This window comes from Streptomyces sp. NPDC005898 (assembly GCF_040629635.1).
GTDB lineage: Bacteria > Actinomycetota > Actinomycetes > Streptomycetales > Streptomycetaceae > Streptomyces.
Genome location: NZ_JBEXWC010000006.1, coordinates 285763 through 334103, shown reverse-complemented (window position 1 = coordinate 334103; position 48341 = coordinate 285763). Strand labels below are relative to the sequence as shown.

The window sequence follows — 48341 nt, the reverse complement described above, 5'->3', positions numbered from 1 at the left end:
CGGGGCGGCGGCCCGCCGCGCGCCCCGGGCCGCCCCCGCGGCCGCGCCCGGCCCGGGGGCCGGCCCGGGAGCCGGCCGCGCACCGCCGTGTCCTCGTGTCCTCACCGGGTAACGGTGTGCCGTTCGTTCGGGACGCAGTGCGTCATGGTCAGCCCGCTCACGTCACGCGGCGGATTCTCCCCGAGGTTGGCGAGCCGCTTGCGGTCTTCCTCGGTCAGCTCCTGGCCCGCCAGCGGCTCCAGGCCCGCCACGTCCTTGGGGCCGACGCCGATGCCCTCGCCGACCTTCAGGCCCAGCTCGTTCTCCACGAGCAGGAAGTGCCACACCATCCGCTCCTGGATCTCGCGGGGGCACTGGGAGAGCAGGTCGACGAAGTTCCGCACGAGGTCGTCGCGCTCCCACTGCTCCATCAGGCAGTAGCGCTGGCCCGCCTGGAGGTAGTCGTTGGTGCGCGGGATGCGCTTGCGGGTGAGCCGGCCGCGGATCTCCGGCCCCTGCTCGTCCTCCGTCGCGTACGGCGCCTCGCGCAGGCCGCCGGTGATGGAGGGTTCGTAGTTGACGATGGGGTTCTCGCCGCCGCCGTCGACGTGGTACGCCATCTGGCCGTCGCGCTGGTTCGTGCGCACGCGGGCGTTCTTGGCCTGGTTGACGGGCAGCTGGAGGTAGTTGGGGCCGACGCGGTAGCGCTGGGTGTCGCTGTAGGAGAAGGTGCGGCCGACGAGCATCTTGTCGTCGGAGAAGTCCAGGCCGTCCACGAGCACGCCGGTGCCGAAGGAGATCTGCTCGTTCTCCGCGAAGTAGTTCTCCGGCATCCGGTCGAGCACCATCTTGCCCACGGCCCGCGGCGGGAAGTCCTGCTCGGGCCAGGTCTTCGTGTCGTCCAGCGGGTCGAAGTCCAGCTCGGGGTGGTCGTGGTCGTCCATCACCTGGACGAGCAGCTCCCACTCGGGGTACTCGCCGCGCGCCACCGCCTCGTACAGGTCCTTGGTGGCGTGTCCGAGACCCTCGGCCTGGACGTTCGCCGCGTCCTGTTCGGTCATGCTGCGCACGCCCTGCTTGGGCATCCAGTGGTACTTCACCAGGCGGGACTCCCCCTGCGCGGTGACCCACTTGTAGGTGTTGACGCCGAAGCCCTGCATGTGGCGGTAGTCCGCCGGGATGCCGCGCGGGCTGAAGAGGTTGACGAGCATGTGCATGGACTCGGGGGTCTGCGACATGAAGTCGAAGATCCGCCGCGGCTGCTGCTCGAAGGTCACGGGGTCCGGCTTGAGCGCGTGGATGACGTCGGGGAACTTGATCGCGTCCCGGATGAAGAACACGCCCAGGTTGTTGCCGACCAGGTCCCAGTTGCCGTCCTCGGTGTAGAACTTCACCGCGAAACCGCGCGGGTCGCGGGCCGCCTCGGAGGAGTCGCGGCCGCCGATCACCGTGGAGAAGCGCACGGCGACGTCCGTGCGCCTGCCCGGCTCCTGGAAGAGCTTCGCGCGGGTGAAGCGGTCGATGGGCTCGTCGCCGAACTTCCCGTACGACTCGAAGTAGCCGTACGCGGTCACGCCCCGGGCGTGCACGACACGCTCGGGGATGCGCTCGCGGTCGAAGTGGCTGATCTTCTCCAGGAACTGGTAGTTCTCCAGCGTCGCCGGGCCGCGGGCGCCGACGGTGCGCTGGTTCTGGTTGTCGTGGACCGGATGGCCCTGCCGGTTGGTGAGCGTCTCCCGATCGTCGCCCGAGGCGGGGCCCTTGCTCGATACGTCCGTCACGTTCGTCGACTCCTTCGACCCGTTCGTCCCTTGTTGCCGTACGTGCGTGGTGCCGTGAGAGTTCCTCTTGCTCCGGTTTATCAAGTTATGCGACTTATGGTCTGTGCGCGCTTCCCGCCGGGTACCCGCCCGGGGCGGCGAACAGGCCTGCGAGTGAACCGAGCCACGACTTGGAGGACCCCATGACCGTCCCCACCGCTTCCGCCACCGGGGTGGCCGTCGTCACCGGCGCCGACTCCGGCATCGGCCGGGCCACGGCCGTCCGGCTCGCCGAGGCCGGCCTGGACGTCGGCATCACCTGGCACAGCGACCGGGAAGGCGCCGAGAGGACGGCCGAGGAGGTGAGCGGCCACGGGCGGCGGGCCGCGCTCGCCCACATGGACCTGACCCGGCTGCCCGAGGCGGCGGACGCCGTCGACGACCTCGCCGAGCGGCTCGGCCGCATCGACGTCCTGGTCAACAACGCGGGCACCGGCACCGCGACCCCCTATCTCGACCTGAGCCTGGAGACGGTCCGCGAGGTCATCGACGTCGACCTCGTCGGCCCGTTCCTGTGCGGCCAGCGCGCCGCGCGCCGCATGATCGCGCAGGGCGGGGGCGGCCGCATCGTCAACGTCACCTCGGTGCACGAGCACCAGCCGCGCGTGGGCGCGGCCCCCTACTGCGCCGCCAAGGGCGGGCTCGGCCTGCTCACCCAGGTGATGGCCCTGGAGCTCGCGGAGCACGGCATCACCGTGAACGCCGTCGCGCCCGGCGAGATCGCCACCCCCATGACCGGGCAGGAGGACACCGACGTACACGACGAGCGCCGCCCCGGCATCCCCCTCGGCCGGCCCGGCGACGCCCGGGAGATCGCCGCCGTCATCGCCTTCCTCGCCGGGCCCGAGGCCTCGTACGTGACCGGCGCGTCCTGGGTGGCGGACGGCGGCATGGTGCGGATGGGCCCCCAGGCGGGCTCGCACCTGCGCGGCGACGAGTGGCGGCGCCCCTGAGCGGTGCCGCGCGAAGAGGTGACGCCCCGCGCCCTGCGGTATAAGGGAAATCCGAGTACAGCAACTGGCCCGTGTCGAACCCGGCGGTCCGGGTACCGGAGCTGCCTGGAGCAGGGATCGTCGGAGACCGCCGGCCGGCACACGCAGTGCGGCGGCCGGCGTCCCGGAAACGGAGCAGCAGGTGACGCCGAACGCAGAAGACACCACTCCCGAGGCGCGAAAGCCGCTCACGGAGCTGCCCCCGACGGGCGGGCGGGCCGGGGGGCCCGCACATCACGAGGTGCCCGCGGAGGAGCTTCCGCCCGACCTCAACCAGGCCATCCTGGAGGCGACCAAGCAGGTCGGGGCCATCCTCAAGAGGAACGACCACGACTTCGCCCTCGCCGGCAGCGTCGCCGTGTACGCCCACGGCGGCACCGGCAACCTCCAGCACGACGCCGACTTCTGCATCCGGCCCGAGGACGCCCCGGCGGTCGCGGCCACGCTGGAGGAGGCCGGGCTGCCGGTGTTCGCGCCACCCGAGGACTGGCTGCTGAAGGCCAAGTGCCTCGGCCAGGACATCGACCTCATCTTCGAGCTGGCCGCGCAGCCGGTCACCACGGAGCTGCTGCGCCGCGCCACCCCGCTGCCGGTGGACTCGGTGCAGATGCCGGTGCTCGCGCCGACCGACCTGATGCGGTCGCTGCTCGCCGCCTTCTCCGCGCACCACTGCGACTTCGGCGCCGTGCTGCCCATCGCCCGGCAGCTGCGCGAGCGGGTCGACTGGGAGGCGGTGCGCGAGGAGTACGGGCACGCGCCGATGCCGGCGGCCTTCCTCTTCCTGCTGGAACGCCTGGAAGTCATCGCACCGCGAGGAGCAGACCGATGAACGACCACGCCAACGTCGAATACCGCATCGCCCATCTCAAGGAGCGGCTGGCCGCCGAGGAGCTGGGCGAACTGGGCATCCGCGTCGAGTCCCGCGGCTCGTCCGTGGCCGTCGTCGGGACGGTGCCCTCCTCGCACTGCCGTGAGGAGCTGCTGCGCACCGTGCACGAGGAACTGGCCGGGCAGACGGTCCACTTCGACGTCGTGGTGGCCGGTGCCGCCGCCCCCGACCACCCGGAGGAACTGGCATGATCCGCATCGCCGCCGTGGGCGACATCCACATGGGCCTGGACAGCAAGGGCCTGCTCCGCCCCGCCTTCGAGACCCTGCACGAGTGCGCCGACCTGCTGCTGCTCGCCGGGGACCTCACCCGCCACGGCACCGTGGCGGAGGCCGAGATCGTCGCCGCCGAGGTGTCCGGGCTGCCGGTGCCGGTCGTGGCCGTGCTCGGCAACCACGACCACCACGACGAGCGGCCCGAGGAGGTCACCGCCGTCCTGCGCGAGGCCGGCGTCCAGGTGCTCGAAGGGCAGGGCACGGTCGTCGAGGTCGACGGGGCCAAGATCGGGGTCGCGGGCACCAAGGGGTTCGGCGGTGGTTTCGTCGGGCGCAGTGGGAGCGAGTTCGGCGAGCCGCTGATGAAGGAGTTCATCCGCTACACCCGCCGCTGCGCGGAGGGCCTGCGGACCTCGCTGGAGGAGCTGGCCGCGCAGGGCTGCGACACGCGGGTGGCGCTCACCCACTTCGCGCCCGTGCCGGACACCCTCGCCGGGGAGCCGCTGGAGATCTATCCGTTCCTCGGCAGCTATCTGCTGGCGGAGGCGATGGACGCGGCGGGCGCCGACCTCGCCGTCCACGGCCACGCGCACGCCGGCACCGAGCACGGCATGACCAGCGGCGGCGTGCCGGTGCGCAACGTCGCCCAGCCCGTCATCCGCAAGGCGTTCAACGTGTACCACCTGTCGGGCAGCCACCCGGCCCCGGCGGAGACGGCCGCCCGCGGCAACCGGTAGTCGCGGCCCGGGCGGGTCAGCCGCTGCTCTTGAGCAGTTTCTGCACGCCGCGCAGCACGTCCTGGGCGGTGACCTCGCCCAGGCAGGGGTGGCCGGGCACCGGGCAGTGGCGGGCGCGGGTGCCCGCGCACGGACTGCCGTGGTCCCCGAGGAGCACGGCGTCCACCCCGTAGGGGCCACGGCGCTCCGCCGGGACGACCGGGGCGAACGGGGAGACGACCGGGGTGCCGGTGGCGGCGGCGAGGTGGGCCGGTCCGGTGTTGCCCGCGACGACGACGTCGGCGGCGCGCAGCACCCCGGCCAGGGTCCGCAGGTCGGTGCGCCCGCCGAGGTCCACGGCCGCGTCGCCGCTCACCCGGCGCGTCAGGTCGGCCTCGCCGGGCCCGCCGGTGACGACGACACGGTGGCCCGCGTCGGCGAGCAGGGCGACCGCCTCGGCCGCGCGGCCGGCGTCCCAGGTGCGCGCGGGGGTGCCCGCGCCGGGGTGCAGGACGACGTAGGGGCCGTTGCCGGTGAGGCCGGCCGTGTCGGGGGTGGGCAGGACGCGCAGCCGCCCGTCGTCCCCGGCGCGGGGCGGGAAGCCGAGGGCGGCGGCCGCGTCGAGCGCGGCCTCGGCGTCGTGCCTGCCGGGCAGCCGCCGGTGGGGTACGTCGATGAGGGTGCCGGAGTCGTCGGCGCTGTCGGCGCCGATATGACGTACGTACGCCATGCGCAGCAGGAGCGCGGCGGGCAGCGGGCTGTGCCCGTACGGGGTGCAGACGAGCGCGACGTCGTACGCCGTGTCCCGCAGCCGCTGCAGGAAACCCTCGACGTCCGCCTCGTCCACCGTGGGCGGCCGGGGTCCCACCCACGGCGCCTCCCACACCAGGACGTCGTCGACGTCGGGCAGCAGCCGGGCGGCGGCCTCGCCGCGCGGGCCGCACAGCAGCGTCACGCGGTGGGCCCGGGTGGCGACGGCGCGGACGGCGGGCCCGGCAAGCAGCACGCCGGTCATGCCGTCCAGGCAGACGACGAGCGCCTTCACGCGGCCCTCCCCCGGTCACCAGGAGCACGCAAGGTGTCCACCTCCCCCGGCGTTCGGCGGGGTGGGGGGCCTGCTGCGCGCAGGGCGGTCGAGGAAGTCGGCGACGGTGCGTTTGAGCCCGTCGTCCAGCAGGACCCGCGGCGTCCAGCCGAAGATCTCGTGGGCGAAGCCGGTCGCGGGCAGGGGCGGTCCCGGCTCGTCGGTGCGTGTGCCGGTGCACTCCAGGCGGGCGTGCGAACCGGTCAGGGCGATCACCCGGCGGGCGATCCCGGCGACGGTCTCCGTGGGCTCGGCGCCGATGTCGACCGGCCGCACCGAGCGGCTCGCGGCCACCAGGAGCACCCCGTCGACCGTGTCGTCCACGTAGCACAGGGAGGGCCTTCGGTCGCCGTCACCGGGGACGGTCACTGATGTGCCGCTCAGCGCCTGCCGGATGAGGGTGGGGATCAAGGGGCCGTCCTCGGGCTCCATGCGGGGGCCGTACGCGGGAAAGAGCCGCACGATTCCCGCGTCGGCGTCCTTGGCGGTGACGAACGCGGTGGTCAGCGTCTCCGAGGAACACCGTGCCGCGTCGTGCGCGCGGTGGGCGCCCGCCTCGCAGGTGGAGACGAGCAGGAACCGCGCGCCGTCCCGGGCGGCGACGGCCAGGGCGTTGCGGGTGCCGGGGCTGTGTCCGTCGGGTGTCGCGGGCGGGTGCGCGGCGCGGGCGGCGGACGCGGCGGGGCAGGCCAGGTGCAGGACGAGGTCGTACGGCCCGGCGAGGGCCGTACGACAGTCGGGCCGCTCGATGTCCTGGCGCACGTAGCGGAAGCGGGGGGCGGCGGCCAGGTGCGCGACGCCGAGGGCCGCTTCCGCCGGTACGCCGTCCACGCACGTGACCTCGACGCCCGCACCGAGCAGGCGCTCGCACAGGTGCGAGCCGAGGAATCCGGCGCCCGCGGTCACCAGCGCCCTCTCCCACGGGGGCGGGGCCGCCGGTGTCATGGAGAACATCGTCGGCGTCATGGGACGACCTTCCTTCCGCCGGTGAGACGTGCGGGGGCCCGGTGCCTCACGGCCAGGACGGCTCCCTGCGCGGCACGACGACCAGCTCGGAGACGGCGCTGCCCGCGGGGACCGACAGCGCGTACAGCAGCGTGTCGGCCACGACGTCCGGGCTCTGCAGCATGGACACGTCGGTGTCCGGGAAGCGCTCCATGATGAACGGGGTCTCCATGCCGCCGGCGATGATCCCCGTGACGCCGATCCCCACGCAGTCGCGCTGGGCCTCCTTGAACAACGTGTGGGTGAACGCCCGCAGGCCCGATTTGCCCGCGGCGTACGGGCCGGCCTCGGTCCAGGTGCGGTTGGCGGCGGTGGACAGGATGTTCACGATGTGGCCGCCGCCGCGGGCGACCATGCGCCGGTAGGTCTCCAGGCACAGGTACATCGGGCCGAGGAGGTTGGTCTCGACCACCCGGGTCACCTCGGAGGCGGTGAGGTGCTCGATCGGCTTGGAGACGTCCACGGCGGCGTTGTTGACCAGGATGTCGACCGCCTCCCCCGCCGCCTCCAGGTCCCGGAAGACGGCGGCGACCGCGGCGGCGTCCCGTACGTCCAGCTCCACGAAGCGGGCGTCGCCGCCCTCGCGGACCAGCTCCTCGCAGAGCTGCTGGGCGAGGTCCTTGCGGACGTCGGCGGCGAGCACCCTCGCCCCCGCCCCCGCCAGCTTCCGCGCGATCGAGGCGCCCAGACCGCGCGCCGCGCCGGTCACCAGCGCCTGCTTGCCGTGGAGGTCGACCTGCGCCGCGCCGCCCATGCCCGTGCCTTTCCTCGTACCGGTTGCCGCGGCCCGCGCTCGGCGGCCGCTCCGCCTCCCACTGTGACGCGGCGGGCACGCTCCGGCACCTCGGGGCGGCCGCCCGCGTGCCCCCTGCCGCTGTGGCCCCCGTCACCGACGCCGGTGCGCCCGCCCCTGCCGGGGGCCGTGTGAGCAAGCACACCAGAAGCGCGAACGGGCCCTGGTCGCCGGGGACTTGATGACGTTCGACGGAGCGTCCGGTGGTGCTGCGCCGGACCGTCCTGGAGCCGTCTGCCACCATGGTCGACGCCGTACTCCGGAACGTCCGCCCGCTCGGCGCGGCCCAGGAGACGCCCTTCCGGCGACACGGCGCCCCCCCCCAGATCCGGTGGAGTGACCGCGCAGTGCTGCCGGTGCCCCGCAGCTCCCGCCGGTCCGCCGCCCCGCCCGAGCCCTTCGGGCCGCCTCCGAGTCCCGAGTCCCGAATACCTGTGCCTTCCTCCCTCGCCTCCCCTGCCTCCGCCGCGCCCGCCCCCGTCCCGCCCGCCGACGGCTCACGGTCCCCGTGGCGGTCCCTGAAGTACCGCAGCATGCGCTGGTGGTCCCTCGCCAACTTCGTGTCCAACGCCGGTACGTGGATGCAGCTGACCGTGCAGAACCTGCTGGTCCTGCAGATCACCGGGTCCGCCGCCGCCACCGGCCTGTCCATGTCCGTGCAGGCCGCGCCCGCGCTGCTGATGAGCGTGGCGGGCGGCGCCGCCGTCGACCGCTGGCCCCGCAAGGTGACCGCCGCCGTCAGTCAGACCCTGCTCGGCGCCATCGCCTTCACGACGGCCGTCCTCGTGGCGTGCGGGCGGCTCGACCTGACCGTGCTGCTGGTCCTGGCCGGCCTCACCGGCGTCGTCGCCACGGTCGACGGTCCCGCGTGCGCCCTGCTCGGCAACGACCTCGTGCCGCCGCGGGACGTGCCCTCCGCCATCGGTGTGGGCTCGCTCGTGCACAGCGCGGGCCGCCTCGCCGGTGCCGCGCTCGGCGGTGTCACGGTCGCCTTCCTCGGTACGGCGGCCGCCTACGCCGCCAACGGCGTGTCCTTCCTCTTCGTCGCCTCCGTCATCCCTTTCCTGCGTCCCGCGTACGCGCCGCGCGACCCCGGGCACGAAGACCCCGGGCCCGGGCCCGGGTCCGAGTCCTCCGAGTCCGAGTCCGACGGGCAGGACATGACCGTGCGCCAAGGTCTCGTCTTCTTCCTGCGGCGGCCCCGGCTGGTGGCCCTCGCGGGCATCACCGGCGTCAGCGCCGTCTTCGGGCGCAACTACACGCTGACCCTGGCCGTGCTCGTCACCGGGCCGCTCGCAGGGGGCGCCGGGTCGTTCGGCACGGTCTCGACCGTCCTCGCCGTCGGGGGCATCGTCGGCGCCGTCCTCGGGGCCCGGCTGCGCCGGCCGTCGGTGCGGCTGGTGGGCCTGCTGGCCGCGGCGGGCGCGCTGCTCCAGGTGGTGGCGGGCCTGTCGCCCTCCTTCGCGGTGCTGCTCGTCCTGGTGCTGCCCATGGCGGTCGTGGAGACCGTCTCCGACACCGCGGGCACGACGATCCTCCAGACCGACCCGCCGGCGCGGCTGCGGGGCCGGGTGCTCGGCGTGTGGGGCAGTGTCAGCACGGCCTGGGGCCTCGCGGGCCCGCCCGCGCTCGGCCTCCTCATGGAACTGGCGGGCCCGCGGGGCGCGCTGGTCTCCGGGGGCCTGATCATCGCCGGTTCCATCGGCGCGGGCTTCTTCCTCCGCGCACGCGAAAACGTCCCGGTGCCCGTGCCGGTACTCCTCCGCAGCGACGACCCCGCAGCCCGCCCGACACTGCGCGCGGCAGCGTAACGCCGCCTTACGCCCCCGCCTGCCTCGCCCTCACATGCGGCCCGGCTTCTGGTTGCGCGCGCAGTTCCCCGCGCCCCTGACAGGGCGCACCTCGATGCCTCAAGGGGCGCGCACACTTCCGCACGCCCCTGACAGGGCGCACTGCCACCCCCAAGGGGCGCGGGGAACTGCGCGACCAGCCCACGACGACCCGCAGCGACCAACCCCGCGTCCGCCCCCGAACGCCTCGCCCCCACATGCGGCCCGGCTCCCAGTTGCGCGCGCAGTTCCCCGCGCCCCTGACAGGGCGCGCCCATGCGCCGGCACGCAAAAGCACCCCGCAAGGGGCGCCCACGACGGGGCGCAAGAAGGTGACGCACGCCGGGCCCCGCGAAGGGGCCTTACCGCCCAGGCGCAGGCACCGCTTCCAGCGGTGAGCCCGTCGGCAGGGCCCGTACCGCCCGCAGCACCTCCTCCGGAGTGATCCGCAGCAACCGCTCATCCGGGCGGAGCCCATGCGCGTCGCCCGGGCGGGCGGCCCCGTCACCGTCGGGGTGCCACAGCGCGCGATGCCTGGGACCGGGCGGCGGCCCCCAGAGCCGGGGGGCGACGGGCCCGAACAGCACCACCGAGGGCGTGCCCAGCGCCGTCGCCAGATGGGCGAGGCCCGTGTCCCCGACGATGACGCACCGCGCGTGGGCCACGAGCGCCGTGAGCCGGTCGAAGGGCACGTCCTCCGCGCCGCCCAGCACGGCCCCCGGGGCGAGACCGGCCTCCTCGGCCACCCGCCGCGCGGTGGCCTCCTCCCCCGCCCCCGCGGTCACGACGACCTCGTGGCCGTCCCCCCGCAGCCGCCGCGCCACGGCCGCGAACCGCTCCGGCGGCCACCGGCGGGCCCCGGCGTCGGCGCCGGGGTGCACGACGACCGCGCCGGGCGCCGGGGAGGGCGTCGCCGGCCCGGGGATGCGCAGGTCGTCCGGGTCGGCGTGGACGCCGTACCAGGTCAGGAGCCGGCACCACCGCTCCCGTTCGTGCTCGTCGTCGCGCCAGGCGGGACCCTCGATGTCGGGGGTCCCGGGATGCGCGTACGCCAAGAGCCGCCGGGGTCGCAGCCGTTGGAGCAGGAGATGGCTCGGCGGGCCGTTGCCGTGCAGGTCCACGGCGAGGTCGGGCGGCGGCCCCGTCCAGGGGAGCACGGCGGGCACCCGGCGGCCGGGCGCCGAGGCGGGCAGCAACCGGTCCACCAGGCCGGTCGCGGCCGCGGCGGGGGCCAGGCGTTCGGGCGCGGCCAGCACGATCTCGTGGTCCGGCAGCCACCGCCGCAGGGCGCGCAGCGCGGGTACGGCGGTCAGCAGGTCGCCGAGCCCGAGCGCCCGCAGCACCAGCGCGCGCGGCCGGCGCTCGGTGCCCTCCGGCGGCCCGCTCACGTCGCTGTCCCGGCGGCCGCGGCGGCCCGCCGGGTCAGCAGCGTGGTGGAGCGGCCGTCGAGGTAGGGCAGGACGACGGCCTGCCCGCCCCAGGCCCGCAGCGCCCGCGCCTCGGGCAGGTCCTGGACGGAGTAGTCGCCGCCCTTGACCCAGACGTCGGGCCGCAGCCTGTTCAGGAGTTCCTGCGGGGTGTCCTCCTCGAAGACGGCGACGGCGTCGACGCTGGCGAGCGCCCGCAGGACACGGACGCGGTCCGCCTCCTGGTTGAGGGGGCGGCCGGGGCCCTTGCGGCGGGCCAGTGACGCGTCGGAGTTGAGGCACACGATCAGGCAGTCGCCGATGGCCCGGGCGCTGTCGAGGAGGCCGACGTGCCCGGCGTGCAGCAGGTCGAAGCAGCCGCCGGTCGCGACCACCGTGCCGCCGCGCGCGCGGACCCGCTCGGCGAGTTCGAACGCGTCGGTGGCCGGTGCCTCCTCGGCGCCGGGCGCGGGCGTGACGCGCCACAGGCCGGGGTTGGTGGCGCCGCCCGCCGAGACGAACGCGGCGGCTTCGGCCACCGCCCGCTGGAGGGCCTCCTCGGGGAGCGCGCCGTCCGCGAGCGCCGCGGCCGTGGTGGCGGCGAAGCAGTCCCCCGCGCCGCAGGGGTCACCGCCCGCGCGGAACGGCGGGGGGACGAGCATCGGCGTGCCGGAGCCGGGCCTGGTCAGCAGGACACCGCGCTCGCCGAGGGTCACGGCGACGCCGCTCACCCGCCAGCGGTCGGCGAGTTCGGTGCCCCGTTCGGCGTACGCGCGCAGGCTCTCACCGCCGCCGGGGCACAGCGCGCGGGTCTCGGCCGCGTTCGGGGTGACCAGCCGGGCGCCCGGCACGGGGGTGTCGCCCTTGGGGTGCGGGTCCCACACGAGCGGGGTGCGCGGGGTGACGGCCGCGAGGTGGTCGCGTACGGCGCTGGCGGTGTGCCGTCCGTAGTCGGCGACGAGGACGGCGTGGGCCTGGGCCAGCGCGTCGCGCACCGCCGCGTCGGGTTCGCCCGGTGTGCCGCCGCCCCGGTCGATGCGCACGAGGGGGCGGCCAGCGGCCAGGACGCGGGTCTTGACCGGCAGGGTGCCGTTCAGCGGCAGCTCCACCAGCCGTACGCGGCCCGTCAGTTCGCGGCGGACGGCTTCGCTCGCGGGGTCGTCGCCGAGCGCGGTCACGAGGATCACTTCGCGGCCGCCGCGGGCCGCGAGCGCCGCGGCGAGGCCGGCGCCGCCGGGGTGGCGCCGGTCGACGGTGACGTCGACGACCGGGGCGGGCGCGTCGGGGGCGAGCCGGGTGGCGACTCCTTCGATGTCCTCGTCGAGCAGCACGTCCCCGACGACGACGAGCGGCTTCGGCCCGCTCACGGCGTGCTCCCGTGGACGGGGACCGCGGCGGGCGCGGCCCGGCCGACGCCGGCGGCGACGGGTGGCGCGGCGAGCGCCGCGTCGAAGGCCTCGCAGAGCAGGTGGACGGCGACCAGGTGGGCCTCCTGGACGGTGGCCGTGGTGTCGCCGTCGATGTACAGCGGCTCGTCGGCGGCCTCGCCGAGCGGGTTGGGGCCCGGCCCGGTGAGGGACCAGACGCGCAGGCCCGCGGCGCGGCCCGCGACCGCCGCGGTGATCAGGTTGGCGCTGCGGCCGGAGGTGGACAGCAGGAGGAGGATGTCGCCGGGCCTGCCGTGGGCGGTGACCTGGCGGGCGTACACGTGGTCGAAGCCGTAGTCGTTGCCGATGGCGGTCATGCTGGAGGTCTCCGCGTGCAGGGAGATCGCCGAGTACGCCGGCCGCTCGTGCCGGTAGCGGCCCACCAGTTCGGCGGTCAGGTGCTGGGCCTGGGCCGCGCTGCCGCCGTTGCCGGCGGCGAGGAGACGGTTTCCGGAGGGCAGCGCGGCGGCGAGCCGCCCGCCCCACTCCGTGAGCCGGCCGAGGCTGTCCCGGCGCAACCGCCGAAGCGCCTGCTCCAGCGACCGGCAGTGCAGATGCGCGGCGTCGAGTGCGGGGGTTTCGTTCATGCTGCTCGGGCGCGCCGCGCCGAGGGGCGGCGACGGGCCCTGCCTCCTTCGGATGTCGGTGCTCCGCGGCGGGTCGGGGCGGGGCTCACACCACGCCGGCGCCGGTCGTGACGGGCTGGGGGTCCAGGACCTCGCAGTACGCCGCCTCGGTGGCCGCGGCGACCCGGTCCCAGCCGAACCGGCGCAGGGTGCGGCGGCGTCCCGCCTCGCCGCAGGCCTCCCGGGCGGCGGGGTCGGCGAGGAGGTCGGCGACGGCGCGGGCGAGGGCCTCGGGGTCGCGGGGCGGCACCAGGCGGCCGGTGGCCGGGTCGGCGACCGTGTCGAGCTGGCCGCCGACGGCGCTGGCGACGACGGGCCTGCCGCACGCCATGGCCTCCAGGGGGACGATGCCGAACGGCTCGTAGTCCGCCGGGCACACCACGATGTCGGCCGCGCGCAGCAGCGCCGGCACATCCGCGCTCGGCACACCGCCGGTGAAGTGGACCCGGTCGGCGACGCCCGCCTCCCTGGCGAGTGCGCGCAGCCGCCGGACCTCGGGGTCCTCGTCGAGGCGGTCGGCGGGGGGACCGCCGACGACGACCAGCTCCGTCTCGGGCAGTCGGGCGAGCGCGGCGATGGACACGGCCGCGCCCTTGCGCGGCACGAGGCGGCCGAGCTGGAGCAGTTGGTGGCGTTCGGTGCCGCGTTCGGCGACCGGGCCGCGCGGGGCGAACAGCTCGGTGTCGACACCGCAGGGCACGACGGTGGTCTTGGCGGCGGGGACGCCCATCCTGCCCAGTTCCACGACCTCGTCGCGGCAGGTGGCGATGATCCGGTCGCAGCCGGAGCCCACCTCGGTCTCCAGGGCGATCCGCCTCGGCGGGCTGGGGTCGGCGAGCTGCTGGTGGCGCCGCTTGACGGTGCCGAGCGCGTGGTACGTGTGCAGCAGCGGCAGGCCCAGCTCGCGGGTCGCCCACAGGGAGGCGAGCCCGGACATCCAGAAGTGCGAGTGCACCAGGTCGGGCGGCCGGTGGCGCCAGGTGCGGGCCAGGTAGCGGCCGAAGTCGCCCATGTGGGGCAGCAGTTCGTCCTTGGGGATCTGCTCGGGCGGCCCGGCGGGTACGTGGTGCACGTGCACGCCCTCGCGCAGCGGCACCGTCTCGGGCAGTTCGCGGTCGTCGCGCCGGGTGTAGACGGTGACGTGGTGGCCTCGGTCGGCGAGGGCGCCCGCGAGCGCGGCGACGTGCACATTCTGGCCGCCGGCGTCCACGCCGCCCAACGTGGCGAGCGGGCTGGCGTGTTCGGAGACGAGGGCGACGGACAGCTTGCCGGGGCCGCTGGGCGCCGCGCCGAAGGCGGCGGGGTCGAAGGGGCCGAGGAACGAGGTCATGAGCACGCCTCCGTCATCACGCGCTCCCAGTCGGCCAGGAAGCGCTTCAGTCCGTACCGTTCGAGAGCGGCCTGGCGCGCGCGGGCGCCGTCCTCGGCCGCGGCCCGCGGGTTCTCCAGGTAGCGCCGCGCGGCCCGGGCCAGGACCTCGGGGCGGGTGGACAGGACGCCCGCGCCGGGCGGCACCGCCTCGATCGCCTCGGTGGTGGCGAGCGCCACGACGGGCATGCCCAGCTGCATGGCTTCGAGCAGGGACAGGCCGAGGGAGGTCCAGCGCACGGGGTGCAGGTACAGGCGGCGCTGCGCCAGCGCGCCGTGCAGTTCGCTCTGCGGCAGGTCGGCGGTGCGGCACCGGTCCTCGGGGAGGCCGAGGTGCGCGGCGAGCCCTTCGGTGCGCATGCCGAAGACGTCGAGCGGGGCCGCCTCGCTGAGGGCGGGGAGCAGGTCCGTGCCGGTGTACCGGCCGCGACGCACCGGTTCGTTGACGACGACGGCGGCTCTGGCGAGGCGCCCGGTGTACTGGTGGCCGGGGTCGACGACGCCGTGTTCGATGACCTCGGTGCGGGTGCTGCCGCAGTCCCAGAACAGCCGGTTGAAGTGCGTGACATGGACCAGCGTCAGGTCGTCGCGGTCCGCGCAGGGGTGCCGGGTGTCGGGGACGTCGCCGTCCGGCGCGTTGTGCTCCAGGTAGACGGCGGGTACGTCCCGTCCGGGGCGCCGGCCGCCGAGCCGGCGTTCGGCCAGCTCCTGTTCGTGCGGGCGCTGGAGGACGACGAGGTCCACCTCCGCCTCCCGCAGCTCCTCGGGCGTCACTTCCCGTACGGAGGCGGGCCAGGAGAAGGTCCGGGCCCGGCCGAGCCCGTCGGGGCCGCGGTCCGGTGTCACGGGAACGAGGTAGGTGTGGGGGCCCTGGACGAACGCGGTCGTCCAGGAGCCGTGCACGTGCCACAGCAGGATGTTCATACGCTTGCTCCTCGTTCCGTTTCGGGCGTGCCGTCCGGTGCGGTGACCCGGGCGGGCGCCGCCCGCGCGCGGCGTGTCCGGTCGGCCGCGCCCTCGGCGAAGGACGCCACCGCGGCGAGCACCTCGCCGTCGTCGACCCGGTCGAGGCAGGGGTGGCCCGGCACCGGGCACTGCCGGGCCCGGCTGTCCGCGCACGCGGCGTGCTGGTCGCCGAGCACGACGTGGGGGACGCCGTACGGGCGCCAGCGCTCGGCCGGCACGACCGGCGCGAAGAGGCAGACCACGGGGGTGCCGACAGCGGCGGCGAGGTGCATGGGCCCGGTGTTGCCGGACACCACCGCCCTGGCCCTGGCCAGGACGCCCGCCAGGCGCCGCAGATCGGTGGCTCCGCCGAGGTCGAGGGCGTGCCGCCCGGCGACCCTGGCGGTCAGCTCGCGTTCGTCGGGGCCGCCGGTGACCACGACGCGGTGGCCGGCGGCACTGAGGGCCGCCGCGGCGCGCTCGGCGCGTTCGGGGCTCCAGGCGCGGGCGGGCACGGCGGCGCCGGGGTGGAGCACGACGTAGGGTTCGCCGCCGGTGAGGGGGGTGGTGTCCGGCGTCGCCTCCACGCGCAGGGCGCCGTCGTCGCCGGGCGGCAGGGCGAAGCCGCAGGCCTCGGCGAGGTCGAGGGCGGCCCGCGCCTCGTGGCGGTGGGGCAGCCGCTGGTGGCGCAGGTCGAGCAGGGAGCCGGGGTAGTCCTCGCCGTCGGCGGCGGTCCAGCCGACGCCGGCCAGCTTCAGCAGCAGCGCGGCGGGCAGCGGGCTCTGGTGGTAGGAGACCAGCACGAGGGCCCGGTCGAAGCGGCCCTGCGTCACCTCGTCGAGGAGCTGCCGCGTGGCCGTGTGCGACACGGGCGCCGCTTCGAGCCCCACCCACGGGGCGTCGTACACCAGCACGTCGTCCACGTCGGGCAGCAGCCTGCCCGCCTCGACGCCCTGGGGTCCGCACAGCAGCGCGGTGTACGAGGAGCCGGCCGCGACGGCGCGCACGGCGGGGCCGGCGAGCAGGACGTCGCCCGCGCTGTCCAGGCGTACGACGAGTGTGCGCGGCAGGGTTCGGAAACCGGTCATCGCTCCTCCACCTCCATGGGGCGGTGGCCGCCCTCGGGGTCGGAACTCAGCAGCAGGCGTACGGCGGTGAGCAGGTCGGGGGCCACGGCGGGGGCGGCCTGGATCTCCTCGGCGCGCGTCACCGGGGTGGGCACGAGGATGCCGCGGGCCCCGGCGGCGCGGGCGGCGCCCATGTCGGCCCCGATGTCACCGATGACGGCGGCGCGGGCGGCGGGGACGCCGAGACGCCCGCAGGCGGCGAGGACGAGGCCGGGCGCCGGTTTGCGGCAGCCGCAGCCGTCGCCGGGGCCGTGCGGGCAGATGGCCCACACGTGCAGCGGGCCGAGGAGTTCGTCCACGCGCCGCCGCACCGCCTCGACCTGGTCGCGGGTCAGCAGACCGCGGGCGACGCCCGACTGGTTGCTGACGACGCCGAGGGGGATGCCCGCGGCCCGTACGGCGGCGACGGCGTCCCGCGCGGTTGGCATGAGCCGTACGCGCGCGGGGTCGCCGTTGTAGGGCACGTCCTCGACGAGGGTGCCGTCGCGGTCGAAGAGGACCAGCGCGGGCAGGGCGCGGGCGGCGCCGCGTCGGGCCGGGCCCCGGGCGGGCGGGCCGTCGGCGAGCCAGGGGCCGCGGCCGTCGTCGCGCCGGGCGGGGGCGGCCGGGGGCGGGGGTGCCACGAGGCGCCGGTTCATCGCCGGACCCGCTCTTCGTCGGTGGGCCGGGCGGGCGCGCGTGAGGGGCCGCCGGTGGTGCCCGTACGCGGGTCGAGGGGCGCGGCGTTCCGGTGCGCGGCCTGGCCGCGCAGCCAGTGCCAGACGGCGGCGGGTGGGATGAGCGCGCTGGTCAGCGCCATGGTGAGGATCTCGTCCCGGGTGCGGGGGCCCGGCAGGATCCGCGCCAGGGCGAATTCGGCGGTGCCGGCCAGCCAGGCCGCCGCGCAGGCGCCGGCGGCCGCCGGTCTGCGCAGCGCGGCGCAGGCCAGGGCCCCGGCGGCCGCCGCGGTGACCGCGAGGTGGCCGGGCAGCCGCCCCCGTGGTGCGGCCGCCCTGGTCCACCAGTCGCGGCCGTGCAGCCGCGTCATGAGGACGTCGTCGGCGTTGCCGGCCTGGAGGCGCACGGAGGTCCAGCGGCCGGCCGGGCGCACCGGATGGGTCGTGGCGCGGGTGCCCTCGGCGATCGACCAGCCGGCGGCGAGGACGCGCAGGGCGAGGTCCGCGTCCTCCCGGAAGGCGCGGCGGAAGCGCTCGTCGAAGCCGCCGACGGATTCCAGTGCCGCCCGGCGGTAGGCCATGTCGGCGGTGATCCAGCGGGCGGTGGCGAGTCCGGCGGTGTTGCGTTCCCAGTCCGTCGGCCTGCGGTCGGCGGGGAGCGGGACGTCGATGCGGGCGGTGACCGCGCCTTCCTCGGGGGTGGTGGCGGCCAGGTCGAGGGCGAGGTCGTCGCACCAGGTGGGGCCGGGCACCACGTCGTCGTCGAGGAAGACGATCCACGGCGCGCGGCCGGCGGCGCGCCAGCCGGTGTTGCGCGCGGCGGCGGGGCCGCGGGCCCCGCCGTCGACGACGAGGGTGACGGGGCGCAAGGCCGCCGGTATCCGGACGGGCAGCGGGCTCGTGCCGTCCGCGCCCGGGCGGTCGTCGACGAGGACCACGCGCAGCGGCCCGGGCCCCTCGGCTCCGGCCAGGGCGCGCAGGGTGGCGCCGAGGCTGGGCCTGCCGAGCGTCGGGATCACCACGGCGTACGCGCCCTCGGTGGCGACGACGTCACCGGTGTCCGTCGCGTGCCCGGTCATCGGCTCTCCCCTCCCTCGGGTGCCGGGGCGTCGAAGAGGTCGCGGCGCCGGATGGCGTAGGGGCCGATGGCGAGGAGGTCGACGGGCGAGGAGCCGAAGCACTCCAGGGCGTCGCGGGGGTCGTCCACCATGGGGCGGCCGGCCGTGTTGAGGCTGGTGTTGACCACGACGGGCAGGCCGGTGAGCTTCTCGAACTCGCCGAGCATGCGGGCCACGAGGGGTTCGCGCGCCGGGTCCACGGTCTGGATGCGGGCCGTCCCGTCGACGTGGACGACGGCCGGGATCCGCTCCCGCCAGGGCTCGGCCACGTCGTGCACGAAGAGCATGTACGGGCTGGGCAGCGGCCCGTCGAAGATCTCGCGGGCGCGGTCGGCGAGCACCATGGGGGCGACGGGCCGGAACTGTTCGCGGCCCTTGACGTCGTTGAGCCGTTCGAGGTTGCCGGCGTGGCCGGGGTGGGCCAGCAGCGAGCGGTGGCCGAGGGCTCGCGGCCCGTACTCGGAGCGGCCCTGGAACCAGGCCACGATCCGGTTCTCCGCCAGGGCCCGCGCGACGGTGGCGGCGATGTCCGGCGGGCGTTCGAAGGCCACGGCGGCGGTCTTGAGCCAGGCGCCGAGTTCGGCGTCGGACCAGTCGCGGCCCAGGTCGGCGCCGGTCATGGGGGCGATCTCGTGGCCCTGTCCGGCGGACAGCAGGAGCGCGCCGCCGAGGGCGGTGCCCGCGTCCCCGGCCGCGGGCTGCACCCAGACGCGGGAGAAGGGGCCCTCGCGGGCTATTCGGGAGTTGGCGACGCAGTTCAGGGCGACCCCGCCGGCGAGGGTGAGGACGCTGTGGTGCGTCTTGCCGTGCAGCCAGCGCGCGAGGTCGAGCAGCGTCTCCTCCAGGACGGCCTGGGCGCTGGCCGCGACGTCGGCGTGGTCCTGGGTCCAGGGTTCGTCGGCGTGGCGCGGGGCGCACAGCTCGTGCCAGGGCACGGCGGTGGCGCGGAACCCGCCGTCGCCGGTCGGGTGCACGTGGCGGCGCAGTTCGGGCAGCATGCGCGGGGTGCCGTGGGAGGCGAGGGCCATCACCTTGAACTCGTCGCAGGAGCGGAGGAATCCGAGGTGCCCGGTCAGCTCCTCGTAGACCAGGCCGAGGGAGTGCGGCAGGTCCTGGGCGTACAGCGGTTCCAGCGTGTCGCGCACGCGCCGGGCGGCGAGGTGCGAGGCGCGCTCGCCGCGGCCGTCCAGGACCAGGACTGAGGAGTCCTCGGCGCCGGGCGCGGCGAAGGCGCTCGACGCGGCGTGCGCCATGTGGTGCGGCACGAAGCGGACGATGCCCGGGTCGAGGCCGGGCAGCGCGGTCTTGAGGAAGCCGGGCGCCTCACGGGCGTAGGTCTGCCGCAGGTGGTCCCAGGGGTCGTCGAGCCCCATGTCGGCCGCGGGCCGGGCGAGCGCGGGGTCGTAGGAGTAGGCGACGGCGTCGAGGTCCTGGGGCCGCAGGCCGGCCCTGCGCAGGCACCAGGCGGCGGCCTGCTCGGGCAGTTCCCAGGCGGAGAACGGCACGGGGCGTTTGCCGTGCTTGCGCCGCGAGAACCGCTCCTCCTCCGCGGCGGCGACGGTCCTGCCGTCGATCACGAGGGCGGCGGCGGGGTCATGGAAGAGTGCGTTGATTCCGAGGATGCGCATGAGGGATCCGAGGTTCTGTCGGCGGTACGGGGCACGGGGCCGGGGCGCGGGGGAGCTGTGCTCCGGTGGGCGCCCGGCGTTGGGCTCTCGCCGGTCCGGGTCAGGGGCGGGCCGTGGCGCGGAACCAGTCGATCGTGCGCCGCAGGCCTTCCTCGGCGTCCACGCGCGGTTCCCAGCCGAGCTTGTCGCGTGCCAGCGTGATGTCCGGGCAGCGCACGGCGGGGTCGTCCGTGGGCCGGTCGATGAAGCGGATCTGCGCGTCGGATCCGGTGAGGTCGATGATCAGGCGGGCCAGGTCGAGCATGGTGATCTCGCCGGGGTTGCCGATGTTGACCGGGCCGCGCATGCCGTGGGCGGCGGCGGCGAGGATGCCGCGCACGGTGTCGTCGACGTAGCACAGCGAGCGGGTCTGGTGGCCGTCGCCGGTGACGGTCAGGGATTCGCCGTCCAGTGCCTGGCGGACGAAGGTCGGCACGGCCCGGCCGTCGTGGCCGCGCATGCGGGGGCCGTAGGTGTTGAACAGCCGCACGATGGCCGTGTCGGTGCCCTCCGCGTCGGCGTGAGCCGTGGTCAGGGCCTCGCCGAAGCGTTTCGCCTCGTCGTAGACGCTGCGCGGGCCCACCGGGTTCACATGGCCCCAGTACCGCTCGTCCTGCGGGTTCTGCTGCGGGTCGCCGTAGACCTCGGAGGTGGAGGCGAGCAGGAAGCGGGCGCCGTGGCGGTGGGCGAGCCGCAGCGCGTTGCGGGTGCCGAGGCTGCCCGTCTCCAGGGTGTGCAGGGGCAGCCGCAGATAGTCGGCCGGGGAGGCGGGGGACGCGAAGTGCAGCACGAGGTCGGGCGGCCGGTCGACGTCCAGCCCCTCGGCGACGTTCGCGCGTATCAGCGTGAAGCCGGGGTGGTCGAGCAGCGGGGACACGTTCTCCGGGCGCCCGGTGCTGAAGTCGTCGACGCAGGTCACCGCCGTGCCCGCGGCCAGCAGGGCGGTGCACAGATGCGATCCGACGAAGCCGCCGCCGCCGGTGACGACGGCGTGCTCCCAGGTCCGTGCCGGCGCTGTGGTCATGCGGATCTCCTCCATACGCGGTGCCTTCGTACGCGGTGCCGCCGTACGGCGGCGGGCCCCGTCCAGTCTTCGAACAGCCTCTGTCAGATGGGCGGGGACGGCCCGGCGGTGTACGGCAGACGGGTGAGTACGCGCGGTGAGGAGGCCGGGGCGCGGGCGCACGAGTGCGGGACCCGGCGGATGTGTCCTCGCCAGGTCCCGGGGGGCCGCGTCCAGCGCGTCCGGCGTGCTCCGGCGGGCCGGGGCGCCGGGGCGTGGCCCGCGTCGAAGGAGCCGGTCAGTCGGTGGAGAGCGCTTCGAGCAGGTCGCCCACCTGGGGGTCGGGGAGGCTGCGGGCGACGTCCGCCTGGGCGACGACGCCGACGAGGTCGTGGCCGTCGATGACGGGCAGCCTGCGGACCTTGTGCGCGGTCATCGTGCGCATGGTCTCCCCGGCGTCGTCGTCCGCGCCGATGGTGACGGCTTCGCCCTGGGCCAGCTCGCCGTGGTCCGCTCGGGGTCCTTGCCCTTGCCGAGGACTTTGACGACGATGTCGCGGTCGGTGAGCATGCCCTTGAGCCTGTTGTCCGTGCCGCAGATCGGCAGGGCGCCCACGTCGAGTTCGGTCATCTTGCGGGCGGCCTGCAGGACGCTTTCGTCGGCGCCGACGCACTCCGCGCCCGCGGTCATGATGTCTCTGGCAGTTGTCATGTCACTCCATTCGTGTATGCGGCCGAATGCGGCCTGTCACGTTTGCGCGCGGAGGGTGAAGGGCTCGGAATTACGGCGTTCAGCTGCCCAGGCCGCCGCTGCCGAAGCTGCCGCCGTCGCCTTTCCGGTGGTCCTTGGGGTCCTGCGAGGCACAGCGGTGCGTGCTCGACTGGCCGTACCCGCCTTTCAGCTCGTGCGGGTTGAGCCGGTGGCCGTCCTCGGACACCTCGTCCGGCTCCCGGTACTCCCGCTCTTCCCTGACGGGGCCCCCATATGGCCGCTTCGGCTGCTCTTCCGGGCGCGGGGGCCTGGACTCGCGCCCGCGGACGCGCTGCCCCCAGAAAAAGGCGCCGAGAAGGACCGCGACCACGACGACACCGGCGATCCACATGAAGAGGTCGGCGGTGTGCGAAATGGCAAGTTCCCACTTCATGGATTCCATATGAGTGTTGTACCCGCCCGGCCGGAAAATTAGCGGAACGTTACGCCTGCCGATTCACTCGCGATTCACCCGAAAGGAAAACGGGACGGCGCCGCGGCAGCTTATGGAATACGCGCATCGGGACCCCGCACGCCCGCAACCGGGGGCGGGACCTTGTCGGCCCACACTGTCCTCGCCACCACTATGAACACCCTGTATACATGTCACGTATACACACTCTGTATAGTCATCGCATGCCCGTCGAGAACACGCCCGTCGAGAACGCCCCCGCGACCCCGTCCACCCAGGACACGCGCGCGGTCGCCGCACCCCCCGCGGCCATGAAGATGGCCCGCGCGCCGAAAAGGTTGCCCCGCACCGCCGCCGCCCTCGCGGCGGGAGCGGCCCTCGTCCTCGCGGTGAGCGGATGCACCAAGCTCGACACCACCGCGCCGAGCGCCGTACGCAAGGAGGGCGCCGCCGCCAAGAAGGCGGACCAGGGCGCGTTCGGCGCGGTCGACTGCCGCAGGGCCAAGTGCGTGGCGCTGACCTTCGACGCGGGCCCCAGCGAGAACACCCCGAGGCTGCTGAAGATCCTCAAGGACGAGAAGGTCCCCGCCACCTTCTTCACGCTCGGCAAGAGCCACATCGAGAAGTACCCCGAGCTGGTGAAGCGGATGGACGCGGAGGGCCACGAGGTCGCCAGCCACACCTGGTCGCACAAGATCCTCACGAAGATCGGGCCGGCCGAGGCGCGCCGCGAGCTGGAGCGCCCCAACAAGGCGATCGAGAGGCTCATAGGCAAGAAGCCGACGCTGATGCGCCCGCCGCAGGGCCGCACCAACGACGACATCACCGAGCTCTCCGAGGAGCTGGGCCTCGCGCAGGTCCTGTGGACCGTCACGGCCAAGGACTACACGACCGATGACTCCGCGCTGATACGCAAGCGGGTCATCGACCAGACCAAGCGCGACGGCATCATCCTGCTGCACGACATCTACCGGGGCACGGTGCCCGCCGTACCCGGCGTCATAGCGGAGCTGAAGAAGCGGGGCTACGTCTTCGTGACGGTCTCCCAGCTGCTCGCGCCGGGCAAGGCGGAGCCGGGCAAGATCTACCGGTAGAGCCTCTCCTGCTCCTACGTACGGGCTCTGGCCTGTTGCCCCTGCGGCCCGAACAGGTGCAGGACCTCCACCGCGGCGTCCCCGGCGGGTCCGAACCAGTGGGGTTCGGTCGTGTCGAACTCGGCGACCTCGCCGGCCTCGGCGCCCACACGCCGTACGCCCTTCTGCTCAGCGCCTACCTGCTCATCGGCGTCGGTGTGGGGTTCGCCCACGCGCCGATCACCAACACGGCGGTGAGCGGTCTGCCGCGCGAGCGCGCCGGTGTCGCGGGCGCCATCACCTCCACGGCCCGCCAGCTCGGCGCGGCGATCGGCGTCGCGGTGGCCGGGGGCCTCGTCACCGGGCAGGGCCCCGGACAGCTCGCCCGGGCGTCCCACCCCGGCTGGCTCCTCGTCACGCTCTGCGGGGCGGCGCTGTTCCTCGTGGCGTACACCGCTCGCCGTACCGGCGCGGACCGCTGAGTCGCGGGGCGCGTGGCTCTAGGCTCGACGGCGTGGCCCTCTTCCAGTTCGCGCGACGTACGCCGCTGTCTCCCGCCGATGCCTGGCACCGCCTGACCTCGTGGGAGCGGCACGGCGAGGTCGTCCCGCTCACCCGCGTGACGGTGCGCACGCCCCCGCCCACCGGCGTGGGCACCGTCTTCGTGGCCCGCAGCGCGCTCGGCCCCGTCGGCTTCGACGATCCGATGGAGGTGGTCGAGTGGCGTCCGCCCCGGGGCACCTCGCCGGGCCGGTGCCGGCTGGCGAAGCGGGGGACGTTCGTGACGGGCTGGGCGGAGTTCGAGGTGCGCGCCACGCCCACCGGCTCCACCGTGCTGTGGCGCGAGGAGCTGGCCGTACGGTGGCTGCCCGCGCTGTTCGACGCGGTGCTCGCCGCGACGGCCCGGCGGATGTTCGGCCGGGTGGTCGACCGGCTCACGGACCCCGGCGAGGCCGGTTAGCCGGTGCGTCGGCGCGTCTCCTCCTGCTCGTGGTGGATGGGGGTGTGCGCCCCGGTGAGCGGGGCCCCGCCGCCGCCCCGCCGGTGGGCGACGATCTCCGCGGCGATGGACAGGGCGGTCTCCTCGGGCGTACGGGCGCCGAGGTCGAGGCCGATGGGCGAGCGCAGCCGGGCCAGTTCCGGCTCGGTGACGCCGGTGTCGCGCAGGCGGGCGGCGCGGTCCTCGTGGGTGCGGCGGGAGCCCATCGCGCCGACGTAGGCGACGGGCAGCCGCAGCGCGAGGCGCAGCAGCGGCACGTCGAACTTGGGGTCGTGGGTGAGCACGCACAGCACGGTGCGGCTGTCGACGTCGGTCTTCTCCAGGTAGCGGTGCGGCCAGTCGACCACGATCTCGTCGGCGTCCGGGAAGCGCTCGGGCGTCGCGAAGACGGGCCGCGCGTCGCACACGGTGACGTGGTGGCCGAGGAAGGCGCCGACCCGCGTCAGCGCGGCGGCGAAGTCGATCGCGCCGAACACGATCATGCGGGGCGGCGGGGTTGCGGACTCCACGAGGACCGTCACCGGCCGGCCGCACCGCGATCCGTCCGCGCCGATCTCGACGGTCCCGGTGCGTCCGGCGTCGAGCAGGGCGCGGGCCTGCCCCGCCACCGCGCGGTCCAGCCGCGCCGATCCGCCGAGCCCGCCTTCGTACGCGTCCGGGGACGCGTCCGGCGACGCGCTCGAAGGACGTACGAGCAGGGCGCGGCCCATCAGTTCGGCGGGCCCGGACACGACGCGGGCGACCGCCGCCGCCTCCCCCGAGGAGAAGGCGGCCAGGGCCGCCGCGATGACCGGCCGGCACGTGGAGTGCGCGCGGACCGGGGTGATGAGGATGTCGATGACGCCGCCGCAGGTCAGACCAGCGGCGAAGGCGTCCTGGTCGCTGTGGCCGAAGCGTTCGAGGACGCATTCGCCGTCCCGCAGCGCCTGGACGCACAGCTCGTAGACCGCGCCCTCCACGCAGCCGCCGGAGACCGAGCCGATGACCGTGCCGGCCGCGTCGACCGCGAGGGCGGCGCCGGGTCGGCGGGGCGCGCTCCCGCCGACCACCACCACGGTGGCGACGGCGAAGTCACGCCCCTGCTCGACCCACCGGTGCAGCTCGTCGGCGATGTCCAGCATGTCGGCCTCCTCGGGGGTGCGGGGAGGCGTCGGCGTCAGTGGACGCCCAGCCACCCTTCGATGGGGTTGAGGGCGAAGTACACCAGGAAGATCACCGTCAGACCCCACATGAAGGCGCCGATCTCGCGCGCCTTCCCCTGGGCGATCTTGATGGCCACCCAGGCGATGACGCCCGCCGCGACACCGGTGGTGATGGTGTAGGTGAAGGGCATCAGGACGACGGTCAGGAAGACCGGGATGGCGGTCGCGCGGTCGGCCCAGTCGACGTGCCGCGCGTTCATCATCATCATCGCTCCGATGACGACGAGCGCGGCGGAGGCCACCTCCTGGGGCACGATCGCGGTCAGCGGGGTGAAGAAGAGACAGGCCGCGAAGAACAGTCCGGTGACGACGGAGGCGAGGCCGGTGCGGGCGCCCTCGCCGACGCCGGTCGCGGACTCGACGAAGACGGTCTGGCCGGAGCCGCCCGCCACGCCGCCGATGGCACCGCCGGCGCCGTCGATGAACAGCGCCTTGGACAGGCCGGGCATGCGGCCCTTCTCGTCGGCGAGGTTGGCCTCGGTGCCGACGCCGATGATGGTGGCCATCGCGTCGAAGAAGCCGGCGAGCACCAGCGTGAAGACGATCATGCCGACCGTCATCGCGCCGACCTGGCCCCAGCCGCCGAACTCGACCTCGCCGAAGAGGGAGAAGTCGGGGGTGGAGATCGCGCCGCCGTGCAGTTCGGGGGTTCCGTTCGCCCACTGGTCGGGGGCGATGACGTCGGCGGCGTTGAGGATGACGGCGACGACGGTGCCGGTGATGATGCCGATCAGGATCGCGCCGGGGATGTTGCGCGCCTGGAGCATGAAGATGAGCAGGAGGGTGCCCGCGAAGAGCAGGACGGGCCAGCCCGAGAGTTCGCCGGCCGGGCCGAGGGAGAGCGGGGTCGCCTTGCCCGGGTGGACGAAACCGCCCTTGACCAGGCCGATGATCGCGATGAACAGGCCGATGCCCATGGTGATGCCGTGCTTGAGGGCGAGCGGGATCGCGTTCATGATCATCTCGCGGAGCCCGGTGACCACCAGGAGCATGATCACCACGCCGTACATCACGCACATGCCCATGGCCTGCGGCCAGGTCATCTCGGGGGCGACCTGCGAGGAGATCACGCCGGACACGGAGAGCCCGGCGGCGAGGGCCAGCGGCACCTTGCCGACGAAGCCCATGAGGAGGGTGGTGAGGGCCGCCGCGAAGGCGGTGGCGGTGATCACGGCCTTGGTGGCCATGGTGTCCCCCGCCGCGTCCTTGCCGGACAGGATCACGGGGTTCAGCAGCAGGATGTACGCCATCGCCATGAAGGTGGTGACGCCGCCGCGCACTTCGCGCGCGACCGTGGATCCTCTCCGGGATATGTGGAAATACCGATCGAGCCAAGACCGGCCGGCCGGGACGCGAGAGCCGTTGCCCGCGTCCTCCGCGGTGGTCTTGGGCTCCACTGATGACTGGGTCATGGTGCCTAACTCCCAAGGTTCACAGGGGCACCCGCATGTTTGCGGGATTTGGGATGATGCGTTGGCTGCACGACCCGGGGGACGGCCCGAGACGAACGAAACGTGGTACCGGACCTGGGCCGACCCGAGTGAACGGGTCCGTCGCGGTCCGGTGCCGGGGGTGAGCTACACCGTGCCCGTGAGGTGCTCCGGGCGGACCGGTGTTCCGGTCGGCTCACGACCCGTCGCGTCCCGGACGGCCGCGCGGACCGCCGGGGTGGACGACAGGGTCGGGGCCTCGCCGGCGCCGCGCGGCCCGTAGGGGGCGTGCGGGTCGGCGAGTTCGAGCACGCCGACCGGGATGGCCGGCGTGTCGAGGATCGTGGGGACGAGGTGGTCCCGCTCGCGCGGGTCGGCGACGCGGCCGAAGGCCGGCGGGAACTCGGGACGACGGTGGTCGAAGTCGGTCTCGACCAGCATGTCCGTGCCACCCGCGGTCGGCACAGAGGTCAGGTGCGCTGCCTCGGCGGCGAGCGCCTCCTCCCCACTGGCGGGGCGAAGGAAGTCCATGAGGTCTCTTCTTCGGTCGGGGGTGGTGCACCGCGAGGGAGGCATTCCGTATCGGCCACTCGGGCCCTTCGCCCCCTCGACTGCTTGTTCATCTGCTGTTAACCGGAGTGGAGCCAGTACACCGCCCGCTCCTCCGGTCGGGTCAGTCACCGAAACCATGAAGGAGTTGGCTGGCCAACCCGCGCGTCTTGTAGATTCGTATGAAGAACGGACCCCAGAAGCCTCTCGGGTTCCCCCGGAAAACCCCTGACGCCCGGCGCCACAGCGCCCCGGCCTCACCGGAGCCCACTTGCTTGTACACCACATTCGAGACAGATCGGCGGCGACGACACCATGAGGCTGCGCGCACTCCTTGACACCGACGCGCTGGGCCTGCGGCTGCTCGGCGGCGAGGACGAGCTGGACCGCACCGTGCGCGGTGTGATGACCACGGACCTGCGGGACCCCAGCCGCTACCTGGCGGGCGGCGAGCTGGTCCTCACCGGCCTCGCCTGGCGCCGCGACGCCTCGGACACCGAGCCCTTCGTCCGCGTCCTCGCGGGCGCCGGGGTGGCGGCGCTGGCCGCCGGCGAGGCCGAGTTGGGCGACATCCCCGCCGACCTCGTCGAGGCCTGCGCCCGCCACCGGCTGCCGCTCTTCGCGGTCAACGAGTCCGTGGCCTTCGCGACGATCACCGAACACGTCGTACGGCAGGTCTCCGGCGAGCGCGCCGGTGACCTGGCGGCCGTCGTGGACCGGCACCGGCGCCTGATGACGTCGGGCCCGGCCGGCGGCGGCCCCGACGTCGTCCTCGACCTGCTCGGCACCGACCTGGACCTGCGCGCCTGGGTGCTCTCCCCCGCGGGGCGCGCCATCGCCGGGTCGAGCACGGGCGGCACGGCGCTGCCGCCGGCCGTGTGCGCGCGCCTGGCCGGGGAGCACCTGGCCGCCACGCGCACCGGGCGGCGCGGCCCGCACCGCGTGTCCGTCGACGGGGTGACGTACTCCCTGTTCCCCGTGCGGGCCAGCGGCCGGGGAGCCGGCGGCGTGGCGCGCGACGTGCGCGAGACGGTGCTGTCCGACTGGGTGCTCGCCGTGGAGGCCGACGCCGGCGACTGGCCCGAGGAGCGTCTTGACCTGCTCCAGGGCGTCACGCAGCTGATCGCCGTGGAGCGGGACCGGCGCGACGCCGCCCGCACGGTGCGCCGCCGCCTCGCCCAGGAGGTCCTGGAACTGGTGCAGACCGGCGCGGCCCCGGCGGAGATCGCCGCGCGCCTGCGGGTCGCGGCGCCCGTACTGCTGCCGGGGCTCGGCACGGCCCCGCACTGGCAGGTCGTGGTGGCCCGCGTGGAGTGGGAGGGCGGGGACATCGACGGCGGCCGGGTCGCCCAGTCGCTCCTGGAGGAGATCCTCGTCGACCCCGCCCCCGGTTCCCGGACCGACGCGAACAGGGGCGGCGCCTCCTCCTCGGCGCCCGAGCCGTTCGACCGGATCGCGGTCGCGCACACCGGGGACGAAGCCATCGCCCTGGTGCCGCTGCCGGCGGTCTCGACGGAGCACGACGGCACGGAGGCGGGCCTGCTCGCCGACGCCCTCCTGGAGTCGGTCCGCGCCCCGCTGTCGGCGGGCCTGGACGGCGACGGCCGCCTGACGCTCGGCGTCAGCGCGTCCGTGCACTCGGCGGAGGGACTGCGCGGCGCCCTGGAGGAGGCGCGGCACGCCCGCCGCGTCGCCGCCGCCCGCCCCGGCCGGGTCTGCGCGGCCGGCCACCAGGAGCTGGCCTCCCACGTCCTGCTGCTGCCCTTCGTGCCGGACGACGTGCGCCGGGCGTTCACCGCGCGGCTCCTGGACCCGCTGCGGGAGTACGACCAGCGGCACCGGGCGGAGCTGATCCCCACCCTGGAGGCCTTCCTCGACTGCGACGGCTCCTGGACGCGCTGCGCCGCGCGGCTGCACCTGCACGTCAACACGTTGCGCTACCGGGTGGGCCGGATCGAGCAGTTGACGAGCCGTGACCTGTCGCGGCTGGAGGACAAGCTCGATTTCTTCCTCGCGCTGCGGATGAGCTGAGAAAAGGGGTGACCGGCCGCCCGCGCGCCGACGAGCGGCCGGTCCCTCCCCCGCCTCTCCCCTTGTGAAATCTTTCACCCGACCCCTTGGCCGGACGCCGCCATCCATGCTGAGATTCGCCCACGACTCAACAGCTCAATGGTGTGCTCGGGGAGGGCAACGTGGCGCATACCGCCATGTCTGGTACCGGAACGATTGCAGGGGACGATCCACTCCAGACCGCGGTATGGCGGCTGCGCTCGCGCGGCTGCTGGACCGACGCGGCCGCGCTGCTGGCCTCGCGGGCCGGGGCGGCGCCGGCGCTCCAGCGGGCGGCGCTCCTCGTCGAGCGCTGCCTGTTCACGGGGGACGGCTGGGCCGAGGCCGAGGACGCCCTGCGGACCGCGGAGGCGCTGGCCGAGGACGACGACGACCGCGGGGGCGCGGCCTGCGAGCGGGGCCATCTCGCGTACGCGGCCACGGTGTTGGGCGTACGGGACCGGGCCGACGAGGCGCGTACGGCGCTCGGCAGGGCGGCGGCGCTGCTCGCCCCGGACGCGGCGGGGCGGCCGCTCCTCGACTACCGGCGAGGCCTGATCGCCGAGCACATCGCCGACTCGCCGCAAGCCGCGAGGGCCGCGTACCAGCGGGCGCACGCGGGGGCCACCGCGCGCGCCGACCCGCTCCTGCTCTCCTTCACCTGGCGGCACCTGGCCGGACTCGCCCTGCGGGACGGGGAGTTGGTGCAGGCGCGGCAGGGGTTCGCGGAGTCGCTGCGGTTGCGGGAGGAACTGGGGTACCTGGTCGGCACCGCTCCCGCGTTGGCGGCGCTGGCGGACGCGGAGCCGGAGCCGGAGGCCTCGCGGTTACGGGCGGAGGCCAAACGCCTCTTCCACCTCCTGGGCGGAGTCCCCACCTGGCTCTCCCCCCACCTGACCTCTCCGCCCCCGACGCCCTGAGCCCGGGGGGTCCCGGGGGGTCTCCCACCCACCCACCCGTCACCCGGCACCCCACCGCGAGGCAACAACGGGAAGCGACGGCGCGCCCACCTGCCCCCTCCGACCCCCTGACGCCGTCCCCGGGGGGTATCTCCCACCCACCCACCCGTCACCCGGCACCCGACCGCGAGGCAACCCCGGGAAGCGACGGCGCGCCCACCCACCTGCCCCCCCCGGCACCTCCCCCCGAGGCAATACGCCCCCCGGCGGCCCGCCACGGACAAACGGCCGGGTACGCCCACTCACTACGACCCAACGGGCGTCTCCCACCCACCCACCCGTTGCCCGGGGTCCGGCTGCCGGGTTGGAGACGCCCCGGGCAGGGGCACACCCCGGCACGGAACCGGAAGCAGAGGGGCAAGCACAGCCACTCCAGCAGCCCGACGCAGAGCAACGGGCGGGTGGGTGGGAAACGCCCCGCGGAGGGGCACACGCCGGCACGGAACCGGAAGCAGAGGGGCAAGCGCAGCGCCCCCCCCAGCAACCCGACGCAGGGCAACGGGCGGGTGGGTGGGAAAACACCCCGGCGAGGGGGCACACCGCGGCACGGAACCAGCGGCCGAAGGGCCAGCGCGGCCCCCCGCAACCCGACCCCGCGCAACGGGCGGGTGGGTGGGAGACCCCGTGGCGAGGGGGCAACCGCGGCACGGAACCAGAGACGGACCGGCAAGGAAACCGCTAGGCCCCCGAGCCAGACCCCGCGAAGTGCTCCGCCACCAACCCCGGAACCACCCCCAGCTCCCCCGCCACCAACGCCTCCAGCAAAGCCATGTGCTCCGCCGCGTCCGCCACCAACTCGGCCCGCCGGCCCAAGGACCGGCCGCCGGCCACCGGCCACTGCGCCCGCCGGTGAAGGCCGTCCGCGACAAGGACCAGCTGCCGGTTGCCCGACAGGGACAGCATCGCGCCGTGAAAGGCCCGATCGGCCTCGGCGTAGCGCGCGACGTCGCCCTCGGCGGCCGCCGCGACGGTCGCCTCGGCCAGCGGCACCAGCTCGCCCCACCGCTCCGCCGGCACCGTCCGGGCCAGCCGCAGCACGACCGGCACCTCGATCAGCGCCCGCACCTCGGCCAGCTCGGCCCGCTCGCGGGCCCCTCGCTCCAGAACCCGGAAGCCCCGGTTGGGGACGACCTCGACGGCCCCTTCGGCCGCCAGCTGCTGCATCGCCTCGCGCACCGGCGTCGCGGAGACGCCGAAGCGTTCGCCGAGCACCGGCGCGGAGTACACCTCGCCGGGTGTCAGCTCACCGCCCACGAGCGCGGCCCGCAGCGCGTCCAGGATCTGTCCGCGTACGGACGTGCGCCCCACCGTCCGGCGCCCCACCGCCCGGCGCGCCGCCTGCTCCGGCACCCGCCCCCCGGCCTGCCCCACGACGTCCACCCGCGTCCGCCCCGCCCCGTCTCCGTGTGCTGTGAAAGGTACGAGAGGCACCATAGGCGGACACGCCCGCGGTTGAAACCTCGATCATGTTGGGTAAGGTAAGGCTTACCTGCAATCGATCGCGATTCGGTGGTCCCCGCATGTCCGTGCCCACTTTGGCCGCGCCCGCCCAGAGCGCCTTCGGCGCCGTCGCGGACTCCTACGCCCGCCTCGCCGAGGTGTTCCCCGGACTCCGCGTGACCGAGCTGGGCCCCGAGGAGCGGGCCCCGCACGGCGGCGGCTGGGTGAACGCCGCCCGGCTCGCCCAGGGCGGAGCCGACCTGGACGCGTTCGTCGCGTGGGACAACGCGCAGGTACTGAAGGACTACGGCACCCAGGCCCGCCCCGACGTGGTGGCCAGCTTCGGCCTGCACCGCTACGCCTGGCCGGCCACCCTGCTGTTCACCGTCCCGTGGTTCCTGCACCGCCGCGTCCCCCGCTTTCCGGTGGCGGACGTCTCCTTCCAGCGGAGCCTCGGCCGCCTGGCCGTGCGCACCGAGTCCTTCGCCTGCCTGCCGGACGACCCGGCCGCCGTACTGCCCGGCGCCCATGTCGTACCGGACGAGGAGGCGCTGCGCGCCCAGGTGCGGGCGGCGGTCGCCGAGCACCTGGGTCCGCTCCTGGAGGGCTTCGGCCCCCGGATGCGCCGCCGCTCCCGCGCCCTGTGGAGCCTCGCCACCGACGAGGTCGTCGAGGGCCTGTGGTACATCGCGCACCTCCTCGGCGAGGAGGGCCGCGCGATGACGGAGCTGGAGCGGCTGCTGCCCGGCGCCACGAAGCCGTACGTCGGCACGGCCGGCTTCCGGGAGCTGACGGGGCCGAACGGGGAGAAGCTGCCCACCCGCGACCGCGCGAGCTGCTGCATGTTCTACACGCTGCGCCCCGACGACACCTGCGTCACCTGCCCGCGTACGTGCGACGCGGAGCGCGTCGCACGGCTGAGCACCGACGCCGGCCCGGCCGCCTCCGCTTGAACCACCCTTTCGGACCCGTTTAATCGAACTCAACACCCATTCACACGAAGTGAGTTCGAGTAAATCCGGGTTCTGCGTGCTCTCTGGCACCCCCTTGGCGTTCTCTTGCCCCGAAACCCCGGTGAGGGCCGTCCCCATCGGGTCACTATGGCGCCCGAAACGCCCTACCGCGACGCAAGGGACCCCAGATGAGACTGACCGCTATATCGCTGGATTGGCTGCTCCCCGGCGCCGTCCTGCTCCTGGGCATGCTGGTGGCGGTGGCGGTGCTCGCGCGCGGCAAGCGAGGCCACGACAAGGCGGCGAAGGCAGGCACGGGCGACGAATCGTGGGAACGCAGCGAGGAGCGCCGGCGGCGCAAGGAAGCGGTCTACGGCACCGCCTCCTACGTCCTGTTGTTCTGCTGTGCGGCGGTCGCCGCCGCACTCTCCTTCCACGGCCTGGTCGGCTTCGGGCGGCAGAACCTCAGCCTCTCCGGCGGCTGGGAGTACCTCGTGCCGTTCGGCCTGGACGGCGCGGCCATGTTCTGCTCCGTGCTCGCCGTGCGCGAGGCGAGTCACGGTGACGCGGCGCTCGGCTCGCGTCTGCTCGTGTGGACGTTCGCCGGGGCGGCGGCCTGGTTCAACTGGGTCCACGCGCCCCGGGGTCTCGGCCACGCCGGTGCCCCGCAGTTCTTCTCCGGCATGTCGCTCTCGGCGGCGGTCCTCTTCGACCGCGCGCTGAAGCAGACCCGCCGGGCGGCGCTGCGGGAGCAGGGCCTCGTACCGCGTCCGCTGCCGCAGATCCGCATCGTGCGGTGGCTGCGCGCGCCCCGGGAGACCTTCGGCGCCTGGTCGCTGATGCTCCTGGAAGGCGTCCGCACGCTGGACGAGGCCGTCGAGGAGGTCCGGGAGGACCGTCGGGAGAAGGAGCAGACCCGGCTGCGCAGGCGCGACCAGGAGAAACTGGAGCGGGCTCGGCTCAAGGCCATCAGCCGCGGCCACCGGGGTTACGGCCGGGGCGGCGGCCGGCAGGTCGACGTGCAGGCCGTGCCGGCGGCCCAGGGGTCCGCGCAGGTCGGCGCGGACCCTGCCATAGCAACGCAGGAGCAGCTGCCGCTACGCGCCCGCCCCTCCCTCCAGGCCGTCAGGAGCGACTCTGACCAGGCCGCTCCCGTCTCCGTCGACCTCACCGCGGAGGACGACACGCAGACCCTGCCCCGGCTCGACTCGCTGGAGCAGAAGTTGAAGGACCTGGAGCGGCAGTTCGGCTGATAGCGCCGGGAACCCCGGCTCGGGCCGGGCGGTGGCGGCAGGGTGTCACACCATGCCGCCGCCGTTCAGCTCGAACCACACCACCTTGCCGACGCCGTGCGCGCGCACGCCCCACGCGTCGGCCAGGGACTGCACCAGCACCAGGCCCCTGCCGCTCGTACCGTCGTCGGCGTCCGGTACGCGGGGCTCGGGGCGGCGCGCCACGAAGTCCCGCACCTCGACGCGCAGCCCGCGCGGCCCCAGGGTGGCGGTGACGATCGCGTCATGGTCGGTGTGCACCAGTGCGTTGGTGACGAGTTCGCTGGTGAGCAGCTCGGCGGTGTCGGCCCGCGCCGGCTGGCCCCAGCGCCGCAGGAACTCCCTCAGGGCGCCCCGGACCTCGGGCACCGCGGACAGATCCGCCCTCCCCAGTCTCCGTCTGAGCTGGGCGTGGTCCGGTCCGACCGGTGCCTCCTCGATCCTCTCGTCGCGTACGTTCGGCGAAGAGGCCCCGAATCCCCCGGGGCCGCCCCCACGTGACTGCCTCGTCATGACCCCCGCCCACCAAGCGATGACCTTGCCTCCCTGCTCGAACAACCTCACGGAATGCATTCCCCGCGCTACAGACGGCACTCCTGTCGAATCGTCAACCAACGGCGTGGGTGTGCCGGGGCGGGGAGGGGAAGTGAAGCGGTGGACCCCGCCACCGAGCGTTCGGAGGAGCCCTGGTGCACGACGACAGACTGCTGGTGGAGGGCCGCCTGGAGCGGGCCCTGCGCCAGTTCATCCGCCCCGCCCAGTACACGCACAGGGTGCCGCTGACCCTCTCCGTCTGGCATGCGCCGGCCGTGCCCGGCTCCCCCGTTCATGGGGAGCCCGGAGGCTGGGGCACGGTGCCCGTGTCGGCCGCGCTGGAAGCGTCGTACGAACCCTTCGCGACCGGCGCGGAATGGGGAAGTCCCTGGTCGACGAGTTGGTTCCGGCTACAGGGTCGAGTGCCGCGGGAGTGGCGCGGGCGCCGCGTCGAAGCGGTCGTGGACCCCGGATTCACCGGGGACGGCCCGGGATTCCAGGCCGAGGGCCTGGTGTACGACGCGACGGGTGTGCCGCTGAAGGGGGTCCACCCCCGCAATCGGCATATTCCGGTGGCCTCTCCCGCACAGGGCGGTGAGGCGGTGCATTTCCTGCTGGAAGCGGCGGCCAATCCGGCGGTCCTGCACGACTTTCTGCCGACACCCCTGGGCGACGTACTGACCGCGGGCTCTACCCCCATCTACCGATTCGCGTCTGCCGATCTCGCCGTACTGAACGAGGACGTATGGCAGCTGACGCTGGACATCGAGGTCCTGTCCGAGCTGATGGCCGAACTGGACGCCGACCGTCCGCGTCGGCACGAGATCCTGCGGGCTCTGGAGGACATGCTCGACGCGCTCGATCTGCACGACGTGCCGGGCACGGCCGCGGCGGGGCGTGCGGCCCTCGCCGACGCCCTGGCCCGGCCCGCCCACGCGAGCGCGCACCGCGTGTCGGCGGCCGGGCACGCGCACATCGACTCGGCCTGGCTGTGGCCCCTGCGCGAGACGGTGCGCAAGGCCTCGCGCACCTTCGCCAACGTGACGGCGCTGGCGCGGGAGTACCCGGAGCTGGTCTTCGCCTGTTCGCAGGCGCAGCAGTACGCCTGGGTGAAGGAGCACCAGCCGCACATCTGGGAGCGGATCAAGAAGGCGGTGGCGGACGGCAACTGGGCGCCGGTGGGCTCGATGTGGGTGGAGTCGGACGCCAACATGCCGGGCGGCGAGGCGCTGGCGCGCCAGATCATGCACGGCATGCGCTTCTTCCGCGAGGAGCTGGGCGTTCGGACCCAGGAGATCTGGCTGCCCGACTCCTTCGGATACACCGCGGCCTTCCCGCAGTTGGCGAAGCTCGCGGGCGTCCGCTGGTTCCTGACGCAGAAGCTGAGCTGGAACCAGTCCAACAAGATGCCGCACCACACCTTCTGGTGGGAGGGCCTCGACGGCACCCGCGTCTTCACCCACTTCCCGCCCGTGGACACCTACAACTCGCAGTTCCACGGCGCCGAACTCGCGCACGCCGAGCGGAACTTCGCCGACAAGGGCCGGGCGAGCCGCTCGCTGGTGCCGTTCGGCTGGGGTGACGGCGGGGGCGGGCCCACCCGCGAGATGATGGAGCGGGCCCGGCGCCTGAGGTCCCTGGAGGGTTCGCCCCGCGTCGAGATCGAGAAGCCGTCGGCGTTCTTCGCGGCGGCCGAGGAGGAGTACGGCGCGCGGGCCCCGGTCTGGTCGGGCGAGCTGTACCTGGAGCTGCACCGCGCGACGTACACCACGCAGGCGGCGACCAAGCGCGGCAACCGCCGCAGCGAACACGCGCTGCGCGAGGCGGAGTTGTGGTGCACGGCGGCCGCGGTGCGCGAGCCGTCCTACGCCTATCCGTATGACGCGCTGGACCGGCTGTGGAAGACGGTCCTGCTGCACCAGTTCCACGACATCCTGCCGGGTTCGTCGATCGCCTGGGTGCACCGCGAGGCGCGGGAGACCTACGCGCGGGTCCTGGCGGAGCTGGAGGCGATCACCGCGTCGGCCGTACGTCACCTCGGCGCGGGCGGCCGCGCGGTGCTGAACGCCTCGCCGTACCCCCGTAGTGAGGTCGTGGACGGCGGGGACGGCGCGCTGGTGCGGGTCGACGTCCCGGCGCTGGGCACCCGGACCCTGGCCGCCGCACCGGTATCGGGCCCGGCCGCAGTGGCGCACACCAGCGGCGACGCCATCCTGCTGACCAACGAGCACCTGAGCGTGCGCGTCGACGCCGCCGGGCTGCTGACCTCCGTACGGGACCTGGACGCGGCCCGCGAGGTGCTCGCGGCACCCGGCAATCTCTTGCAGCTGCACCCCGACCATCCCACGCACTACGACGCGTGGGACCTCGACCGGCACTACCGCCACCGGCACACCGATCTCACGGACGCCGAGTCCGTCGAGCTGGTCGAGGACGGGCCGCTGCGGGTCGCGGTGCGGGTGGTGCGCGCGTTCGGCCGCTCGCGGATCACGCAGGAGATCCGACTGGCGGCGGGCAGCAGGCGCGTGGACATCGTCACGGACGTCGACTGGCGGGAGTCGGAGAAGGTGCTCAAGGCGGCCTTCCCGCTGGACGTGCACGCCGAACGGTCCGCCGCCGAGATCCAGTTCGGCCATGTGCACCGGCCGACGCACGCCAACACCACCTGGGACGCGGCGCGTTACGAGATCTGCGCGCACCGCTGGCTGCGGGTCGCCGAGGAGGGGTACGGGGTCGCGCTGCTCAACGACGCGACGTACGGCCATGACGTGACGCGCGCCGAGCACGGCGGCACGCTCGGCACCACCGTGCGGCTGACCCTGCTGCGGGCCCCGCACAGCCCCGACCCGCTGACCGATCAGGGCGCGCACCGCTTCACGTACGCGCTGCTGCCCGGCGCGGGCACGGGGGACGCGGTGGCGGAGGGCCTCGCGCTCAACCTGCCGCTGCGGGTGGCCGACGCGCCCGCCCTGGCGCCGCTCGTGAGTGTGGACAACCCTGCGATCACGGTGGAGTCGGTGAAGCTCGCCGACGACCGGGGCGGCGATGTGATCGTACGGCTCTACGAGTCGCGCGGCGGGCGGGCCGCGGGCACGCTCGGCACGTCGTTCCCGGTGGCGCGGGCCGAGGTGACCGACCTGCTGGAGCGGCCGCTGCACGAGGCCGACACGGGCGCAAGCGGCCTGGCCCTCGCGCTGCGGCCCTTCCAGATCGTCACCCTGCGGCTGCGGCCCGCCTGACCGGGGCGGCGGCCGGCGGAGGTGCCGGGGCCGGCGTCAGGGCCTCGGCACGTTCCGCAGGTTCGAGCGGGCCATCTGGAGCATCCGGCCCACCCCGCCGTCCAGCACGATCTTGCTCGCGGAGAGCGCGAAGCCGGTGACCATGTCCGAGCTGATTTTGGGCGGCATGGAGAGGGCGTTGGGGTCGGTGACGATGTCGACGAGCGCCGGGCCCTTGTGCGCGAAGGCCTCCTTGAGGGCGCCCGCGAGCTGCTTGGGCTTCTCCACGCGGATGCCGTGGGCCCCGGCGGCGCGGGCCACGGCGGCGAAGTCCGGGTTGTGGTTCGCCGTGCCGTAGTTCGGCAGTCCCGCGACCATCATCTCCAGCTCCACCATGCCCAGGGAAGAGTTGTTGAACAGGACGACCTTCACCGGCAGATCGTGCTGGACGAGGGTGAGGAAGTCGCCCATCAGCATGGAGAAGCCGCCGTCGCCGGACATCGAGACGACCTGCCGTTTGCGGTCCACGAACTGGGCGCCGATCGCCTGCGGCAGGGCGTTGGCCATCGAGCCGTGGCTGAAGGAGCCGATGATGCGGCGCCTGCCGTTGGGGGTGAGGTAGCGGGCAGCCCAGACGTTGCACATGCCGGTGTCGACGGTGAACACCGCGTCGTCGGCGGCCACTTCGTCCAGGACGGAGGCGACGTACTCGGGGTGGATCGGGACGTGCTTGTCGACCTTGCGGGTGTACGCCTTGACGACGCCTTCAAGGGCGTCGGCGTGCTTCTTCAGCATCTTGTCGAGGAACTTGCGGTTCGACTTGGCCGCGACGCGCGGGATGAGGCAGCGCAGGGTCTCGCGTACGTCGCCCCAGACCGCGAGGTCCAGCTTCGAGCGGCGGCCGAGGTTCTCGGGGCGCACGTCGACCTGGGCGATCTGGACGTCGTCGGGCAGGAAGGCGTTGTACGGGAAGTCCGTGCCGAGCAGGATCAGCAGATCGCATTCGTGGGTGGCCTCGTAGGCCGCGCCGTAGCCGAGCAGGCCGCTCATGCCGACGTCGAACGGATTGTCGTACTGGATCCACTCCTTGCCCCGCAGCGCGTGGCCCACCGGGGATTTGATCTTCTCGGCGAACTCCATCACCTCGGCGTGGGCGCCGGCCGTGCCGCTGCCGCAGAAGAGGGTGACCTTGCGCGCCTTGTCGATCATCTTGGCGAGCTTGTCGATCTCCTCGTCGCCGGGGCGCACCGTGGGCCGCGAGGTCACCAGGGCCGTCTCGGCGGCCTTGTCCGGCGCCGGCTCGGAGGCGATGTCGCCGGGCAGCGACACGACGCTGACCCCGGAGCGGCCCACCGCGTTCTGGATGGCGGTCTGGAGCAGCCGGGGCATCTGCTTCGGGCTGGAGATCAGCTCGCTGTAGTGACTGCACTCCTGGAACAGCCGGTCGGGGTGCGTCTCCTGGAAGAAGCCGAGGCCGATCTCGCTGGAGGGGATGTGCGAGGCGAGGGCGAGGACCGGGGCCATGGAGCGGTGGGCGTCGTACAGGCCGTTGATGAGGTGGAGGTTGCCCGGGCCGCAGGAGCCGGCGCAGGCGGCGAGGCGGCCGGTGATCTGGGCCTCCGCGCCGGCCGCGAAGGCGGCGGTCTCCTCGTGCCGGACCTGGACCCAGTCGATCTCCTTGGTACGGCGGATGGCGTCCACGACCGGGTTGAGACTGTCGCCGACGACGCCGTACAGGCGCTGGACACCCGCCCGGACGAGGATGTCGACGAACTGCTCGGCGACGTTCTGCTTGGCCATGCGGTACGCACCTCTTCACCCTTGGAACCTGCGGGCCCCTCGGAGCCCTTTGGGCCCCTTGTAACCCCTCGGTCCCCCCTTGAACCCTTTGGTCCGGGAATGGGGAACCCTTCGCTCCATGAATGCACGGGTACGGCGGTCATGCCTCCCAGAGCGCGGCGGCCGTCCGGTCGTCGGCGTACCCCTTGACCCTGACCTGTACGTCGGCCAGGAAGGCGGCGAGCCCCGGCGGGTCGCTCTTCTCCCAGCGGCGGGTGAGGTGTTCGGCCAGAGCGGGCTCGCCACGCAGCGGTTCGGCGAGGCCCGCGCTGCACAGCAGGAGCGTGTCACCCGGCCGGGCGACCGAGGCCCGGAAGCGGAACGGTTCGTGGGGCCGCTCGGGCGCCGGTTCGTAGGGGCTGGGAGGTGTGGTGATGCCCAGGTCCATGGTGAGCCGGTCGCCCTCGGGGGTGTGCGGCGGCGGTGAACCGAAGCCGACCACGGCGTCCCCGACGGCTTCGGCGCCACGCGGCTCGATGTCCTGCCACTCGCCCTCGCGCAGCCGGAACAGGCCGCCCGCGCCGACGCCGAAGAAGACGCGCGTGCGGCACCGGGGGTCGGCCGGCAGCAGCAGGCAGCGCAGGGATGCGGCGTACTCGTCCGGCTGGAGGCCGAGGTCGGCGGCGCGGGCGCGGAGTCTGCCGAGGCTGCGGTCGGTCAGGCGGTGCAGGCCCGATTTCAGGTCGCCGCGCCGGGCGGCCCTGATGTCCTCGGCGAGCCGCTGGTGGCTGCGTACGACGGCCCGGCCGATCCACGCGCAGGCCTCGGCGGCCGCGCGATGCGCCCCCGGGGTCGCGCGGGCGCCGGTGGCCATCGCGACCAGCACCAGGGCGCTGTCGCCGGAGCCGAATCGGGCGGTCAGCAGGGAGTCGCGGCGAGGATCGCCGCGGTAGCGGGCGGAGTCGCCGCGCACGGAGGCGGCGCGCAGGGTGACGGAGCCGTGGCGCGCGCCGTCGAGCACGGTGTCCGCGACGAGGCCGGCGAGGTCGTCGGGGTCGGCCATCGGCAGGGCGGTGGGCTCGGGCTCGTAGGTGGGGGGCCCGTCGCCGACGTGCGCCGGGCCGGCGGGGTCGGGGCGCCCGGCCTGCTCCCGCAGGGTGCCCGGCCCGTCCGCGCCTCGGGCGCGCCCACCGGGCGGTGCGGGCTCCTCGGGGCCGTGCGAGCCGCCCGCACCGGGCGCGGGCCCCGCCACCGGCCCCGACCCGGACCCGAAGGTCACCGGCCCGCTGGGGCCGACGGGGGGCTCCCAGGGGGCGGGGGCTACGGGGGTGCGGGGCGTCTCCGGAGCGGGGGCGACCGGGGTGGGCGGCGTGTCAGAGGCGGGCGGGGTGTCGTCGCGGCCCCGTGGCGAGGGGAATCTCTCCTGCACGGTGTCCGCCGCCGAGGCGAACCTGTCGTCGAGGGTGTCCGGTGCGGGCGTCGGGCCCGTGTCCTGGGTGGTGTCGTCGTACAACTGCCCCCACCAGTCGTCGTCGCGACCGGTGCGCCTCTCCCCCTGCTGGCTCATGCCCCTATTTTCCACCGCGGAGGCCGCCCGAAAACGGTGCATCCGGAAATTCCGGCCGACCTGGCCACGGCGGGGCGGTGGAGGGGCCGCCGGGCGGTCCCACCCCCCACAGGGGGACCGCCCGGCGGCGTCTGTGTGGCGCGCGCACCTCATGGGTGCGGGCCACGGCCTGGGTGACGGGGGTGGGTGCTCCCGGCCTGTAGGCCCGCGTGCCCAGTGACGTCGAGTTCAATCCGCGTACCGTCCCCTTCCCCGGGCCCTTGTCACCGGGCGGGGAGGTACGGGGATGATGTCCTCCGGCGGAATCGCGCCGTGGCTGTTTTCCGCCACGGCGCGATCGGAACGGGGCCTCGGGGAGGGACGTCGCCGCATGCTGGCAGCGATAGGGCTGGACGAGACGCACGAGTCGGCGTACCGGGCGCTGGTGTCGGTGGGCGCCGCCGATGTGCCGGGCCTCGCGCGCAGACTCGCCCTCGGCGAACCGGAGACGGAGCGGGCGCTGCGCCGCCTGGAGCGCCACGGCCTGGCCGCGCAGGCCTCCGGCAGGGCGGGCCGCTGGGTGGCCGCGCCGCCGGGTGCGGCGCTCGGCGCCCTGCTCACGCAGCAGCGGCACGAGTTGGACAGGGCGGAGCTGGCGGCGAAGGTGCTCGCGGAGGAGTACCGCGCGCGGGCCGTCGAGCCCAGCGTCCACGATCTGCTCGAGGTGGTCACCGGCGCGGCCGCCGTCTCGCAGCGCTTCCTTCAGGTGCGGCTGGGGGCGAGCCGGGAGGTGTGCGCGCTGGTCAGCGGCGGTTCCGACGGAACCGGCGGCATCGGGGGCGGCGCCGGGGAACAGGCCGGGGGCCGGGGTGTCGCGCATCGTGTGGTGGTGGAGCGGGCCGTTCTGGACACGCCGCTGGGGCTCGGCGGGCTGTCGGCGGCGCTCGGCCGCGAGGAGCGGGTGCGGGTCGTGGACCGGGTCCCGACGAAGCTGCTGATCGCCGACGGTGCGCTGGCGATCGTGCCGTTGACCTCGCGGACCGCGGAGCCCGCCGCGCTGGTCGTGCACGCCAGTGGGCTGCTCGCCTCGCTGACGGGGCTCTTCGAGGCGGTCTGGCGGGAGGCGCTGCCGCTGCGTCTGGGCGAGGGCGCGGACACGGTCCGCGAGGAGGCCCCCGAGGGGCCGGACGCCACGGACCTGGAGATCCTCTCGCTGCTCCTCGCGGGCCTGACGGACGCGAGCGTCGCCAAACAGCTCGACCTCGGGCTGCGCACGGTGCAGCGCCGGGTGAAGCGGCTGATGGAGCTGACCGGTGTGACGACGCGGCTCCAGCTGGGCTGGCACGCATACGAGCGGGAGTGGGTCGCGCGGCGCGTCCGCGTCCCGCAGGTCTGATCTGACCTGCGGTTTCGCCGGATCTGCGGCACGCTGGACAGATGGGAGCGTGGGAACTCCTGCTGGTCGGTGTGGTGCTGCTGCTCGGCCTGTGCGGAGTGCTGGTGCCCGGGGTGCCGGGGCCGTGGCTGGTGTGGGCCGCGGTCCTGTGGTGGGCGCTGCAGGAGCCCAACGGCCTCGCCTGGGGCGTGCTCGTCGGCGCGTCCGTCGTCCTGCTCGCCGCGCAGGCCGTGCGCTGGCAACTGCCGCCCCGCCGGCTGCGCCAGGGCGGCGCCACGCGCCGGATGGCCGTCTTCGCCGGGGCGGGCGCGCTGCTGGGCTTCTGCGTGGTGCCGGTGCTCGGCGCCATCCCGGGCTTCGTCGGCGGGATCTACGCCGGGGAGCGGCTGCGGCTCGGCGGCCACGGCGAGGCGGCCGCGGCCACCCGCACGGCGATGCGGCTGGGCGGCACGAGCATTCTGACCGAACTCTTCGCCTGCCTGCTGATCTTCGGTGCGTGGCTGGGGGCGGTCTTCTGGGGTTAGGGCGACGGGGGTCGAACTGCTCACAGTTTCGCTTGAGTTGGAGCCTTGAGTTGGAGCGTGGCCGGCGGCGGCTCGGAGAGGGCGGTACGTCACGGTGTCCGGTCCGCTATCGACGCGGTGCGGTTACGCGGCGCGGGTGAACCGCCACCAGTTGACATTGAACAAGTAGCCGCTGCCGCCGCTGAACGTCAGGTAGAGGTCATGGGTTCCCGTCACGCCGTTGACCGGGCAGGTCACCGTGGTCCAGGACTGCCAGCCACCGGTGTTCGGCACACCGCACCGGCCCACGATCGACCCGCTCGGACTGTCCAGGCGCACTTCGAGGGTGCCGCCGCTGGTGGCCGAGGCGACGCGTGCGGCGAAGGAGGAGGCGCCGGCCCCGAAGGCCACTCCCTTGACCTTGGTGTAGTCGCCGTTCTCGATCCAGCCGACGTTCATTCCGCCGTCACTGGTCCATTCGGTCTCGATCCCGGAACCCCAGGCGATCGTCTCGGCCTCCTGGCGGACGTACGGATCGAGTGGACCGGCTTGCGGGGCACCCCTGCTCGTCATGTTGATCGTCGGAATGGTGCCGTCGGCGTTGTAGGAGAACTTCTCCACGGCCACCGAGCGGGTGAAGCCGCCGCCGCCCGGGAGGGCGCCGTTGTGGTAGAAGAAGTACGAACTGCCCTTAAGTCCACGATGCCCGGGTGGTTGGTGAAGCTGTTGCCCTGGGCGGGCATGACGGTGCCACGGTAGGTCCAGGGACCGGTCGGGCCGGGTGCCGTGGAGTAGGCGATGAATTCCTGGCAGCACTTGGCCGCGTACACCAGGTAGTACAGACCGTTCCGCTTGTAGACCCACGGCCCTTCTTCGTACAGCGTGGGACGGTCGGGGTTGTCGGTGCGGGTGCCGAATCCTGAGGTGGTGAGCGGGATCTTGGTGGGGCTGCCCGAGTAGGAGATCATGTCGGCGTTCAGCTTGACGTACCACAGGTTGGGGTTGCCCCAGTAGAGGTAGGCCTGACCGTCGTCGTCGATGAAGACGGTCGGGTCGAACTCGGTGTTCTCCAGCAGCGGGTGGCCGAGGGCGTCCCGGAACGGTCCGGTGGGGCTGTCCGCCACCGCCACGCCGATGGCGAACGCGCCGGTCGCCCGGACCGTCACCGGCACGTACCAGTAGAACTTGCCGCCCCGTTCGACGGCCTGGCCCGCCCACGCGTTGGCGCCCGCCCAGCTGAAGGTGTTCAGGCTGAGCGGTGTGCCGTGGTCGGTCCAGTTGACCATGTCGGCGGAGGACCACACCCGCCAGTCCTTCATCACGAAGGAGTTGGTGGAGCCGTCCTCGTCGTGCCCGGTGTAGAGGTAGACCCGTCCGTTGTGCACCAGCGGGGACGGGTCGGCGGTGTAGACGTGCTGCACGATCGGGTTGTCGGCCCTGGCCGCCGTGGGATGCACGGCGGCAGGAAGGACGGCGAACGCCACCATGAGGATCAGCACCCAGGTCGCCCGGGCGAGTCTCGTACCGGTGGCGGGTGGTCTCACTGCGGTCGGGGGAGCCGTTGGCCTGTGGACGTCGGTACTGGACATGGTGCGGTCCTTCCTGGTGCTGCGGCCCGGGGACTGAGCAGCCGGTCGGATGCGGGGACCCTTCCAAGTCGGGCATTCGGCGTGTGGGGAGCGTCTTACGGGGACGGATCATGCGGGTGCCGTCATGCCCCGCACGTACACCATGCGAAAACCGCTTCGTCCGGCTCGTGTTCGATACTTCGAACGTAAACCGAACCTTCGAACGCCATGGATGCTAGGAGTTGCGAGCGGACAGCACAAGATCCCTGGAAGCCGCATCTCAACGTCACCGGACCACTTCCTCGGCGCCGTCGATCGTGTCTCCGGCGGGGCGTTCATCGGCTGGTGCGGCCTGAAAAGGCGGAATCCCCCGCATCCCGCACTCTGAGGTGATGCGTGGCATAGGAGCGCCAGGGGCGCCAGTCGTCGAGGGACGGTTCCGGCTCGCCGGGCAGGGGTACGTCGGGGTCGCCCAGCGCCCGCATTCTGATGAGGGCGGCGGTGCGCGCGTCGATGCCGGGCAGGGCGAGCAGCGCCGCCTCGGCGTCGTCCCGGTCGGCTCCCGCGTCCACGCGCAGCGCGCCGTCCGCGAGCGCCGTCGCCAGCGCGCCGAGCGGGCCGGGTTCGGCGGCCAGGTCGGCGGGGGCGGGGAAGACGTGGGTGAGGCGCCCGCACGCGGCGTCCAGCGTCTTGCCGTACCGCTCCACGAGCCGCTCGGCGCCGGGCCGTCCCACGAGCGCGCGCACCGCGAACTCCTCCGGGTCGGCCGCGCCCGGCGAGCGCAGCCCGGGCCGGGCGGCGACGAGCGGGGCGAGGCGGGGGTCGCGGGCCAGCCGGTCGTCCACTGCGTACGGGTCGGCGTCCAGGTCGAACAGGCGGCGCAGCCGCTGTACGGCGGTGGTGAGGTCGCGCAGGTCGGTGAGGTGCAGGCGGGCGTCGAGCCAGCCGCCGCGGTGTACGGCCCCCGCACTCGCGCCACCCGTGCCGGCGGCCCGGGAGAAGGCCTCTTCGACGGCCACGATGGCCGTCCCGTGGGGCAGGCGGAGCGTACGCCGGTAGGTGCGGGTGCCGCGCTCGCCGGTGACTTCCTCGATGCCGGGGACCGCCTGGTCCGCGAGCAGGTCGAAGACCGGCGCCGCCTGGTAGGGGCCGCGGTGGGCGAGGCGCAGGGGGATGCCGGCGGCGGGGGTGGCCCGCGCCGTGCCGCGCTGCGGGGCGGCGGCCCGCAGGGCGGTCGGGGTGAGCGCGTACACGGCCTTGACGGTGTCGTTGAACTGCCGCACGCTCGCGAACCCGGCGGCGAACGCGATCTCCGTGACGGGCAGATCCGTGGTCTGCAACAGGACGCGGGCGGTGTGCGCCCGCTGCGCGCGGGCCAGTGCGACGGGGCCCGCGCCCAGCTCGGCGGTGAGCTGGCGCTGCACCTGCCGGGCGCTGTAGCCGAGGCGCCCGGCGAGCCCGGGCACGCCCTCACGGTCGACGACGCCGTCACCGATCATGCGCATGGCGCGGCCCACGACGTCGGCGCGGACGTTCCACTCGGCCGAGCCCGGGGCGGCGTCCGGCCGGCAGCGGCGGCAGGCGCGGAAGCCGGAGGTCTGGGCGGCGGCGGCCGTGGGGTAGAAGCGGACGTTGCGCCGTTTGGGGGTGACGGCGGGGCAGCTGGGGCGGCAGTAGATGCCGGTCGTCTCGACGGCGAAGAAGAACGCGCCGTCGAAGCGGGCGTCCCGGCTGCGCACGGCCTCGTATCCCGTCTCCTCATCGATCACGCCTCCCAGTGTGGGTCCTGGCACCGCGGCAGGCTGGCGGGATTCGGACACGGAACTTCCGGGGGCCGGTTCCGGGTCGTGTGCGCCTGGTCCGCGGGGCCGTGGGCCCCCGGCGCGGACCTGGCGGGCCCCGGGCGAGGCGCGCCGGGCAGTGCGGACCGGACAGGCCCAAGGCAGGCCCCGGGCGAGCCCGCCGGGCTGTGCGGACCGGGCAGCCCTGGGGCAGCCCCCGACCTGCCCCGGGCACGCCCCGCTAGGCCCCGCCCGGCGCGAGCGCTCACGGCACCCACGCCGCGGCTCCCCGCGCCTCGACGGAGCCCGAACGGCACCGCCCCGGCGCGGCCGCTACCGGAGGCGCCCCCGCTTCACGTCCAGGGCCGCGCGGCCCTCCGCGTGCCGCAGCCGCCACACGCGGCGCAGCTCCGCGCGGGCCCGGACGTCCGTCTTGGCGACGATGCGCTGGTTCTCGCGGATCAGCTTGCGGTAGCTGTCGAGACGGCGTTCGGGAAGCGCGCCGTCCGCGACGGCGGCGAGCACCGCGCAGCCGGGCTCCGCGCCGTGGGCGCAGTCGTGGAACCGGCAGTTCTCCGCCAGCTCCTCGATCTCGGAGAAGACCTGCCCGACGCCCGTCTCGGCGTCCCACAGGCCGACGCCGCGCAGCCCCGGCGTGTCGATGAGGACCCCGCCGCCGGGCAGCGGCAGGAGGTTGCGGGTCGTCGTGGTGTGGCGGCCCTTCCCGTCGACGTCACGGATCGCCCGGACCGCCATGAGGTCGGCCCCGGCGAGCGCGTTGGCCAGCGTGGACTTGCCCGCGCCGGACTGGCCGAGCAGCACCGAGGTGCCCCCGGAGACGACCGCGGCGAGGATGTCGACGCCGACGCCGGTCGTGGCGCTGACCGTCAGCACCTGTACGCCGGGGGCGGCGGTCTCCACGTCCTCGACCAGGTGGGCGAGCGTGGCGTCGTCCGGCACGAGGTCCGTCTTGGTGAGCACGACGACCGGCTGCCCGCCCGACTCCCAGCCGAGGGCGAGGAACCGCTCGATGCGGCCGAGGTCCAGCTCGACGGAGAGCGGGACCGCGATGATCGAGTGGTCGACGTTGGCGGCGAGGATCTGCCCCTCGGACCGCTTGGACGAGGTGGAGCGCACGAAGGACGTACGCCGTGGCAGATACGCGCGTACGTAGCGGGGGTCGCCGCCGTCCGGGTCGACGGCGGCCCAGTCACCGGTGCAGATGACCTTCAGCGGGTCGCGGGGCGTGACGAACTCGGTGTCGGCGCGCACGGTCCCGTCGGCGGTGACGATGTCGCACTGCCCGCGGTCCACGCGCACGACCCGGCCGGGCAGCAGCCCCTGGGCCGCGTAGGGCGCGAACTCGGCCTCCCAGCCCGCGTCCCAGCCGTAGGGGGCCAGGGGGTGGGCGGCGGAGGGCGGACCCGCGGGAGAGGGGGACGAACCCGTGGAGGACGGGGAGGAACCCAGCGCGGAGGAGAACGGCAGAGAGGAGAAAGACAAGGGGTGACCCTTCACAGGGGTGGCCCCGGCGCGCGCGGCAAGAGACGCGCGGCGAAATGACGGTCGGTCAGCCGGTGGCCACGGAGGTGGAGTTGACGTACTTCCTGATGTGGGCAACGCCCGTCTCGACGACAGCCATCGGTCACACCTCCTGGTTCTGTTGGGCCGATACCGGCGGCCGGGACTCCGGCCGCCGAGGAACGAGACGCAGCTTAGATCGCCCGCCTCTCGGGGCGCCAACCATTTAATCGCCGGGGCCAGACCCGTCGCCCCGGTCCTGCCGCGCGGCCCGCCACTCGGGGGCGAGCACCGCCCAGATCTCGGTGTCCTGCCGGACGCCCCGGTAGAGGTCGTCCTCCCGGAAGGGCTCGATTCCGGACAGATCAAGGGCCCCGACGATCTGGCCGGTTGTGTGGTGTACGAAATAGATGCCCCAGGCATCCACTGGGGGCAGGTAACGGGAACATCCGCGCTTGCGAGGTATATCCATGACGAAACCGGCCGAACCGATGCGGCGGACCGCGCCCATCGACTTCCCCCAGGACCGCACCTGCCCCTACCACCCGCCCACCGCCTACGCGCCCCTGCGCGAGGCCCGGCCGCTCGCCCGCGTCGCCCTCTTCGACGGCCGTGAGGTGTGGGCGGTGACCGGGCACGCGGTGGCCCGCGAACTGCTCGCCGACCCGCGGCTGTCCGCCGACCGCACCCACCCCGACTTCCCCGCGCCCACCGAACGCTTCGCCCGCGTCCGCAACCGCAG

The 48341-nt window shown here is 74.2% G+C and carries 40 protein-coding genes and 5 pseudogenes (1 of these 45 running past the window's edge); 16 read left to right on the top strand and 29 right to left on the bottom strand.

Annotation, left to right across the window (positions count from 1 at the left end):
• Positions 1 to 101: 101 nt before the first annotated feature.
• A complete protein-coding gene (locus ABZ385_RS11885) occupies positions 102 to 1760 on the bottom strand; it encodes a catalase (RefSeq protein ID WP_358911129.1) in 1659 nt (552 codons plus the stop codon).
• A gap of 182 nt (positions 1761 to 1942) precedes the next feature.
• Here ABZ385_RS11885 and ABZ385_RS11880 point away from each other — a divergent pair, with 182 nt between their 5' ends.
• From ABZ385_RS11880 to ABZ385_RS11865, 4 genes are all read left to right on the top strand, one after another.
• Positions 1943 to 2752 (top strand): SDR family oxidoreductase, encoded by an 810-nt coding sequence (locus tag ABZ385_RS11880; protein ID WP_358585352.1) that lies wholly within the window; start codon positions 1943 to 1945, stop codon positions 2750 to 2752.
• Between the two features lie 235 nt (positions 2753 to 2987).
• Complete coding sequence (locus ABZ385_RS11875; RefSeq protein ID WP_358911160.1) at positions 2988 to 3620, top strand: hypothetical protein; 633 nt, start codon at positions 2988 to 2990, stop codon at positions 3618 to 3620.
• The gene (locus tag ABZ385_RS11870) at positions 3617 to 3871 is read left to right on the top strand and encodes a hypothetical protein (RefSeq protein WP_358911127.1); all 255 of its coding nucleotides are present in this window, start codon (positions 3617 to 3619) and stop codon (positions 3869 to 3871) included. The genes ABZ385_RS11875 and ABZ385_RS11870 overlap by 4 nt, the downstream gene beginning before the upstream one ends.
• Positions 3868 to 4632: a metallophosphoesterase gene (locus ABZ385_RS11865; protein ID WP_358911125.1), complete on the top strand. Its 765-nt coding sequence runs from the start codon at positions 3868 to 3870 to the stop codon at positions 4630 to 4632. The genes ABZ385_RS11870 and ABZ385_RS11865 overlap by 4 nt, the downstream gene beginning before the upstream one ends.
• 16 nt (positions 4633 to 4648) lie before the next feature.
• On the opposite strand, the gene ABZ385_RS11860 is transcribed toward ABZ385_RS11865, so the two are convergent.
• Genes ABZ385_RS11860 through ABZ385_RS11850 form a run of 3 tightly spaced genes read right to left on the bottom strand, consistent with a single transcriptional unit; the run spans position 4649 to position 7454 of the window.
• Positions 4649 to 5656: a glycosyltransferase family 9 protein gene (locus ABZ385_RS11860; protein WP_358911124.1), complete on the bottom strand. Its 1008-nt coding sequence runs from the start codon at positions 5654 to 5656 to the stop codon at positions 4649 to 4651.
• Between the two features lie 15 nt (positions 5657 to 5671).
• A complete protein-coding gene (locus ABZ385_RS11855; RefSeq protein ID WP_358590459.1) occupies positions 5672 to 6661 on the bottom strand; it encodes an NAD-dependent epimerase/dehydratase family protein in 990 nt (329 codons plus the stop codon).
• Positions 6662 to 6707: 46 nt separating this feature from the next.
• Positions 6708 to 7454 (bottom strand): SDR family oxidoreductase, encoded by a 747-nt coding sequence (locus ABZ385_RS11850; protein WP_358590457.1) that lies wholly within the window; start codon positions 7452 to 7454, stop codon positions 6708 to 6710.
• 473 nt (positions 7455 to 7927) lie between these two features.
• Between ABZ385_RS11850 and ABZ385_RS11845 the strand changes: the two genes are divergently transcribed.
• On the top strand, positions 7928 to 9304 hold the full coding sequence (locus ABZ385_RS11845; protein ID WP_358911122.1) for an MFS transporter: 1377 nt from the start codon (positions 7928 to 7930) through the stop codon (positions 9302 to 9304).
• A gap of 380 nt (positions 9305 to 9684) precedes the next feature.
• Here ABZ385_RS11845 and ABZ385_RS11840 read toward each other — a convergent pair whose 3' ends face one another.
• The 12 genes and pseudogenes from ABZ385_RS11840 to ABZ385_RS11785 all read right to left on the bottom strand — a co-directional run bounded on the left by ABZ385_RS11840 (position 9685) and on the right by ABZ385_RS11785 (position 21809).
• On the bottom strand, positions 9685 to 10710 hold the full coding sequence (locus ABZ385_RS11840) for a glycosyltransferase family 9 protein (RefSeq protein WP_358911120.1): 1026 nt from the start codon (positions 10708 to 10710) through the stop codon (positions 9685 to 9687).
• Complete coding sequence (rfaE2, locus tag ABZ385_RS11835) at positions 10707 to 12095, bottom strand: D-glycero-beta-D-manno-heptose 1-phosphate adenylyltransferase (RefSeq protein ID WP_358911118.1); 1389 nt, start codon at positions 12093 to 12095, stop codon at positions 10707 to 10709. Before rfaE2 ends, ABZ385_RS11840 begins: the two co-directional genes overlap by 4 nt.
• Positions 12092 to 12742, bottom strand: coding sequence for an SIS domain-containing protein (locus ABZ385_RS11830; RefSeq protein WP_358590412.1), 651 nt, complete (start codon positions 12740 to 12742; stop codon positions 12092 to 12094). Before ABZ385_RS11830 ends, rfaE2 begins: the two co-directional genes overlap by 4 nt.
• 85 nt (positions 12743 to 12827) lie before the next feature.
• Positions 12828 to 14111 (bottom strand): glycosyltransferase, encoded by a 1284-nt coding sequence (locus ABZ385_RS11825; RefSeq protein WP_358911116.1) that lies wholly within the window; start codon positions 14109 to 14111, stop codon positions 12828 to 12830.
• A complete protein-coding gene (locus ABZ385_RS11820; protein WP_358911114.1) occupies positions 14108 to 15073 on the bottom strand; it encodes a glycosyltransferase in 966 nt (321 codons plus the stop codon). Before ABZ385_RS11820 ends, ABZ385_RS11825 begins: the two co-directional genes overlap by 4 nt.
• Positions 15070 to 16182 carry a glycosyltransferase family 9 protein gene (locus ABZ385_RS11815; protein WP_358911112.1) on the bottom strand — a complete coding sequence of 371 codons (1113 nt, stop codon included), beginning with the start codon at positions 16180 to 16182 and terminating at the stop codon, positions 15070 to 15072. The genes ABZ385_RS11820 and ABZ385_RS11815 overlap by 4 nt, the downstream gene beginning before the upstream one ends.
• Entirely contained in the window at positions 16179 to 16859 is a 681-nt protein-coding gene (locus ABZ385_RS11810) for an HAD family hydrolase (RefSeq protein WP_358911110.1), read from the bottom strand. The genes ABZ385_RS11815 and ABZ385_RS11810 overlap by 4 nt, the downstream gene beginning before the upstream one ends.
• Complete coding sequence (locus ABZ385_RS11805; RefSeq protein WP_358911108.1) at positions 16856 to 17956, bottom strand: glycosyltransferase; 1101 nt, start codon at positions 17954 to 17956, stop codon at positions 16856 to 16858. Before ABZ385_RS11805 ends, ABZ385_RS11810 begins: the two co-directional genes overlap by 4 nt.
• A complete protein-coding gene (locus ABZ385_RS11800; protein WP_358700116.1) occupies positions 17953 to 19623 on the bottom strand; it encodes a carbamoyltransferase C-terminal domain-containing protein in 1671 nt (556 codons plus the stop codon). Before ABZ385_RS11800 ends, ABZ385_RS11805 begins: the two co-directional genes overlap by 4 nt.
• A gap of 100 nt (positions 19624 to 19723) precedes the next feature.
• Positions 19724 to 20686, bottom strand: a complete 963-nt coding sequence (locus ABZ385_RS11795; RefSeq protein ID WP_358586633.1) for an NAD-dependent epimerase/dehydratase family protein — start codon at positions 20684 to 20686, stop codon at positions 19724 to 19726.
• 277 nt (positions 20687 to 20963) lie between these two features.
• Positions 20964 to 21376 (bottom strand): annotated as a pseudogene (locus ABZ385_RS11790) (CBS domain-containing protein).
• 79 nt (positions 21377 to 21455) lie between these two features.
• Complete coding sequence (locus ABZ385_RS11785) at positions 21456 to 21809, bottom strand: DUF6479 family protein (RefSeq protein WP_358911106.1); 354 nt, start codon at positions 21807 to 21809, stop codon at positions 21456 to 21458.
• 329 nt (positions 21810 to 22138) lie between these two features.
• On the opposite strand from ABZ385_RS11785, the gene ABZ385_RS11780 reads away from it, so the two are divergent.
• On the top strand, positions 22139 to 22921 hold the full coding sequence (locus tag ABZ385_RS11780; protein ID WP_358700473.1) for a polysaccharide deacetylase family protein: 783 nt from the start codon (positions 22139 to 22141) through the stop codon (positions 22919 to 22921).
• A gap of 14 nt (positions 22922 to 22935) precedes the next feature.
• Here ABZ385_RS11780 and ABZ385_RS11775 read toward each other — a convergent pair.
• Positions 22936 to 23061, bottom strand: a pseudogene (locus tag ABZ385_RS11775) (XRE family transcriptional regulator); the annotation flags it as partial.
• Between ABZ385_RS11775 and ABZ385_RS11770 the strand changes: the two are divergent.
• Together ABZ385_RS11770 and ABZ385_RS11765 are read left to right on the top strand one after the other, a co-directional pair.
• Entirely contained in the window at positions 23020 to 23382 is a 363-nt protein-coding gene (locus tag ABZ385_RS11770; RefSeq protein ID WP_358911162.1) for a hypothetical protein, read from the top strand. The pseudogene ABZ385_RS11775 and the gene ABZ385_RS11770 overlap by 42 nt on opposite strands.
• A 32-nt stretch (positions 23383 to 23414) precedes the next feature.
• Positions 23415 to 23861 (top strand): SRPBCC family protein, encoded by a 447-nt coding sequence (locus ABZ385_RS11765; protein ID WP_358911105.1) that lies wholly within the window; start codon positions 23415 to 23417, stop codon positions 23859 to 23861.
• Here ABZ385_RS11765 and ABZ385_RS11760 read toward each other — a convergent pair.
• From ABZ385_RS11760 to ABZ385_RS11750, 3 genes and pseudogenes are all read right to left on the bottom strand, one after another.
• Positions 23858 to 25021, bottom strand: coding sequence for an XdhC family protein (locus ABZ385_RS11760; RefSeq protein WP_358911103.1), 1164 nt, complete (start codon positions 25019 to 25021; stop codon positions 23858 to 23860). The genes ABZ385_RS11765 and ABZ385_RS11760 overlap by 4 nt on opposite strands.
• Positions 25022 to 25056: 35 nt before the next feature.
• Positions 25057 to 26514: an NCS2 family permease gene (locus tag ABZ385_RS11755; RefSeq protein ID WP_358911101.1), complete on the bottom strand. Its 1458-nt coding sequence runs from the start codon at positions 26512 to 26514 to the stop codon at positions 25057 to 25059.
• 165 nt (positions 26515 to 26679) lie between these two features.
• Positions 26680 to 26916: pseudogene (locus tag ABZ385_RS11750) on the bottom strand (hypothetical protein); the annotation flags it as partial.
• A 480-nt stretch (positions 26917 to 27396) separates the two neighbouring features.
• Between ABZ385_RS11750 and ABZ385_RS11745 the strand changes: the two are divergent.
• Positions 27397 to 29112 (top strand): PucR family transcriptional regulator ligand-binding domain-containing protein, encoded by a 1716-nt coding sequence (locus ABZ385_RS11745; protein ID WP_358911099.1) that lies wholly within the window; start codon positions 27397 to 27399, stop codon positions 29110 to 29112.
• 176 nt (positions 29113 to 29288) lie between these two features.
• Positions 29289 to 30050, top strand: coding sequence for a hypothetical protein (locus tag ABZ385_RS11740; protein ID WP_358911097.1), 762 nt, complete (start codon positions 29289 to 29291; stop codon positions 30048 to 30050).
• Between the two features lie 717 nt (positions 30051 to 30767).
• Here ABZ385_RS11740 and ABZ385_RS11735 read toward each other — a convergent pair.
• Positions 30768 to 31385 (bottom strand): annotated as a pseudogene (locus ABZ385_RS11735) (GntR family transcriptional regulator); the annotation flags it as partial.
• Between the two features lie 224 nt (positions 31386 to 31609).
• On the opposite strand from ABZ385_RS11735, the gene ABZ385_RS11730 reads away from it, so the two are divergent.
• Together ABZ385_RS11730 and ABZ385_RS11725 are read left to right on the top strand one after the other, a co-directional pair.
• Positions 31610 to 32482, top strand: coding sequence for a (2Fe-2S)-binding protein (locus tag ABZ385_RS11730; RefSeq protein WP_358699008.1), 873 nt, complete (start codon positions 31610 to 31612; stop codon positions 32480 to 32482).
• A gap of 188 nt (positions 32483 to 32670) precedes the next feature.
• Complete coding sequence (locus ABZ385_RS11725; protein WP_358911095.1) at positions 32671 to 33735, top strand: DUF2637 domain-containing protein; 1065 nt, start codon at positions 32671 to 32673, stop codon at positions 33733 to 33735.
• Positions 33736 to 33780: 45 nt separating this feature from the next.
• Here the strand turns inward: ABZ385_RS11725 and ABZ385_RS11720 are convergent, their stop codons facing one another.
• Entirely contained in the window at positions 33781 to 34194 is a 414-nt protein-coding gene (locus ABZ385_RS11720) for an ATP-binding protein (protein WP_358699010.1), read from the bottom strand.
• A gap of 248 nt (positions 34195 to 34442) precedes the next feature.
• On the opposite strand from ABZ385_RS11720, the gene ABZ385_RS11715 reads away from it, so the two are divergent.
• Positions 34443 to 37526, top strand: coding sequence for a glycoside hydrolase family 38 C-terminal domain-containing protein (locus tag ABZ385_RS11715; protein ID WP_358911094.1), 3084 nt, complete (start codon positions 34443 to 34445; stop codon positions 37524 to 37526).
• 36 nt (positions 37527 to 37562) lie between these two features.
• Here the strand turns inward: ABZ385_RS11715 and ABZ385_RS11710 are convergent, their stop codons facing one another.
• Together ABZ385_RS11710 and ABZ385_RS11705 are read right to left on the bottom strand one after the other, a co-directional pair.
• Positions 37563 to 39305, bottom strand: a complete 1743-nt coding sequence (locus ABZ385_RS11710) for a pyruvate dehydrogenase (protein WP_358586655.1) — start codon at positions 39303 to 39305, stop codon at positions 37563 to 37565.
• 139 nt (positions 39306 to 39444) lie between these two features.
• On the bottom strand, positions 39445 to 40851 hold the full coding sequence (locus ABZ385_RS11705; protein WP_358911092.1) for a protein phosphatase 2C domain-containing protein: 1407 nt from the start codon (positions 40849 to 40851) through the stop codon (positions 39445 to 39447).
• A 370-nt stretch (positions 40852 to 41221) separates the two neighbouring features.
• Here ABZ385_RS11705 and ABZ385_RS11700 point away from each other — a divergent pair, with 370 nt between their 5' ends.
• Together ABZ385_RS11700 and ABZ385_RS11695 are read left to right on the top strand one after the other, a co-directional pair.
• Entirely contained in the window at positions 41222 to 42226 is a 1005-nt protein-coding gene (locus ABZ385_RS11700; RefSeq protein WP_358911090.1) for a winged helix-turn-helix transcriptional regulator, read from the top strand.
• Between the two features lie 41 nt (positions 42227 to 42267).
• Positions 42268 to 42750 carry a DUF456 domain-containing protein gene (locus ABZ385_RS11695; RefSeq protein WP_358590227.1) on the top strand — a complete coding sequence of 161 codons (483 nt, stop codon included), beginning with the start codon at positions 42268 to 42270 and terminating at the stop codon, positions 42748 to 42750.
• 123 nt (positions 42751 to 42873) lie between these two features.
• On the opposite strand, the gene ABZ385_RS11690 is transcribed toward ABZ385_RS11695, so the two are convergent.
• From ABZ385_RS11690 to ABZ385_RS11670, 5 genes and pseudogenes are all read right to left on the bottom strand, one after another.
• Positions 42874 to 43356: a carbohydrate-binding protein gene (locus tag ABZ385_RS11690; RefSeq protein WP_358911088.1), complete on the bottom strand. Its 483-nt coding sequence runs from the start codon at positions 43354 to 43356 to the stop codon at positions 42874 to 42876.
• Positions 43299 to 44318 (bottom strand): glycoside hydrolase family 43 protein, encoded by a 1020-nt coding sequence (locus tag ABZ385_RS11685; protein WP_358911086.1) that lies wholly within the window; start codon positions 44316 to 44318, stop codon positions 43299 to 43301. The genes ABZ385_RS11690 and ABZ385_RS11685 overlap by 58 nt, the downstream gene beginning before the upstream one ends.
• 314 nt (positions 44319 to 44632) lie before the next feature.
• Complete coding sequence (locus ABZ385_RS11680; RefSeq protein ID WP_358911158.1) at positions 44633 to 46063, bottom strand: AlkA N-terminal domain-containing protein; 1431 nt, start codon at positions 46061 to 46063, stop codon at positions 44633 to 44635.
• Between the two features lie 348 nt (positions 46064 to 46411).
• Positions 46412 to 47479, bottom strand: a complete 1068-nt coding sequence (rsgA, locus tag ABZ385_RS11675) for a ribosome small subunit-dependent GTPase A (RefSeq protein WP_358700843.1) — start codon at positions 47477 to 47479, stop codon at positions 46412 to 46414.
• A 346-nt stretch (positions 47480 to 47825) separates the two neighbouring features.
• Positions 47826 to 47942 (bottom strand): annotated as a pseudogene (locus ABZ385_RS11670) (RimJ/RimL family protein N-acetyltransferase); the annotation flags it as partial.
• 127 nt (positions 47943 to 48069) lie between these two features.
• On the opposite strand from ABZ385_RS11670, the gene ABZ385_RS11665 reads away from it, so the two are divergent.
• Positions 48070 to 48341 carry the start of a cytochrome P450 gene (locus tag ABZ385_RS11665; protein ID WP_358911084.1) on the top strand. Its footprint extends 955 nt past the window's final position, so the window shows 272 of its 1227 coding nt (coding positions 1–272); the start codon lies at positions 48070 to 48072; its stop codon lies beyond the right edge, outside the window.

What these genes read in the sequence shown, in the direction of transcription:
- ABZ385_RS11880 (WP_358585352.1), top strand. Translation starts at nt 1,943, where the DNA reads ATGACCGTCCCCACCGCTTCCGCCACCGGGGTGGCCGTCGTCACCGGC.
- ABZ385_RS11870 (WP_358911127.1), top strand. Translation starts at nt 3,617, where the DNA reads ATGAACGACCACGCCAACGTCGAATACCGCATCGCCCATCTCAAGGAG.
- ABZ385_RS11865 (WP_358911125.1), top strand. Translation starts at nt 3,868, where the DNA reads ATGATCCGCATCGCCGCCGTGGGCGACATCCACATGGGCCTGGACAGC.
- ABZ385_RS11855 (WP_358590459.1), bottom strand. Translation starts at nt 6,661, where the DNA reads ATGACGCCGACGATGTTCTCCATGACACCGGCGGCCCCGCCCCCGTGG.
- ABZ385_RS11850 (WP_358590457.1), bottom strand. Translation starts at nt 7,454, where the DNA reads ATGGGCGGCGCGGCGCAGGTCGACCTCCACGGCAAGCAGGCGCTGGTG.
- ABZ385_RS11830 (WP_358590412.1), bottom strand. Translation starts at nt 12,742, where the DNA reads ATGAACGAAACCCCCGCACTCGACGCCGCGCATCTGCACTGCCGGTCG.
- ABZ385_RS11825 (WP_358911116.1), bottom strand. Translation starts at nt 14,111, where the DNA reads ATGACCTCGTTCCTCGGCCCCTTCGACCCCGCCGCCTTCGGCGCGGCG.
- ABZ385_RS11820 (WP_358911114.1), bottom strand. Translation starts at nt 15,073, where the DNA reads ATGAACATCCTGCTGTGGCACGTGCACGGCTCCTGGACGACCGCGTTC.
- ABZ385_RS11815 (WP_358911112.1), bottom strand. Translation starts at nt 16,182, where the DNA reads ATGACCGGTTTCCGAACCCTGCCGCGCACACTCGTCGTACGCCTGGAC.
- ABZ385_RS11810 (WP_358911110.1), bottom strand. Translation starts at nt 16,859, where the DNA reads ATGAACCGGCGCCTCGTGGCACCCCCGCCCCCGGCCGCCCCCGCCCGG.
- ABZ385_RS11805 (WP_358911108.1), bottom strand. Translation starts at nt 17,956, where the DNA reads ATGACCGGGCACGCGACGGACACCGGTGACGTCGTCGCCACCGAGGGC.
- ABZ385_RS11800 (WP_358700116.1), bottom strand. Translation starts at nt 19,623, where the DNA reads ATGCGCATCCTCGGAATCAACGCACTCTTCCATGACCCCGCCGCCGCC.
- ABZ385_RS11795 (WP_358586633.1), bottom strand. Translation starts at nt 20,686, where the DNA reads ATGACCACAGCGCCGGCACGGACCTGGGAGCACGCCGTCGTCACCGGC.
- ABZ385_RS11785 (WP_358911106.1), bottom strand. Translation starts at nt 21,809, where the DNA reads ATGAAGTGGGAACTTGCCATTTCGCACACCGCCGACCTCTTCATGTGG.
- ABZ385_RS11780 (WP_358700473.1), top strand. Translation starts at nt 22,139, where the DNA reads ATGAAGATGGCCCGCGCGCCGAAAAGGTTGCCCCGCACCGCCGCCGCC.
- ABZ385_RS11760 (WP_358911103.1), bottom strand. Translation starts at nt 25,021, where the DNA reads ATGCTGGACATCGCCGACGAGCTGCACCGGTGGGTCGAGCAGGGGCGT.
- ABZ385_RS11755 (WP_358911101.1), bottom strand. Translation starts at nt 26,514, where the DNA reads ATGACCCAGTCATCAGTGGAGCCCAAGACCACCGCGGAGGACGCGGGC.
- ABZ385_RS11745 (WP_358911099.1), top strand. Translation starts at nt 27,397, where the DNA reads ATGAGGCTGCGCGCACTCCTTGACACCGACGCGCTGGGCCTGCGGCTG.
- ABZ385_RS11740 (WP_358911097.1), top strand. Translation starts at nt 29,289, where the DNA reads ATGTCTGGTACCGGAACGATTGCAGGGGACGATCCACTCCAGACCGCG.
- ABZ385_RS11730 (WP_358699008.1), top strand. Translation starts at nt 31,610, where the DNA reads ATGTCCGTGCCCACTTTGGCCGCGCCCGCCCAGAGCGCCTTCGGCGCC.
- ABZ385_RS11725 (WP_358911095.1), top strand. Translation starts at nt 32,671, where the DNA reads ATGAGACTGACCGCTATATCGCTGGATTGGCTGCTCCCCGGCGCCGTC.
- ABZ385_RS11710 (WP_358586655.1), bottom strand. Translation starts at nt 39,305, where the DNA reads ATGGCCAAGCAGAACGTCGCCGAGCAGTTCGTCGACATCCTCGTCCGG.
- ABZ385_RS11705 (WP_358911092.1), bottom strand. Translation starts at nt 40,851, where the DNA reads ATGAGCCAGCAGGGGGAGAGGCGCACCGGTCGCGACGACGACTGGTGG.
- ABZ385_RS11700 (WP_358911090.1), top strand. Translation starts at nt 41,222, where the DNA reads ATGCTGGCAGCGATAGGGCTGGACGAGACGCACGAGTCGGCGTACCGG.
- ABZ385_RS11695 (WP_358590227.1), top strand. Translation starts at nt 42,268, where the DNA reads ATGGGAGCGTGGGAACTCCTGCTGGTCGGTGTGGTGCTGCTGCTCGGC.
- ABZ385_RS11685 (WP_358911086.1), bottom strand. Translation starts at nt 44,318, where the DNA reads ATGTCCAGTACCGACGTCCACAGGCCAACGGCTCCCCCGACCGCAGTG.